Here is a 42790-nt window from a genome sequence, read left to right as displayed (position 1 = left end):
GGGATACAGCATCAATCGTCACGTTTATCGAGACCTGAATCCGTGCTGCTTTCGTCACCCGCGCTCCCGCCACCCCTGCATCCACGCCACTGTGCGATGCCCTTTCCTTGGACGGGCACCATTCAATACCCATAGAGCGCCACTCGCGCCCGCGGCTTAGCCCAACACGTTTTTAGCGCACCGTCGCCATCGCCTCGGAGTGCTCGTCCACGTCGATACCCGCGACGCCACGCTAAAAACGCTCTGCATTATGCGGTGCACCGCATAACGTCGAACTCGGCGCCGCCTGGCAGAAGCACTCTAGCGAGAGCGACCGCGATTATCTCTCGGTCAAGCTCGATGACCCGAGCTTCGCCGCTCCCATCTACGCAACGCTGACGGAAGTCGAAGGCGAGGACGGTTACCAGCTGATTTGGTCCCGCCCCAGCCGGGATTGAGATCCGGAAAAGGCCCCGCCGTTTGAGGCGGGGCCAACAGGCCATTTCGAGAAAGCAGGCAACGGGCGTCGAGCCCATTTCCAGCTTTTTGGGTGCCATACGGAGAGGTGGGGTCTGCTCATATCGAGCCCATCGTGCCGTCGAGGCGGGCTAGCCTCAAAGACGAGCGGTTCCCCCAAAATGTTGGCGCATTTCGGCTCGCCGCCCCTGGCGGTCGCATGCGCGATCCTTGACCCTGACCCGCCGCCACGCCGACGGGCGCATCTTTCTCAAACATCAAGGAGATGACGATGATCGAACACCAAATCGAAGAACTGCGCGCTGAGCTGAACGCTTGCATTGAGCCTGCCGAGCGCCGCCAGATCGAAGCCAGCTCGAAATCGCCCAGACCGAGCTGATCGTGATGTTTGCGAATAGGACGGCTCCATTGAAGCCGAGCCGTCCTTCTGAGCGCGGCATATCACCAGCGTAGTCGGTCCGCCGCCATCCACAGCACGGAGAGGAGCAATGCGCTGCCGCTCTCCTTTCGCTCTCCTGTCATCGACATCGGGGATGTTGCATGCCGTCCGTCGCGCAGCAACCGGTAGGTCCTCCACTCTCGTTTCGGCCTTTCAGGTGCGCCCCTCCTTGTCCGTCATCCAGCCTATCCCCGCGATATCGCATTTCGAAAGGAGAAAAACCGTGCAACAGCTCGCTCAGTTCCTCGCCGCCACCGGCCGTCAGCTCTGCGTCCTCGGCAAGGTGATCTGTCACTTCTTCCGCAAGGGGAAACTCGGTCTCAAGCTCGCAATCAAGATTCCGTTCTTGGTCGAGATCGAGGCGTTGTTCGAGACCGACTGGAACCGGCGCGAATGACGCGCCACCAGGGGTCGCTTCGGCGGTCCCTGCTTTCCGCCACTTGGGAGACCAAAGGCAATCGGGACTAGCTTTGCAAAATCCCGAGAGTTGTTGGTGGCCGATAGCCGCGAGCACGTTTTTGTTTGACCAGTTCGAGGAACAAGCGAACCGCTTCCTCCTCCCGTTCAAAAACATGCTTTTTCTCTTGCCCGTGTTTGCCGATCCGTCCCCATCGCCGGGTCAAGCAGGCCTCTCCGAAGATAGTCTGCTCAACCTCCATGGCATAATACCGCGCCATGTTCTTGGCTGGATCCGATCGTTCGACATAGAGCTGATAGGGTTGGGCAATCATGCCGACATCATCGTCAAGCATATCCGGCACGTCCAACGACATATGTGAATCCTACAGGTGCGACCGATTCATTTTCGTGAAGAATGGCGTTGGAGCGAGGCGCCGATGGCGCACCGCTCTAGTCGCGCTGCGACCGGAGCCCGTACGCGGTCTCCGCCCCGTCGGGGGCGAAGACGAGACGCTAGCGGATCAACAGCCGAATTGGCTTGAAAGTTTGCGCCGAAATTTCGATGCGGAAGTGCATTTGCCCACCGATATATCGCGCGAGTTTCTGTCTGCATCCCTCCATTGGGCGATCGAGCACAAAGTCGATTTCGGTTTGTTCCACGAATGCCCGCAAGATCATCATCGCGCACTTTGGTGGTGATGAGACCTACCTCCCGTACCGGTGGTCCGACAAGCGATGGCACATCGGCCTTGAGGACAAAGAGCCCGTCCTCGATCCAGGCGAGTGAAATTGAGACCAGAGGTGGCTCGCTGCCTCTTGTCTCTGCCTTTTCATGTGAGCCGTTCCAGCCGGATCGACCGGCCGGTACGGCTATGAAAGGGGCTCTGCCGGCCCTCTCAACCTCACCCCATGAAGGAAGGGCAAGCCCTCCTCCCCGACCCCTTATCCCCTCCCGTCAGGCAAAGCGACGGCTTGCTGTCATCCGCCCTGGCACCAGCCGTGTCGGGTACCATCCCATGATCGGGCGGACCCTTCGTCGACCAAGGCATCGCCCAGCGAAGTGCCTGCGCGAGACACGGTGCGAAGTTTCCGTCCGTACTTGTCCTCGTCACGCAACCCGGCCGACAGCGAGAATTTTCCCGCGTTGAGCAGCGACAGCAGACGGGATTTTGCCGCCTCACCCCTTATCCGTTCCGCCTCGCAGCGGGGCGGGCTCAGTTCAGGCGTATCGATATCGGCGATGCGGATTTTCTCCCCCTCGAACCAGAAGGTGTCACCGTCGACAACGCAGTTCGTCCGTTGGCTGTCGCCGCAGAGCACGAATGACGCCGATAGCGCATCTTGTGCGTGTGCTTTGGCGAAGACAGCGCTGTCGAGATGGCCATTGTGATAGAGGTACAACCACCCGGCGGCGCCGATCACCATGGCGGCCCAGATCATGGTGATCGGAATGCCTCTGCCGCGATCGGGACGGTGACGACGTGACGTCGATCGCGACGAATTGGTGCCGCGACGATCGTTCGCGAGCTTACGATTTTTCCTGAACGGAATGACGTTCTTTTGTGCCAAGCTTTTCATCCCTCTTCGTCGGCAGACGCTACAGTCGGTTTGGTTCATATGGGTTTACCGCAGGCGTCGCATTCGAAGCTTCCTTCTCCCTTCCGCCCATCGAATGAAACCGGTTCTCGCCGATGCAGACCCTCATATCATCCCGCCGGAACCAGATGGCACGGCCGCATCTGAGCGGCGCGTTGCCGGCCGTGAACACGATCTGTTCGTCGGCCCGCATGCGAAGGACTTCGTGCGGTTGGATCAACGGTCGTGCCGCAAGCTGCTTCGACCGTGTTCGCGACGATCCCTTTGCATGAAAACTGCGGCTGACCTGGTCGATCTCGACCGTGGTCATGCCGCAGCGCTTCGATATGTAATCCGCGGTCTCTGGATCGTTGATCGCGGCGAAAGAGATCCAGCTGGCACTCTCGAACCACTTGCTTGCCGCGTCGCGGCCGCCATAGGTGTCACGCATCTGGCCGATCGACTGATAGATCATCGTCAGCGTGATCCCGTATTTGCGGCCGGCGTCGCGCGCGGTCTCGATGATCCGCATGTAGCCGAGGCGGGCGACCTCATCGAGGAGGAACAGCGCGCGCCCTTTGATCTGTCCGTCGCGATTGTAGATCGCGTTGAGAAATGAGCCGATAATCACGCGCGCAAGACCCGAATGGGTCTCCAATGTCTTGAGGTCGATATTGATGAAGACGTCTGTATTGCCTGCCGCGATGTCGCTGGTAGGGAACTTCTTCCCAGACACGAGCGCGGCATAGTTTGGATAGGAAAGCCAATGCGTTTCCTTGACCGCATTGGCATAAACGCCGCTGAAAGTTTCCGGCGTCATGTTGACGAAGGCAGCGACGTTCTCCTTCACGAAATCCGAGCCCGAATTGTCGTAGATGTCCTGCAGCCGCTTGCGCAATGTCGGTTCCGGCTCCGAGAGATTCATGCGAACCTGCCGAAGCGTCTGGTCCTTCTCATCCATGTGACCGGACAGGCAGACGTCGGCGATCAGCGCCGTCAGGAGCTGCAGCGCCGATGCGCGAAAGAAGTCGTCACGGACACCACGCGCGCCTCCGCTGTCGCTCATGATCCATGATGCGACCGAGGCGATATCCTCTTCTTTGGTTCCGCCGAAACGTCCGACCCAGTCCAAGACGTTGAAGCCGATATCTGGCTTCCTTGGGTTGAGGACGAACACGTCTCTCCCCGCTCCACCGCGATGCGCGATGACTATCGGCGCGACCTCGTTCGACGGATCCAGCACGATCAGCGTGCCGCCCCATTTGAGGGCTGTCGGGATCGTCACCGACGTCGTCTTAAAACCGCCGGAACCGGCAAAGACGATCCCGTGCGACGAACCGAACGAGCCATCGAAGCACAGCAACGGCGACTTGCCGCCTGCGCCCCACACCTCCGCACTGTCGGCGCGAAACGCTTGGCTCGCGACACTGTCTTTGTCGACCCGATAGCGCTCGCCGATGACGATGCCACCAGCATCGGGAAACAGCTTTGCCGCCTCTGTGAGTTTCATCCAATCCGCCTCGCCATGGAGCGCCCGCTTGCCCTGAATGCGCTTCGGCTCGGCCCCTGCGAATGCCGCATTGCCGATGAGCGCTACTCGCAGTGCGAAGCAGGCACATAATAGCGCCGCACTCGCTCCGATCGACGTTGCCGGATCGAGAAAGGCCAAAACCGTCTTGTCGGCGGGTGCCGCCTTGATGACAGCGGAAAGGCGCATTGTTTCGCGGACTGCTGCGACCAGGATTGTCCCACTCGATCCCGCGACGACGCCCCAACCTGCCTGCTTGATATTGATCGAACCGGCGCTCGCGAAAAGCAACAGCACTCCGATCGCCGCACTGGCGACATAGGGCAATGCGATGCCCGCCCGCCCCCATGCCAGTCGCGCGGCCTCGGTCTTGCCGAAACCCGAAAGCCACTGCTCGACCCCCGTCATCCCGATGACGACGAGGATCATCAACGCTGTTGGTACGACGACGAGCGCAATCCTATTGATCGTCATTGCCGAAGGCCTCCACGCCGATTGCCATGAGCCTGGAGCGCTCGCCATCGTCACCCTTGATGCGGCGCGCTGCATCGATCAGCGTGCCCAGCAACAGCGCTCGCTTCTCGTAGCGCAGACCGGCCTTGACGATCAGGCCGCCGAGCTCGATCTTTTCGCGCGTGTCCCTTTTGCGGGCGTCGGATGTCATCGTCCTCGTCATGCGCTCAAGCCTCGCCAGCGCTGCCCGCACCCGCGCCAGACGCGTCCGTCGCGGTCGGCGTTGCGCCGCCGCTCTCGCCGGCGCCCTTCTTCCCTCCGGTTGTAACGCCCTGCCCTCCGCGGAATCGCTTGGTCACTTGCTCAAACGCTGCCTGAAGTTCCGCCTCGTCGATTTCGATCTCGCCAAGGCCCGCCTTGAGCGCGATCCGGCCGATGCGTTCCGCTTCCCTGGTCTCGGCAATCTTGAGCTGTTCCTGCAGCTTGGCGATTTCGTCGCGGATTTTCGCGGATGGCTTCTTCATTCCGATTGTCTCCCTGGCTGAGAAAGCGTGTCTTTCGAAGTCAGTTTTTTTCGGAACAGAGTGCGGAACGCACTACTGTGAATCCTACAATCGCCAACGGCGATGCTTTGGTGGATCATCCCGGCCGTTCCGAAGGAGCGGCTTCCAAGGGCGCAATTATACGTCGCTGGCGCGACTTGTTGCTGAGAGAGACTGACGGGGCCGCCGCTCCCGACGAACGCATTGATTTTGTTCGCAACCGGGAAAGAATTCGCCGTGGCCGTCCCTCACTTCTCCGTAAGCGTCGTCGCCCGTGGCTCCGGCCGCAGCGCCGTCCTGTCGGCGGCCTACCGGCACTGCGCCAAGATGGAGTTCGAGCGGGAAGCTCGGACGATCGACTACACCCGAAAGCAGGGGCTCCTGCATGAGGAGCTCGTCGTTCCATCCGATGCGCCGGAATGGTTGCGCATGATGGTCGCCGATCGCTCGGTCGCCGGCGCATCCGAGGCTTTCTGGAACAAGGTGGAGGTATTCGAAAAGCGCTCAGATGCCCAGCTTGCCAAGGATGTGACGATCGCGCTGCCAATAGAGCTAACGGCCGCGCAGAACATCGCCCTCGTCCGGGATTTCGTGGAGCGGCACATCACGTCGAAGGGTATGGTCGCCGACTGGGTTTATCACGATGCTCCGGGCAATCCACATGTGCATCTGATGACGACATTGCGGCCGCTCACCGAAGACGGGTTCGGCTCGAAGAAGGTCGCGGTTCTCGCCCCGGACGGCAAGCCGATCCGCAATGACGCCGGCAAGATCGTCTATGAGCTATGGGCCGGCAGCGCTGAGGATTTCAATGCGTTTCGCGACGGCTGGTTTGCCTGCCAGAACAAACATCTGGCGCTTGCCGGCCTCGATATCCGCATCGATGGCCGTTCCTTCGAAAGGCAGGGCATTGCCCTGGAGCCGACCATTCACCTCGGCGTCGGCACCAAAGCCATCGAGCGCAAGGCCGAGCAGACCGATCGGAAGCAGGAGACCCCGGCAAGCAAGCTCGAACGGGTCAAGTTTCAGGAGGCCCGCCGCAGCGAGAACGCCCGCCGCATCCAGCGCCGTCCGGAGATCGTGCTCGACCTGATCACGCGGGAGAAGAGCGTCTTCGACGAACGGGATGTTGCGAAGGTGTTATACCGCTATATCGACGATGCGAGTCTGTTTCAGAGCCTGATGGTGAGGATCCTGCAGAGCCCGGAGGCCCTCCGGCTCGAACGCGAGCGGATCAACTTTGCGACCGGTATTCGGACACCAGCCAAGTACACGTCGCGGCAGATGATCCGACTTGAAGCCGAGATGGTCAACCGGGCTATCTGGCTGTCCGGCCGCGCCTCTCATGGTGTGCGCGAGGCGGTTCTGGAGGCGACCTTTGCGCGCCATGCCCGTCTGTCGGTTGAGCAGCGGACGGCGATCGAACATGTGGCTGGCGGCGAACGGATCGCCGCCGTCATCGGCCGCGCCGGCGCCGGCAAGACGACGATGATGAAGGCGGCGCGCGAAGCCTGGGAAGCGGCCGGCTATCGTGTCGTCGGTGGTGCGCTTGCCGGCAAAGCGGCCGAGGGCCTGGAGAAGGAAGCCGGCATTCAATCCCGCACACTATCGTCGTGGGAGCTGCGCTGGAACGAGGGTCGCAACCACATCGACGACAAGACGGTTTTCGTGCTGGACGAGGCCGGCATGGTCTCATCGCGGCAGATGGCGCTGTTCGTCGATGCCGTCACCAAGGCCGGTGCGAAACTGGTTCTGGTCGGCGACCCCGAACAGCTTCAGCCGATCGGGGCGGGAGCCGGCTTCCGGGCGATTGCCGACCGGATCGGCTATGCCGAACTCGAAACGATCTATCGTCAGCGCCAGCAATGGATGCGCGACGCGTCGCTCGATCTGGCGCGCGGCAAGGTCGGCGAAGCGGTCGAAGCTTATCGTGCGCATGGGCGCTTCAACGGGCTGGACCTCAAGGCGCAGGCGGTCGAAAGCCTGATCGCCGATTGGAACCACGGTTACGATCCTTCGAAGACCACCCTGATCCTCGCACATCTTCGCCGTGATGTTCGGATGCTCAACGAGATGGCGCGAGCCAAGCTTGTCGAGCGCGGCATCATCGCAGACGGGTTTGCGTTCAAGACAGAGGACGGAACCCGCATGTTCGCGGCCGGCGACCAGATCGTGTTCCTCAAGAACGAGGGCAGCCTTGGCGTCAAGAACGGTATGTTGGCCAAGGTCATCGAGGCAGCACCTGGGCGGCTTGTGGCGGAGCTTGGCGGAGGGGAACATCGCCGTCTGGTCACTATCGAACAGCGCTTCTACAACAACCTCGATCACGGCTATGCGACGACGATCCACAAGAGCCAGGGCGCGACCGTCGACCGGGTGAAGGTGCTTGCTTCCCTCTCGTTGGACCGCCATCTCACCTATGTGGCGATGACGCGCCATCGCGAGGATCTCGCCGTCTATTACGGCCGACGCTCTTTCGCGAAATCCGGCGGCCTCATCCCGATCCTGTCGCGCCGAAACGCCAAGGAGACGACCCTCGATTACGAGAAGGCGTCGTTCTATCGGCAGGCGCTGCGCTTCGCGGAAGCGCGGGGCCTTCATCTTGTCAACGTCGCCCGCACGATCGCACACGATCGCCTCCAATGGGCCGTCCGGCAAAAACAGAAACTCGCCGACCTCGGCGCACGTCTTGCCGCCATGGGTGCGGCACTCGGACTGGTCCGAGGCAGCAACAAACACTCCATCCCGGACACAATCAAGGAGGCCAAGCCCATGGTATCAGGCATCACCACCTTCCCGAAATCGTTCGGCCAGGCTGTCGAGGATAAGCTCGCCGCGGATCCCGGCCTAAAGAAACAATGGGAGGACGTCTCGACCCGTTTCCACCTCGTCTACGCGCAGCCGGAGGCGGCTTTCAACGCAATCAATGTCGACGCCATGGCCAAGGACCAGTCGGTCGCGCAGTCGACCCTCGAAAGGATTGCCGGCGCCCCTGAAAGCTTCGGTGCGCTGAAGGGCAAGACCGGTCTTCTTGCCAGCCGTGCCGACAAGCAGGAGCGGGAGAAAGCGGTCGCCAATGTGCCCGCGCTCGCCCGAAATCTTAAACGCTACCTTCGTGAGCGGGCCGAGGCCGAATTCAAACACGAGACGGAGGAGCGCGCGGTCCGGCTCAAGGTTTCGGTCGATATCCCGGCGCTCTCAGCATCTGCCAAACAAACGCTCGAGCGGGTCCGCGATGCGATCGACAGCAATGATCTCCCGGCCGGTCTCGAATATGCGCTGGCCGATAAGATGGTGAAGGCCGAACTCGAAGGTTTCGCGAAGGCTGTGTCCGAGCGCTTCGGAGAACGGACATTCCTGCCTTTGGCCGCGAAAGACACGAGTGGCAAGACCTTCGAGACCGTCACATCGGGCATGACGGTCAGCCAAAAGGTTGAGGTCCAGTCCGCGTGGAATTCCATGCGGACGGTCCAGCAACTTGGCTCTCATGAACGAACGACCGAAGCACTCAAGCAGGCTGAGACGCTGCGTCAGACGAAGAGCCAAGGGCGCTCGCTGAAATGACCGAAGGGGCTGGAATACCTTGGGCGGTGACCGCGCAACAACGGCAAGCGGCACAGATCATTTCGATGGCTGCACTGGCCGCCAGCCTGGCGATCGTCACTGCCGTCGCCGGCGGTTATCGCCTCAATTTGACCCCGAGCGAGCCGCTTGGTCTCTGGCGCATTGTCCCGGCTTATCGACCTGCGGCGGTCGACGACCTGGTGTTCATCTGCCCGCCGGACACGGCGGGAATGCGGGAGGCGAAAGCCCGCGGCTATCTTCGTTCCGGTTCCTGCCCAAGTGGCGTCGCGCCGCTGATCAAGACGGTGATGGCCGTTGCAGGACAGCATGTCGAAATCAGCGCCAGCGTGACTGTGGATGGGCGGGTGGTTTCTTTTTCCAGTCTCGCATCACGAGATGGAAAGGGACGGCCGTTGCCGCCGTTTCCGAGCGGCACTGTCCCGCCAGGATATGTCTTCCTACATTCCGCGTTCCCCGGCTCCTACGACTCCCGCTACTTCGGTCCGCTGCCAGCTTCCGGCATTCTCGGTCTGGCGCGGGAGGTACTCACCTATGCGCCGTGATCACCTTCGAACTACGCTGCTGTTCCTCGCTTCAATTGTGATCGGCGTGGTGGGCTGGAGTGGTCATGTGTTGCTCCTTCCTGCCGCCCTGGGATTTCCAATTCTATGGTCGCTCGCGCAAACGAGATCGGTCGTGGCACTCGTCTCCGCCGGATATTTCCTGGCCGCATCACGTGGTTTGCCCCAAGGCGTTGCCACCTTCTATGCGGCGGACATTTGGCTGGGCCTTCTGCTCTGGTTGTGCGCTTCTTTGAGCTTTGTGGTGGTGCATTCCGTCCTTTGGACGAAGAACCCGAACGTTCGTCCGTTTCGCTATCTTCTCGCGGCCGTCATCATGTCCATCCCGCCATTCGGCATCACGGGCTGGGCGCACCCGGTAACTGCTGCCGGTGTTCTGTTTCCAGGATGGGGGTGGTGGGGACTGAACTTGATCACAGCTGGCCTTGCGGGCCTCGTAACCCGCATTTGGCCCGCTGTCGCCATCGCCTTGACTGGCTTTTGGCTGTGGTCCGCCGCGTTCTGGACCGACCCGAAACTACCAGAAGGCTGGCGCGGCGTCGATCTGGAAATGGGGGCTTCGCTCGGTCGGGAGGCCGGACTTCAACGCCAGCGTGACTTGATAGCGACAGTGCGGAATGCGGCCAGCGATGGCGGCCGCGTCGTGGTGCTGCCGGAAACTGCGCTTGGCTTCTGGACGCCGACCATGGAGCGGCTGTGGGTAGGCGTCCTCCGCGCCGGTGATGCGACGGTCATCGCCGGCGCCACGGTTCTCGATGCCACCGGCTACGACAATGTCCTCGCCGCGGTCGACCGGAAGGGCGGCCGCATCCTCTATCGCGAACGCATGCCGGTTCCCGGTTCGATGTGGCAGCCATGGCGATCCTGGTTTGGGGAGAGCGGCGGCACCCGGGCGGATTTCTTCGCGAACCCGGTCGTCTCCATCGGTGCCAGCCGCGCCGCACCACTGATCTGCTACGAGCAACTGATCGTTTGGCCCATCCTTCAGTCCATGCTGCACGATCCGGACTTCATTATTGCTGTCGGAAACGGGTGGTGGACCGAAGAGACATCAATCGTTGCTATCCAGCGAGCCGCTACCACGGCGTGGTCAAAGCTCTTCGCAAAACCGCTTGTTGTTGCCTTCAACACCTGAGTGCTCAGGAGACACCATGATCGACGCAGCCCTGATAAAAGAATGCGCAGACCCTTTGCTCAAGCCCGCAATCGTCGAGCAGTTCGTGATGGCAGCGGGCTCGGCTGATCCCTTCGCCGTCACCGTTAAATCAGGCGGCCGATTGATCCTCGTTCCGAAAGCGGCATCGGCCGAGGAGGCGATGGCGATCGTACGGCAATATGCTGGTCAGGCGGTCGTTCGCGTTGGGCCGACCCAGTTCCCCGCGGGCGTGGGAGTCAAGGAACTGGCGGATCTGAAGCCCGACCTTGTCGATCCCTGCCAAAACCTTCGCAAAGGCACGGCGATGTTCGCGAAGGTGCTCAGGATCGTTGCGAAATGGTATGGCGGCAACCCCACGAGCAAAGACGTCTTCCCGAAGATTGTCGAGGATGCGATTTATGCATGGAAGACCGGTGAGTTCGAGGGCGTGAGGGTGTTTCAGGCGGAGGACCCCGAGGGGGCACTAGCCAACCAAAAGGAACCGCGGGGCGATAAATCGGAGGCGGGCACAATCGATGCCGGGGCTTTGCTGCAGATTGAGGCAGAACCTTCGGACGAAAGGAAAATTGGCACTGCGGGGATACGGGTCGATCTATCTCGCATTGCTGGTCAGCAATAGTGTTTGTCTTTCTCCGCGAGGCATGTTTGGCCGTGCGAGAACTCAGCGCAAGCCCAAGCATGCACTTAGTGTGTTTTCGACGCATGAAATTAGTGTGAGCCATATGCATAGTATTCGGGTTTGTTGCGGGCCAGCCATTACGAGAACATCCTGCCCTCACCAAGTTGAGTCCGAGTGGCTCAACGCGGCACGGTAGGCATTTAAGGATGCGGACTAGGCATGGAAGACGGGAAATTTTGAGCGTGAATGCATATTTCAAGCTCTTTTTTCGGAAACTACCGTCGAATTGCCGCGGCAAAGCGAGAAGATACGTCCTACCGAGGAACAGGAGCCGTGGAGGCAGTGCGACGTCGGGGCGCGGGGATTCGGATCGATCTGTCCAGATTGGCGGGAATTGACCTTCACTCTACCGGTGGATACCCGCGTCAGCAGGACGTCGTCCTCTTCGAGAGCGACGTCGACCGCTTCGTTCGCCAGGTCTTGGCCGCGCGCGGCCAAGTGCTCCCTCGCTCTCGCGACGTCGACGATCAAATAGTCGTCCGCTCTGACCGTGTCGGCTTCAGGATTTTCATCGAAGGCGGCAAAAAGGCGTTTCCGGCGCTCGGTGGAAAGGATCGAACCAACGCCGAACCAGACCTTCAGGCGCAGCAGATCGTCCTCAGTGATCGCACGGCTTCGGTGACTGGTATAGGGTGTTCTAATGATTCGTTTGTCGATCGCGTTGGGTACCGACTTCATGCCGATCTCACTCACGGCAGCCGCCTCAGTGGGTGTGTTTTCGCGAAGTGCTGCAGCCATAAATTATTCTCCTTCGAAAGAATACATACGATGCGCGGGCAACTCGCAATGTGGCTGGCATAAATCAATTCTCGTCATTCGCGCGGCTGGGCATGAACCCGGCAGTCCGCAAGGCAACTTTTCTTAATCGTCAAGCTCGGTTGGCATCTCCTTCGGCGGCCGCTTCAGCAACTCACAGGCTTCGATGTCCAAGACTGTCGCCAAACGTTCCACGACATCGATGCTTGCATTGTAGACGCTACGCTCTAGCGAACTGATGTAGGTGCGATCGATGTCCGCGCGATGCGCGAGTTCCTCCTGGGACAAGCCTTTAGCCTGTCGCGCAGCTCGCAAATTTCGCGCAAATACCTCTCGAATATCCATGATCGAGAGAACAGCGGCTTGATGAGTATCCTTCCACGGAGTATTCTCTACAGCTCAAGCGAGGGTCGAATTCTTTTGAGCAAATAAGCAAGACAGTTTCGTTCAAGTCCGTGCATCTCTTCGACGTCGGTATGGGGAGGCGTGAGATGAAGTCGCACAGGATCCAGTTGCCCCTATCCAGAAATCTCAGATGGATGACGGTCAGTGGATATTGTGGCGGCGCTCAACCGATATAATCAGACTGCAGACCTAGGTCCGGGCGGCAGAGAATGAAGTTAGGGGAGAAGCGGATGAACGATGTGGGCTCATCTCGCTACAGTTCGATGCAAGAGTCAGAACTAGAGGTGCTGGCAGTTGCTGCAATCCGTGAGCACCGCCATCTTATTGCCGCCGATGAGGCTGTCTACGAGGAATGGACTCGCGCGAGCGCCGATCCGTCGGTTTCCGCCGCCGTACTCAAGACTCTGCAGGATGAGTATGTCGCGCGTCAGAAAAAATCCGAAGCCCAGCAGGAGGTGTTGTCGGAAATCATCGATGCGCTTGGCTACGTCCCTGAAGTTGCTCCAGATGGCGAAGACTGACGCTCATACCAGACCATGGTCTTTGGCGATCGCGACAAGTTGCGCAACGGTTGCTGCTTCAAGCTTTTCGCGCGCTTTATCGAGGTAGTGCTGCACTGTCCTCGGGTTGATCCCCGTCAACATTGCGGTTTCCGGAGCGCTTTTGCCTTTTGCCGCCCACATGAGGCACATTGCTTCTCTTGGTGAAAGCAACCGTTTCGGAGCGACAATCGTCGCCGCAGCGATGATCTTCAGGCGGTAATGGATGGCCAGAACCGCCCGGATCGCTTTTTGCGCATCCTGCAGTTTTGAAACGTCAGCCGTCTGCGCTGAGGATGCAAACGTCAGCATCATCGTGGAGCCGAAACTTCCTTCGACGGGTATCGTCACCCCACTCCGAATGCCGTGATCGATCGCCTGGTCCCGAAAGCGCCTGAGTTCGGAAGTCCCACGAGCGGGCCAATCATCGGCCGTCCAGGAAAACATTTCCATGCGACGCTTGGCTTCCGTGACGACCGGGTCGATGCGGGAATACTGGCTTTCGAGATAAACGCCCTGCCATTCCTCCGGATAGGAGTTGAATGTGCGAATTTCCAATCCCTCAGTCTGCAGATACGCAAAACGCTCGAACCCACATGCGTTGGCAAATGTCTTCAGAGCACCTTTGATCATACGTTCATCGTGCGCGGCTTCTGCCATATCGATGAGAGAGCGAAGGTCACCGTCCACTGAATTTCTCCTACTGCGCAGCTGCGAGCCTCCCACACGTCACGCTGTACTGGCGCCGCGAGTTACAGGATGCCACCGGACATCGGACCATGGCTGCGAGTTCTCTGTTCCATTCGTTCCGATGAAAAAGCAGCTGCCTTTCTACGCGAAGCATATCCACGGTCGTTGCAAGTCATAGGTCTACTCACCTCTTTTGAGTATTCAAGTCCTCACGAGCTAAAATATGACTTCTGAGGAGAAAATTTAGGCGCACTGATTTTCGCCACGCTGGATGGCCCTGTTGACGCGCAGCGAAATGGCGGGTTTCTCAGATTTCTGCGCGACTTAGCGGTCGCGATAGGTAGACGGGAAAACGATGTCTTGGTCGACCAGCACATTAAACTTGTAGCCCGGACGGATACGGATCGTCGGCTGCACGTTCAGGTTCTTCGATATCGTCTGTTCCGCGACTCGACCAAAGCTTTCGGCAAAATTCCGCCGTCCTGCATCCGAGGCGGTGTCCTGCGTCGCCAGCGTCGAACTCTCGGGCATCGACATATCGATCCCGGTCCCGATGATTGCCACGAGCGCTGCGGAACCGAAGGTCCTCCAGAGATGGCGGTCGACCTTGTCCCGGAAGCCCCCATATCCTTCGGCGTCCGTGCCGGCCATGCCGCCGATCTGCAGCGCAGACCCATTCGGAAAAATGAGGTCGGTCCAGACGACGAGAACGCGTTCCTGTCCGAATGAGACCTTGGAATCGTAGCGGCCGAACAGCTTTGCGCCCTGCGGGATGAGAAGACCGTAGCCAGTTGCGCTATCGTAGACATTCTGGCTGACCTGAGCGGTAATGGGCCCTGGCAGATCGGAATTGAGGCCAGTGATCAAGGTGGCGGGAATGACTGAGCCGCGCTTCAATTCATTGGGTGACATCGGCGGCACCACCTGGTTTGGCAGGTAGCCGAGATCCTTGATGTCCTGATTGAAGAAGTCCTCCTTCGACGTCTGCCCGTTCTGATCGACGTTCTGGCCCATCAGGCCCGATTTCATAGCCGCGGCATAAAGGTCTGACGCACCGTTTGTCGCGATTTTTGTCGGCTGACGGCCGGCGTCGTTGGTGGAGTTTGCGGCCTCCTCGACGTCGGAGAAGTCTACCTCCAGCGGCGAATCGAGCGCGGTAGCGCGGGCCTGGAGACGCGCCATCCGTTGGCGCTGGGCCTCCCGCAGGTATTGTTCATCCTGCTCTCGCTTCAGGCGAGCCTTCCATTCTTCTTCTGGCTCGAGACCTTGTCGATGGTCTTGTCGCTCCACCGGTTGGCGCGCGACGATCGGTTCCTGCTTTTCCGTTTTCTCCACCACGACAGGTGTCGGTTGAAACACCTCCTGTTTATCTGGCTCACCGATAATGGCATCCGTTACACCCCGCTTGAACTGGTCGCCGAAACTGGTCGCAGGGCTGTTGGAAGCACTCTCGATGTCGCCACGATTGAAAGACAGCCCGCGCAGCGAAAGACCAATCACCACGACCCCGACGAAGAGCACGATGACAATGATGGCAACGATGATCGGCAGGCGGTTGAGCCGGCGCATGCCATTCTGATCGGCGGCCTGGCTGGACGTGCCAAGCTGAAGCGATTGGACCATGTTAATCTCCGTCAGTTGCGCTGCATGATCGAAAGCGGACTGGCCGGCGTGGCGCCGGCCGCCGTCGGCGTGTAAGCGCGGCCAAGAGCGATGGAAGGTGTTGAGACCCGCGCCAAAACCTGTCCGTCGAAGCCCTCGATTGCATAAGCAAGCTCGACCGGCTTGATGTCTTTGGCGACCTTGCCGTCCGTGACGACAGTGTAGCCCCACCCCTTCAGGGCCGCTTCGAGGGCAGTCGCGAACTCCGACGTGTCTTTCTCCATTTTGATCGTCGTCGTAGCACCGGCCGGGCCGATCTGTTCAGCCAGGCGGCTTGCCATGTCCCCGGCGATAGCGCTCGCGGCCGGTCCGGTGACGGCAACGGGGGTGGAACTGGTGGTCAGGGCGTCGTCGGCCGTCTGGCAGCCGGAGAGCAGCGTGGCCACGACGAAATATGCGAGAAGCTTGCGCATTGGTCAGCCTCCCCGCCGGATGGTGATCTTCTGTTGCCGCCAACCGACACCGGAAACGAGGATCGCCTTGTCGATCGCATAGTCGACGGTCATCATGTCGTTCTTCATCCGGTAATTGACGATGCGATTTTGACCGCCGGAGACGACGAAGAGCACAGGCGCATCCTGTGCGGAGATCGCCTTCGGGAACTGGATGTAGGTCTTCATCCCGTCCGAATAGACTCGCTTCGGCCTCCAGGGCGCGCTCCCGCTCACCGAGTAGGAGAAGTTCAGCTTGTCCGGCGCGGTGCGCGGAATGCCGCCCGTTTCGAGACGACCGTTGATGTCGGCGAGCTTGGTCGACACGTCGTCCGGATATTCGAAACCAACGCGCGCCATGTACTGGCTGGGATGGGACTTGAGCTGGATATGATAGGTGCGCCGCGATGTCGTAACGACCATCGAGGTGAGAAGGCCTGGCTCCGATGGTTTGATGATAAGATGGATCGCCTGTCCGCCTGTGGTCCCCGAGGTGGCCGGCTCCACCTTCCAACGCACCGTGTCGCCGACCATAACATCGCGAACGATCTCGCCACCCTGAAGTTCGATATCGCAGACCTGTAGCGGCGAGCAGACCACGGAAGGTTGGGTCTCGCCGAACAGGAAGATCACTTTTCCATCCGGACCTGTCGTCACCAGTCCCGGCGTGCCGCGCCACTTTCTGGAAAGATCTGTTCCCTTCACCTCGTTGCTCGTCATGCTTTGCGCCTGCGCGCCAGCCGCAAGCAAGAGTCCGGCCATGCCGCCGGCGGCTGCGATCAATCCCGTTTTTTTCATTGAAAGAATCCCTGCCCTTAAAGCTGTGCCGTCCAGTCGAAATCCCGGACGTAGAGGCCGATCGGATTGAGGCGGATCGTCGCCTCATCCTGTGGCGCGGTGAGCGTCACCGTTGCGATCCCGCGGAACCGCCGCGTGCCGATCTCCTTGCCCTTGCGGTCTCGCTCGTATTCCGTCCAGTCGATCTGATAGGTCTGGTTCGAAAGCGCGACGATGTTGTTGACCTCGATGGCAACTGTCGAAGACTTCGCCTTCTCGAACGGAGAATTGCCTCGAAACCAGGCGTTGACCTTCTCGGTTGACGGGTCGGAGGTCCGAAGAAGGGCGTAGGTGCGGTCGATATATTGCTTCTGCACCACCGCATCCGGCGTGATCGAGCGAAAGTTTGTGATGAAGTTGCCGAGTGTGGCGCGCACCACGCGAACATCGGCATACTCGATCTGCTCGGGGAAACCTGCCGTGACCGCAGTTCCGAGCTTGTCGACCTCGACGATGTAAGGCACGAGCCTCACTTGCGTGCTCAGATACATCGCGTAGCTGAAGCCGATGACGGCCATGACCAGACCGAGGACACCAACAATGCGCCATGCGGCTGCGGCTTTCACATAGGAGCCATAGCGTTCGCTCCATTCCTGGCGGGCGGCAAGATACGGGTTTTCCGGGGCGCGGTTCGCTGCCATTTATTCTTCCCTTGTCTCGATTATGGTTTGTCTTTGCGTTCGGGAGGAGGCTTCGGTCCGCTATGACCGCCGCGCTGTTCATCGAGCTTGGCGTTGGCCAGTCCGAGAATGGACCCGGCATAAGCACCCGGAGAGCCGATTGCCTTTTCCTTCGCGGCTGATCCGGCTGCTTGCGCGCCGGAACTGAAGCTCGCGCCAACGCCGCGAAGAGCGGCACCTGCAACAGGTGAACCGCCAGCTCGTGCGGCCTGCGCGGCCGCAAAACCCGCGCCGGCAGCGCCGGCGGAGAGGAAGCCAGCGCCGGCGGCGAAGGATGCCGTTTGCCCGCCGTGGCGGATCGCTTCCATCCCTCCGGACACCGATGCGCCCTGGACAACGCCCTGGATGATGTTCGGGACATACATGGCGATGATGAAGACGACGACGGAGATGCCTGCGATGGCCAAGGTCGTGACGAACTGATCCGACGAGGCGGTGGGCGCTTGGGCAAGGCCAAGCAGGACGTTCGACCCGATCTTGGCAATCATCACAAGGGCCATGAGCTTCATGCCGACGCCGAAGGCATAGACGAGGTATCGAATGGCAAAGTCTTTCGTGAAGGACGAACCACCCAGTCCGAGCATGATCATGCCGGCGAGCAGGCCGACATACATCTCGACCATGACCGACACGAAGATCGCTGCGACAAGGGAGAAGCAGATGACCACGATGCCCATTGCGAGAACGGCGGCAATCGCGAGCGCATTGTCTTCGAACACCCCGAACTGTGCTTGTTGCGACATTTGGGAGGCGACGCGGATGCCGGCGTCGAACACCTCGGCAGGCGAAGCGGAACCGCCGCCGGCGCCAATCTGGAAAAGGCTGTCGACCACTGCTCGCGCAAAGGTCGGACCTTGGGTCAGAACGAATGCGAAGAACCCGATGAACATGATCCGCCGCACCAGTTCAGCGAACCAGCTGTCCAGCGAGGCCGACTGGATCGCCAGCCAGACGGCCGCGATGCCAATCTCGATGGTTGCGAGAATCCAGAACAGGGATTTCGCCGCATCCATGATGGTGGTTTCCCACCCCTTCGCAGCGGACGAGACCTGGTTTTCCAGTTCTGTCAGGACCTGTCCCTCCTGCGCGAAGGCGGGTACGGCAAAGGCTATGCAAAGAAGCCCTGCAATCAGAAATGAACGTGCAACAATTCCCTTCACCATCTCGGGCGCATCTCCTGACCATCCTCGATTGGCGGCAGCTCCTTGTTGGAGCCGAAAAATTCCTCCCGGGCGGCGCGCTCCTCGGTGAGCGCAGGTTCTCCGGTGTTTCTGGAATTGACGATCAGCACTGTCGCTACTGAGGATGCAGCGGCGAGAGCCAGCAGCAAGGCAATGAGGACGGAGCGGCTCACCAGCGCGGCTCCATTTTCTGGCCTTCCGGAACGATCTTGACCTCGGCGTTGAAAAACTTTTCCCGCCGCGCCTGCGCCAGGTCCTTGTCGGTTTGCTCCGTCTGAAGCCAGGTTCCCATCATCGTCATCTGTTGGGAGACGAGACCGCGAAGCTTCTGCATTTGTGCGACCTGTTGTGCTGCGATCTCGTGCCCAACCTGCAGAGCCTTCATCTGCCCGTCAGCCGTCTCGGACATCGACCTCAACGAGGACATCGTGTCTTCCTCGCTATCGAACTGATCGGCCGTGAGGCTCGCCGCCTTCAGCGAGCTGGCGATGGTGTCACGGTTGGTGTTCGACCAGGACTGATACGTCGAGGAGACCGTCCCGTTGTCCCGCAAGTTGGTCTTGAGATCGGCGTAGCTCTGAAAGCGCTGCTGAAGAACATCGTCCGCATTCCCCATCGAAAAGGCGATGCCCTGTCCCTCGTCGACGATACTGCGCAGCTGGTTGAGATCGCTTTCGACCTGCCCCCAGACATGGTCAGGAAGCTGCACGGTGTTTTGCATCATGTTCTCGTAGATTTTGAGCTGGTTCTGAATCTGCTCTGCAAGCTGGCTGATCTGGGTCAGCTGATTGTCGACCTGGATGCCGGAGCTTTTCAGGAGGTCCACGAGTTGCGCATTGTTGGCGAGCTGCGTCCATTCCGTCGCAGCGCCGGTGGCTGTACCGGCTTGCACCGAGCCCGAGGTCACGATCATGAGGGTGGCGGCCGCGAGGCAAGCAAACCATCTATTCGCACTTGAGTAGCGATGCGGCATCGTGAACTCCTCTCGTTTCAAGCCAGTGGATCGGCCAGTCGCGGCCATGTTCGGATTTGAGTGCGCGGATGCGCTTGAGGTCCTCTTTGCCCGACGCGCCGACAAAGCTCAGCGCAACCGGCCCCAACGACATGTTGAACAGCCGCCGGCCTTCTGGCGTGGCCACGTAGTATTCGCGCTTCGGCATGGCGGTAGCGACGATCTCGATCTGCCGCTCGTTGAAGCCGATGCGCTCGTAGAATTCTCGCGTCCCCGACTCGCGAGCGGCACCATTTGGGAGGCATATCTTTGTAGGGCAGGATTCCTTTAGGACGTCTATGATCCCGGACCGCTCGGCATCGGAGATCGATTGGGTCGCAAGAACGACAGCGCAATTCGCCTTGCGCAGCACCTTGAGCCACTCGCGAATCTTGTCGCGGAACACAGGGTGGCCGAGCATCAGCCACGCCTCGTCGAGCACGATCAGGCTCGGCGACCCATCCAAACGCTTTTCGATCCGGCGGAAGAGGTAGGTCAGCACCGGCACGAGATTGCGCTCGCCCAAATTCATCAGGTGCTCGATCTCGAAAGTCTGGAAGGCACCGAGTGTGAGGCCGTCCTCTTCCGCATCGAGGAGCTGGCCCATAGGGCCATCGACGGTATAATGATGCAGTGCGTCCTTGATCTCGCGCAGCTGCACGCCGCTGACAAAATCTGAGAGCGAGCGACCGGATGCACTCGCCATCAGTCCGATCTGCCGAGAGATGGCGTTACGATAATCTGGGGTGATGGTGACGCCCTGCAGACCGACCAGCATCTCGATCCATTCCGTCGCCCAAGCCCGGTCGGCATCACTTTTGAGTTCGGAGAGTGGGCAGAAGGCCAATGCCCTCCCCTCTTCTACATTGTCGCCGCCGATCTCATAGTGATCGCCGCCGGCTGCGAGCGTCAGGGGTAGAAGTGAACTGCCTTTGTCAAAGGCGAAGATCTGCGCATTTTCGTACCGCAGAAACTGCGCGGCGATCAGAGCCAGAAGTGTCGACTTGCCTGAACCGGTGGGACCGAAGATCAGCGTGTGCCCGACATCATCGACGTGCAGATTCAGGCGGAAAGCTGTCGATCCGCTCGCAACCTGCATTAAGGGCGGGGAATTCGGTGCGAAAAAGGGGCATGGCGCAACGGGGTTTCCGGGCCAGACCGAGTTCAGCGGAATCAAGTCGGCGAGATTGCACGTGTTGATCAGCGGCTCACGGATGTTGCAATACCAGTTGCCCGGCAAGCTGCCGAGATAGGCGTCGGTGGCATTGAGCGTTTCGATCCGCGCCCCATAACCTTCCGCCTGGATCAGCCGGCGGACCGCTTCAGCTTTCTCCTGCAGTGCCTCGCGATCGCTGTCGAACAGCACTACGACCGGTGTGTAATAGCCATAGGCAACCAGCTGCGACGAGGCCTGCGCGATCGCATCCTCCGTCTCGACCACCATGCGCATCGCGTCCTGGTCGACGGATCGACTTTGTGTCTGGAATATCTGGTCGAAGAACGGCCGGACCTTCTGCTGCCATTTCTTGCGTGTGCGTTCGAGCTTCTGTCGGGCTTCCTCGGCATCAAGGAAGATGAAGCGCGATGACCACCGATAGGTCAGCGGCATCAGATCAAGGCTGTTTAGAATACCCGGCCAACTTTCGGCCGGCAGACCGTCGATCGCGACGACGCCCAGGAAGCGGTTTTCGACCTTTGGCGTCAGTCCGTGCTCAAGCTCCGCGGTGGCGATCCAGTCGAGATACATAGGAACATCGGGAAGCCGGATAGGATGGCTTTCCCCAGTGGTGCAGAATCGGGCGAACTGCAGCAGCTCGTCATATCGGGCGATTCGCTCCCCTCCCCTTTCGACCGTTTCGCGAGTTTCCATTCGCCGGATCGAAAGGGTGTTGTCAAAATACTGCTCAAGCTCTCGTACAGCGTTCTTGAAGACGAAGAGCACCGTGTCCGCGTAGGACTTTTTCCGGCTTTCCTCATCCGAATAGATGTATTTGCTGAGAGCAGTCTTCTTGGACTCGAGCGGCCGATAGGTCAGGATCAGCGCATGCTTGCTCTCGAAATGCCCCTTCTCGCGCGCGAAATGTGCGCGCCGCTCAGCATCGATCGCGCGGGTCACCGGGTCGGGGAAATGGCAACGGTCTTCCGATGGATAGTCGACCGTCGGAATGCGGATGGCTTCGACCTGGATCATCCAACCACTTCCAAGCCGCGACAGAACGGCATTGATCCGCCTCGATAGTTCGTTGCGCTCGAAGTCGGTCGCACTTTCGGAGTCCGGGCCAGCGAAGTACCAGCCGGCCATCAGGCTTCCGTCCTTCAGCAGGAGGACACCATTGTCGACGAGGCCAGCGTATGGAACGAGATCGGCGAAGGATGGGCCTGTGGCCCGGAAGCGTTTGAGAGCTACCACTGCCGTCTCCTCAGTACCGCCGCCAGGGCGAAGTGGTCGCCTTGTAGGTCGGCTTGTAGGAAATGTGCCTGATATAGACCTGCCGCATGTGCGGATCGGACTTCGCCATCATCCTGAGAGCCCCGACGATCACGACCCAGACAGCAGCACCGAAGAACGCTGAATAGACGGTGAGGACGACGAAAATCAGGATCACGGCCGCAACGCCGGTGATCAACACCAGTTCCCGGTCGGCGCCCATCAGGAGGTTCGGGCGGGAAAGCGCGCGATGGATGCGGTTGCGCCGCAAGCCGGACAGGGACTCAGCCATGAGCCCCCTCGCCGTCTCCGTTCGAAACAGTCGTCGTGATCTGCTCGTCGGCCAGCCCGACCGAAGCGCCGGACGCACCAAACAGGCCGACGATGGTTGTGGCACCCAGCAGGATGCCGGCGACGAGAACGACGTACACAAGGCGTCGTGCGAAATCGTTGAGCTCGCCGCCAAAGATCAGCATCCCGCCGGCAATGGCCACGGCTGCAAGCGCGATCGCACCCGCGACCGGGCCGGTGATCGACTCCTGAATCTGCTGCAGTGGCCCTTCCCATGGGAGGCTCCCGCCGGAACTAGCGAGTGCCGGCGCGACAGAGGCAAGAACGATTGGCGCCGCCACGAGCGCGGCGGCGATGAGGGTATGCTTACGCGACATGGCGCGCCTCCTGTTCTTCCGTGAGCTGGTGGGATTCGATCTCGTACTGGCCGCCCGCGAACCGCTCGACGTGAATGACGTCTCGAATGCGCCGTCCATGCGGCGTCCGCTCGATCGAGATGACTAGGTCGACGGCCTCCCCGATCACCTCGTGCATCGGCTGCTGGCTTGCTTCGGCGGTCAGCTGTTCAAGGCGACGCAGTGCCGACATGGCGGTGTTCGAGTGAATGGTCGCCACGCCACCCGGGTGACCGGTGTTCCAGGCCTTCAGCAGCGTCAGGGCCGCGCCGTCACGGACCTCGCCCACAACGATCCTGTCGGGACGCAGCCGCATCGTGCTCTTGAGGAGCCGCGCCATGTCGATCGTATCGCTGGTATGCAGGAGAACGGCGTTCTCGGCCGCGCACTGGATTTCCGCGGTATCCTCAAGGATGACGAGGCGATCCTCTGGCGCAGACTTGACGATCTCGTGGATCACTGCGTTCGCTAGCGTCGTCTTGCCCGAGCCCGTTCCCCCGGAAATGATGATGTTCAGCCTTGCGGAAATCGCGCTGCGAATCGTCGACGCCTGGTATTCTGTCATCACGCCAGTACGGACATAGTCTTCGAGCGCAATGAGGCGCGATGCCCGGCGTCGAATCGTGAAGGCAGGCTTGGCGACGACGGGGGGCAACAGACCTTCGAAGCGGTGGCCACCGATTGGCAACTCGCCGGAGATGATTGGCTGTTCCGTGTCGACCTCTGACTGAAGCGCGTGCGCCACTGTGCCGATGACCATCTCCGCGGCAGCCGACGACATCTCGCCGGCAGGTGCAACGCCGTGACCGAGGCGTTCGATGAACAGCTTTCCGTCCGGATTGAGCATGATCTCGACGACATTCACGTCGTCTAGGGCGACACAAAGCTGATCGCCGAGCGCCTCCTGAAGTTTGCGGACAAGCCGAGGGTGAGAGCGAAGCTGGTTCACGGATTTCTCCTTACGCTGCCTGGCTGAGAGGGGTGAGTTCAGAACGGTAATTGGAAGGACGGAGCCTGAGGAACGTCTCCGCATTGGCGGGCAGTGTGCCCGCCACGGCCATTGTCACGCCGATCTTCTTTGGTTCGCCCAAACGCTGTAGAGGCCATCCGACGCGCGCGAGGATTCGCTCGAACCTAAGATCGGTCACCGTGACAATCTCGGTGTAGCCATTCGCCAGGCACCATTCGATGATGCCTGCGAACATGGTCAGGGTCGCCTCATGGACCGAGCCTGGTCGCCTGTTGTTTGAAAGCATCGTGTCAACGCAGAAGCGGGAGCTTTCGATCATGGCCGAATGGCCATGGAGCCGTCCTCCTGGAAGTAGCGAAGGAAAGACGTTTTCTGCCATTGTTGGACCCAAGGCTGGGAGAAGCCTGGCGCAGCCGACGACGCGATTGTCCGAAGAGACCGCGAGGATGTAAGCGGGCCCAAGCTTATCGAACGAATCCGCCTCTCGGCCGTCGACAACGTGAACGTCCCAGCCGAGCCGATCGAAAAAAACATTTGCCCGCAAGGAATGGTGCGCTTCGAGGAGTTGGTGCTCGCGATGAGTTCCGGCGGCAGAGATAGCGACAATGTGCATAATTTTCTCCGTCAAAGAATGACGGCTGGAAAAAGAGCACGGATGACAGCTATGCGGCAGTTGTAGAGTTCTACAAGGTGGGTTCAGCTGAGCGCAGATCTTAGTCGATGACATTGCATGGCAGCAGGCCACCACTTCAGGCAGTCATCCAGTGGCATGTTGATTGCCGAGATTGATGATGCCAAGAATGCGTGGCCGCGGAGCGTCGGTAACGGCTTGACCTTCTATGTTGACACCCCTGCACATACATCTCTGCTATCGTGGCTACCAGCGCCCAGTCGGAGCGCCGACCTCATTCGAATAGTTCTGTTGAGAAGTGCCCCAGGCGATCCTATGGAACCCGTGCGCTCGCGTTTTGCCGCCCGAGTATCTCGTCAATCTCCGCTTCCAGCACCTCCTGCATCATTGACGGACTGTCCATGACCGCCGCCTTCAAACAATTTGCAGGACCTTCAATTCACTACCTGCCTTTGTAGGATTCACAGGAGAACAATTCGTGATCAAGAGCATAGGAGGGACGGGTTAACTGTCGGAGATGAAATAGAAAAAGCGGAAATATCGCTTGGAGATCATTTTCAAGCCTTTACGAAATCGTAACCCTAATCTTCTGGACGCGTTCAGGAGAATCGTGTTCTATCCTTGGCGGGCAATGGCCGGTAAACCGGTAGAATGCCGCCAAGAGGAATAGATGGCGATAGCAAACCGAGTAGAATCAGTTGTCGGCTCCAAGGAAGATGCTGGCAGCAAAATCATGCGGCATGCAGGGCTTTTGTCCGGGCAATTGCAGCAGCTTAGAACCCGCATGTATCCGCCAAAGTCGGAAAAGATCCTGCGTCCGTTTCTGACAAACGAAGTGTCGAAGCTTACCTCTATCCCAGATTCCACGCTGAAGCTCATGTCCATCGAAGGGCGCGGACCGGTTCCCAGCAGGTTGGAGAACAACCATCGCGTCTACACTCTGGCTCAGCTCAATGAGCTGCGTGCGTTGTTCGCAATGCAAAAACCTGCGGAGGCAGTGCGATTCCTTCCTCGCCGTCGCGCCGGCGAGCATCTCCAGGTGGTTGCCGTAGCGAACTTCAAGGGTGGCAGCGCAAAGACCACGACCTGCGTCCATCTATCCCATTATCTCGCGCTTCACGGTTATCGCGTACTTGCATTGGATTTGGATCCGCAAGCATCCCTGTCCGCTATGTTTGGTGCTCAGCCAGAGATTGATGTTGGGTCAAATGAAACAATTTACGCCGCTTTGCGCTACGACGAGGCCGAACGTCGCCCAATCCAGGAAATCATCCGCAAGACATACTTCGATGGCATTGACCTGATTCCGGGAAATCTCGAAGTCATGGAGTATGAACACGAAACGCCACGGGTTTTGGCCAACAAATCGACCTCGGGCGCGATCTTCTTCGAACGATTGAAGTTAGCTCTTGCCGAAGTCGAGGCGGACTACGATGTCGTGATTCTCGATACTCCGCCGTCGCTCGGCTTTCTGACCCTGAGCGCGATATTCGCGGCAACGAGCATGATCATAACGGTCCATCCAGCCATGCTGGACGTTGCATCAATGAGCCAGTTTCTCCTCATGATGGGTGATTTGATTAGCGTCCTCAATGAGAGCGGTGCCCAGCTGGATCAGGATTTTATCCGATACTTGGTAACACGGCACAACCCTAATGATGCTCCGCAGTCACAGGTCGTTGCGATGCTGAGGCACTTGTTCGGCTCTGATGTCTTGCTGCCGACAGCCATAGAGAGCACTGCGGTCGAGGCTGCTGGCCTGGCAAAACGTTCGATATACGAGCTCGAGATGGGACAGATTGGTCGCGATACACAAAAACGCGCCCGTGAAGCGGTAGACGCCGTAAACGAGGCGATAATTGGACTGATCAACGATAGTTGGGGGCGGACATGAGCAAATCACCTCGGAAGTCCATTGTCGCCAGCTTCGGGCTACTTTCCGCAGAGCTTGAGAATGATCAGGCTGCGGATCAACTGCAGCCTCCGCTGGGCCCTGCCCCCGTTGCCGGCAATCGTGTCGGAGCAGGTGTGATTGGTGCGGCCCATCGGGCCATCGATGACATCAGGACAGAGCGAGATCGTTTGAAGGCTATCGTTGAGTCGGGCGGTGGTGCGGTTAGCGAATTGGATCCTTCGCTCATCGACCCCTCCCCTTACCCGGACAGGCTGCCGGATGATGACGTCACGAGCTTCGAGATGTTCAAGCGGTCGATCGAAACCGAGGGGCAAAAGGTCCCCGTCCAGGTCCGCCGTCACCCGTCGTCTCCTGGACGTTACCAGATCGTCTATGGTCACCGACGCTGGCTCGCTGCCATGCAGCTCGGCAGGCCCGTTCGCGCCCTCGAGATGGAAATTTCCGATCTTGATCTCGTTCTAGCTCAGGGCATCGAGAATGCGGGCCGCCAGGATCTGACCTGGATCGAGCGCGCATTGTTCGCATCGCGAATGGACGACGCGGGGATCAAGCCGCGCTACATCTACGCCGCGCTTTCGATTGAGGATGCCGAACTTGCCCGAATGCGCAACGTCTACCGGGTCGTTCCTGCGGACATTATCACGGCCATTGGGCGGGCGCCGAAGGTTGGGCGGCCACGTTGGGTCGATCTCGCCAAGACCGTTGCCGGCAATCCAAGAATTCTTGATTCAATTCGGGCTGCATTAAGCACAAAAGCCGACGGCAACGAGACATCCGACCAGCGATTTCAGCGTGTTCTTAACGCGATCAAACCAGCCGACAAGAAGGGTGCGCAACCTATTCCGATCTCCGATAACAGGGGCACGAAAATTGGTGCATTGGTGATGTCCGCGAAAGAGGTCCGGATTTCGGCCGAGGGCTTACTCGGAACTGAATTTCTGAAGTTTGTCGAAGCGGAGCTGCCAGGACTTGCTGAGCGCTTTGCCCGTCAACGTGAAAGCCAACAATCCTGACAGCTGTCAGGATTCCGAAGATAAAAGAAGGGAAGCGCTGCAAAAGAAAAAGGCCCCCAAACGTTGCCGTCGTGGAAGCCTCTCTCAATGTGTGACAACTAGAGAATCGCATTTCCCCGAATCCCAGTCAAGAGTCTTTGGCACCGTAATTTGGTGAGCAGGTTTCTTTTGCCTCTTTGAAGGTGAAGAAAATGCAGATTGGAAGTGTGACGACGCCCTTTGGGCGGCGGCCGATGACGCTTGCCTTGGTGAAGCGACAGCTTGCGACGACCGAGATCAAGCCAGGCAAGTCGGCCGACAAATGGAAAATCTTCCGGGATGTAGCGGAAGCACGGGAAGTGCTTGGACTACAGGACCGTAGCCTAGCAGTCCTTGACGCGTTGCTAACTTTCTATCCTGATAAGGAGCTACGCCAGGACGCGCAGCTCGTTGTCTTTCCATCCAATGCTCAGCTGACACTCCGCGCGCATGGCATTGCTGGCGCGACGCTTCGCAGGCACTTAGCGCTTCTTGTCGAGGCTGGTCTGATCGTGCGGAAGGACAGTGCCAATGGCAAGCGCTACGCCAGAAAGGACAGTGCGGGTGGGATCGAAAGCGCATTTGGCTTCGATGTTTCACCGCTTCTATTGCGCGCTGAAGAACTCGCAGTCATGGCGCAGCAAGTCGCTGCCGATCGAGCAACCTTCCGCCGGGCAAAGGAAAGTCTGACGATTTGCCGACGGGATGTTCGAAAGCTCATTACTGCCGCGATCGAGGAAGGCGCATCAGGCGACTGGGTTACCATCGAACAAGTCTATATCACTCTGATGAGCCGGATTCCGCGCGCTCCGACCCTCAGCGACGTCGCGTCAATACTGGACGAGATGTCGCTTTTGCAGGAGGAAATTATCAACACCCTGGAAATGCAGCAAAATAACGAAAATACGAGCATCAATGATGCTCGTGGTGAGCGCCACATACAGAATTCAAAACCCGAATCCAATCATGAACTTGAACCAAGCCCTAGAAACGGGCAGGGCGCGACGGCGGTGGACGATAGTCGGCCGCCGCGGGAGCCACTCCGGAATTTTCCTCTTGGAATGGTGCTGCGGGCTTGCCCCGAGATCGCGATGTATGGGCCGGGCGGTTCGATTGGGAGTTGGCGCGAAATGATGGGCGCAGCGGTGGTCGTGAGGTCGATGTTGGGCATCAGCCCGTCGGCCTATCAAGAGGCGTGCGAGGTGATGGGGCCGGAAAATGCGGCCGCCGCGGTGGCCTGCATCCTAGAGCGGACAGGGCATATCAACTCGCCGGGGGGCTATCTTCGTGACCTCACGCGCAAGGCGGAGCGGGGCGAATTTTCGTTGGGGCCGGTCCTCATGGCGCTGCGAAGAGCTCACGGACAAGGAGAGAGAGCAGTGGGCTAGGGCTGCCTCAGCGAGACAAAACCCTGACAGCTGTCAGGGTTTTGGTTCACGTGGATTTGTCGCCCGCTCCTATCGATATGAGTAAGGATTCAACGAAGGCTGCCGGCCATAGAGAGCCGGTTCGACCGAATGTTTTGCCGGGATTACGATTCACTTTTCACCACCCAGCAATGGTCGGGTGGTGCATCGCCGAAGGAGACGGCGGGCGAGAGAACTGGCTCTCGCCCGCCGTCTATCGCGAAACGCATCGACTAAACGTGAAGCGCCAGCCTTTGACGCATCCGTTGCCCCATGTAAGCGGCACGTCCGGGAGGTTTTGAGAGTAGCGAATCTGTGCGCCGACCATCCGAGGAAGCCGTGCGATCACACGTGTGTTCGAAGCCCCGACGACGGTATTCTCGCGATCGCAAGTACATTTCCACCCATTCGAAACTCCTCGATCCGCACTTTTTATTTGGCATTTCGTACCGAATTAGCCTGAAAAGAAAACCAGGACCGCGCGGTTGATCGCTCTGCAGCCGACTTGCACATATTGCGGAGGGCTTGAGGCTTCGACGTCGCGAGATCACTGCCCGCCCATAGCTATGTTCAATGCCGCACAGAGACCACCAGGACTCGACGTGTTTTGAATGTCACGAAGGCACGCGCGCAATTGATCAGTTCATAGCTATGTTTAGCAGGTTCAACCCGAGTGATCCGACGGATGAAAGGCGACGTGAATTGGTCAAACACGTCAAATCTTTTTCCGGCAGATATCCTGAATTAGCAGCTAAGATGCCTAAACCGGGCAGGGACCGTCCTTCATGAGGGACTGAAGCGCTTTCCAGTTATAATGGATCGAGATCCTCGAATTGACCGCATATTTGCCGCGTTCGCATCGAGACTATCTTTGGTACTGCACGGAAATCATCGCGGTGAACCTGCTCCTCCAACGGCGCATATCGGGACCAACTGGATGACAAATTCGATCTCGACTCTAATGCCACACTAGATCAATTCCTGGCCCAACTCGGTGGTATTAGAAGCCTAGGCCAAGGCAGATGGCATGTTGCTGAGCAATTCCGATATTGGTGCGCTGGAGCCAAGGATGATCCGACCGCTTTCATTTGCTTCGTCGCGTTTCGAGAATCGTTCGGCTTTACAGGCGTTGGCCGCCAGCGAGCGACGTAGGATCGGAACGACAGATGATGCCGATGAGAGCGAATTCTTCGACTTGTCCCCGTTGTCAGTAGAGGAATGGTCATGACGGAATATCGCCATCTGCAGCCGATGTATCAAAAGTATGCTGACATGGGGATCGAAGAACGGGTCGCCTGGATCCGGGCGGATCGTTGGTTGGAAACGGCCGATGCAAGGGCAGCTTTGGCACGGCTTGGGGATTTGCTCTCCTATCCGCCGCGAGATCGAATGCCATGTCTGCTTCTCTACGGCGACACCGGGATGGGAAAGACCAAGGTCATCCGAAAGTTCCTTCGCGATCACCAGCCCACTTTCGATCGCGGAACCGGGGTGACGACCATGCCGGTCGTGGCGATGCAGATGCCAGCCGAACCTGTTGAGCGCGACGTCTGTGGTGAGCTTCTCAATTCGATGAGCGCACCTGGTCCGGGAGGAGATGCAACTTTTCGCCTGAAGACCACTTGCCGCTTGATGCGCAAGATGGGGGTGCGGATGCTGATCATCGATGAGATCCATGCCATGTTGACCGGCACCTATCGGCAGCAACGGATCTTCCTCAACGTTATCCGCTTTCTGGCAAATGACCTGAAAGTTCCGCTGATTTGCGCCGGCACGGATCTGGCCCGCCAAGCGTTGTTGACGGATCCGCAGCTTGCGGAGCGGTTCGAGGCCTTTCAAAGCCGTCTGGACTGGGGCGGAGGCAATCACATTGGACAGTTTCGACGGTGACACCCTCGTGCTGCCGCTGGTTGCCATGGCGCGGCGATCGGAACGCCGCCTACAGCGGCAGGCAAGCTGATGAGACAGGTGCGGCTGCTGGCCGTCGCACCTCGTCCTTTTGACGACGAACTCCTCAGTTGTTGGCACTGGCGGGTCGCAAACCATTATTCCACCTCGCCCCAGCAAGTTGAAAGCTGGATATCCGGGTCGCGTGGCGGTCAGAACCAAAATTTCTTCAGCTGCGACTTCCATCCTGATCGAGACCGAACTCGGCTTTGGGCACTCGCCTGCCGCATCCGTAAACCCGATCTGGACCGACTGTCACTGCAAAGCGCCGGGCGGCCCAAGAGCTCTTTCGTGAGTGATCCCATGAACAGAGGCGTCTGTCCGGTGTGCTTTGATGGGGATGCCGAAGAGGGGAGGGACCATTATTGCCGGCGATCGTGGGCATGCGTCGAAGCAGTGCTCTGTCCTCGGCACGGAATAGGCCTCGAGATTTACTGCGCTGGGTGTTTTCGCAGCGGTCTGTTTCAGTTTCGGCAGACACCCGCCGGCGTTGCCAGGCTGTTTTGCCGTCATTGCGATACGGTTGTCTCGGCACGCCGGTTCCAGCGTCGCCGCCAGGCAGACTTGGTGCACGTCGCGCCTCTGATCGGCGAGGCCATCGGCAAAGGCGGATTGGAACTTGATCGTATCGCTACGGCAAGCCGCTTCCTGTGGCTGCCGACCCGGGAAGGGATGCCCTAACATCACCTCGTTAGGTCTACCGCTGCCCTATGGCCAGCGACCGTCGGTCACTGAAGATTTGACGCCAATGGCAAACCTTTCACTGGCATGGCGAGCGGTGACGATTGCGGCGATCGCGGAACTGTTCTTTGGGCTTACCTCCAAAATCACCCCACTTCCGCCTTCCGCTGGAAAGGCCTTTCGGCAATTCGAGCTCGGGCCCACCGTCCAAGACCCCCACGCCCCTTTACCAGCGCAGGTGACTTCAGCCTTGAAACTCCGTCCTGAATCCGAACCGGAGGCTCGGGCTGGAAATCTCTGCCGCAGAAATCAGCCAGGGCGAGAAACCGCGCAATCGGCAAGTTGATGCTCCGTGCCCTCAATGACGGATGAGACCAAACCGATGCGCCTCATCCAGCAGGTGACGAACGGATGATGGCTGCCATTTGCGTCCGCCGCGCGCCGGTCGCGCTCCCATCTGATCAAGCTGGCTGGCAATGTCGCGCAGTGATAGGCCGGGATCGGCAATGGCAATAGCTGCGACGAGCTTCATGAGGTGATCTTCTGGCGCGCGGCGCGGAGAGCGGACTAATAGCTCAGGCTCGGCCAGCTTCTCGCGGACCATGCGATGCACGGCGCGGCGTAGCCTTTCCACCGTCCAGTCATGGCCTCTGCGATTGAGGACCCGCACGACATTGTCCCAGCTATGCTTTGGGCGAAGTTGCCGAACAGTCGGGAGCCAGGTCTGGGCAGAGGAGATCAGCTCGCCGAGATAGAGTTTCCCCCGGGCCTTCGAGACCGCCTTGATGGCTTCCGGTCGCCTCTCCCGAAGGCCTGGATTGCCTGGAAGCTTGCCGCGGGCTTTTGCCGCCTTGATGCCGGCCTTGGTTCGCTCAGCGATTAGCGCTCGCTCGAGCTGCGCGACGGCACCAAGGACCTGGAGTGAAAACATCCCTTGTGGCGTGGACGTATCTATCGGATCGCGGATCGACCGAAAGTGTACGCCGCGCGCCTCGAGGTCTTCGATTACGGATAAGAGATGGCTGACCGATCGGGCGAGGCGGTCTAACCGGACGACGACCAGCACGTCGCCGGCGGTGAGGTCGCCGAGCAGTCTTGTCAGAACCGGCCGTACCCGCGATGCGCCTGAGCCGTGCTCCTGAAATATCCTCTCACAGCCGGCGGCACGCAGCTCGTCCATCTGTGCGTCATGTACCTGATCGTCGGTCGAAACCCGGGCGTAACCAATGAGGCGCTTAGGAGCGGGCGGCGGATCGGCGGATTGTCGTTTTGCCATCGGTTCTTTTATGGTGCTTTGTACAAATAAGGAATGCGTGAGAAAATGACCAGTTGCAAGCGCGTTTTATGAGGAAAATGCAGCCCCGTCAGACTCGAAAAGCCGCATGGAACGAGCATACGGTCATAACCAATACGAAACGCGCTCCGGTGGCTGTTTGCAGCCGAAATGCCTGAAAATAAGGAGATCGGAGAAGGGGAGGGGCATGAAAGCCCGTCTGAGAGTAAAGGCGGTGGAGAAATTTGTGCTCATCGGCAGGGGAGGGTAGCTTTGTATGGGCCGCAGAACAGAGACGTTTCCGCCGAACCTCGCCGAAATCTGCTCAAAAGGCCGGAAAACCAGGCGTTTCCGGTTATCCAGGACGGCTGACACACTGATTTGCAGGGCGAAACCAATCTACCATCGATAAGCGCTGGTTATCGATGGTTAGCGCATCAACTAACAATCATACCATGTAAGGAACCGCAATATTCATATAGAGTTCCTATAAGAAATGATTTAACATGATTTCAATGGCTTACGATCTCGGAAAATTGCCCATTTTAAATTCGGTCGGGCCTGCTTTTAACGCCGGCATCGCGCTTGCGCGTTTGGACGAGCGCGTCGCTCGCTCGCCCGTCGGCGCTGGTTTCCTCGAACGCACGCAGTATGCCGATGCGTGTGCCTCGCTGTGGATCGACGGCGAACTCGTCCATCTCGAAGACCTCGTCCTCCACGACCATGTCAGAGATATCCGCACACCCACCCACGAGCTGACCATCGCCCGCGACGTCCTGCGCACCCGTCGGCGAATTGCTGGCCAGTTGCCTGGCTGGGCCCTGTCGGCCGACGGACTTCGCGCACTGCGAAAAACCTCGGAGATCACGGCTGCTGACACGGACGAGGCGACGACCGCCGATGCCATCCGGCGCGCGGTCGCGAACGATCCGGACGGCGAGGGGGAAGACGCCGACGACTTCGAACATCTCCCCGGTATCGATTATGCCGCCATCGATGCGGTTCTCGCCCGATCGGAAGCGGCAATCGAGAATGCGACACGGCCCGGCCGGAGTGGTACCCAAGAGAAAGATCCGATGATCTACGATCTCGACTGGGACGAGGATGCCCGGCTCGACGAATGGCGTGCGGTCTTGCGCCAAGTCGAATATCTACCGGCGGTGCTGCAGGCGATTGTTGCCCTGGATGCCTGGAACGAGCTTTCCGTCCTCCAGCATGCACCCTGGCTCGGCCGGCTGCTGGCCGCTTCGATCCTGCGCCAGGCCGGCATCACCACGGGTGCCCATCTCGCCGCCATCAATCTCGGCCTCAAAACCATTCCCGTCGACCGGCGCCGCCATCGCGATCGCGAAACCCGGCTGCTCGCCATCGCCCAAGGTCTGATCGCGGCCGCCGAGATCGGGCTGAAAGAGCACGACCGTCTGGCACTCGCCCGAACACTGATAGAGCGGAAACTTAAAGGACGGAGAACGTCGTCAAAGTTGCCTGAGCTGGTCGAGCTGGTGATGGCGCGCCCGCTCGTCTCGGCCGGGATGGTGGCCAAGACGCTGGACATGACGCCACAGGCGGCGCGGCGGATTGTTTTGGAGCTGGGCCTCAGGGAGATGACGGGGAGGGGGAGGTTTCGGGCGTGGGGCATTCTTTAGATGACTGAAGGCCTGGTGGCAGGCAGGCATTCAAGTTCCAAGCTAGCTTCATTTCGCCGCCGTCGACCCCTTGGGCGTTCCCCGTTATCCAATGGCTCGGCGCGAAGAGGGACGCGATGGCGTTGGCGATATCGGTCTTCGCCAGACTTCAATTGCTTCGCATCGGACGCCGCCTTTCCGCCTAGATTCTCTGTCGAACGAGACGAAGATGGACCTTTCGGAGGGGAAGAATAATTGGTCGGTATCGAGACTTTGACTTCCAACAGCTGAACCCGCCCCAACTCTCGCAGCGCAGTCCTGCGGCACCCTTAGCGAACGAGAAAACCGTTCGACTCCAGCAAAAATTGGAGAGAGTAGGGGCTGGGATCGTAAACCTGACGGGAAACCAGCGCGCCGTCCGGATGTGCCTGGATATGTTCACCATTCTCTACATCGAAATAATTGAGGGCAACCTCTTGCGGCCACGCAAAATCACGGTCGAACGGGATTTCTGCATAGGGATTGAAATAAACTTGCAGGCCGTCCAAGTGGGTCTCGCGATGCACTGATGAATGTTGGATAAGCCTGTCTGCGCCGCCGATCTGATTGCCGCCTTCCCACCGCAATGTTGTTAAATAGGTTAGGTTGGTGAACTGGAAACGATGTGTTCCGAGCTGCCAAAGCATTGACCCGGGCTCCACCTTGTCCTTATCCATCATCCTGTATCGTGTGGACCTTACGAGCCGTTCGATCTGGCTCTCAACCACAGCCTTCCCGAAAGTCCCGACCGTGGAAAAGAATACAGCGCTGATCTCCTTGAAGGAATCGTTTGTGAAGATACCCATCTCGACGGGTGAGCCCGATGGCGTGAGCAGAGAACCTATCTTGCCCTGCTTTCCACAATAGGGGCCGACGAGCTCGGGCGGTGCCATCCCAAACAGGGCCAGATTGATTAGTTCATTATTTTGGAGAAGCGAGATGTTGCTGTCGAACGGCGCGACTGCAATGACAAATGGTCGGCCGCGCACGTGGCTAAGTGACGAGTAGGGGTGCTTCTTGCCGTTGAATCCACGATAGAGGTTCAGCTTGTCTCTAATCTTGCCGACGAGCTTCAGGGCGCCGCGGACCTTAAAATCCTGCTCGCTGAAGGACTTCTGCTGAACGGTGGTCGGCGGTTGATCGGAAATGACAGCCTCGATGTTGAATTCGTAGTTTCCAGGTCCACGAACAACGAAGTCCGGCGCAGATTTCGAGTAGTCGACGTTGCATTCCAAATCAGACATGGCTCTGTTGAGATACAGCTCCCACATCGAGGAATTAAACGTCGATTGAAATTCCTTGATGAATTTTTGGCTCTCGCCCTTTCGATCCAGCAAGCCGGTCGCCCAGTTTTGGATAACAGGCAAGACCTTCCCATAGCCTGGATCGGAACGAATAAGGCGAAAGGCATCGTGGAGTTTCGTTTCCGGCAAACGAGGTTCGAATAAATCCAATATACAGTTCCGTACTTGAGCGGGGCTGAGCCGCCGGCCCGACGTCATGCCGCCGCGCGATGATGATTTAAAACAACTAGCGAGATTTTTTGTCTATGCGGTTCAGCTGGGCAAACGGTTTGAAATGGGCTTGCTATTATTGGCAATCCCGACAGCCTTAGGAAATCCTCCTCTAGTTGATTCGGTATTTCCGATGGTAGTACAGCCAAGAATTCGGCGCCTGAAAGTCTCAAATTTCCGTGGCCTCACCAATACTGAGTGGTGCCCCGTCGAGGGCATGAACATCCTCATTGGAGGCGGCGATTCCGGAAAGTCAACGCTTCTTCACGCTCTATCCCTATTGTTCAGCCCGACCAACGCCGTCCAACTGTTGGAGACGGACTACTATAACCGTCTGCTGGAACCAGGTTTCACGATCGAAGTGACGGTTTCCCTTCCTGAAGACATTGGCCTGGCCAACTTCCAACAGGCTCTGTGGCCATGGGAATGGGATGGCGAGAAGGCGGTGCTACCAGACAACGATCGAGAGGGCGCGCCGTTCGACCCAGTCTACATTTTTCAGGTGACTGGAACACCTGAGCTGGAGCTGGTCTGGCAGATCATCCAGCCTAACCTGGAGCCAGTAAGCCTTTCCGCCGGGCTCCGACGAAAGGTCGGCGTCGTGCGGCTGGCCAACGACGATCGAAACGATCGCGATTTACGTCTGGTAACCGGATCTGCACTCGATCGGTTGCTTTCGAAAGGAAACCTCAAATCTCGGATCAGCAAGGAAGTTTCAGCGGCAGATCTATCCAACGCGATGACAGAAAATGAGCAACAGGCGTTGAAGACGCTCGATAAGGCGATGGAAGCAGCGGGACTTCCAAATGGCCTCGATATCGGCCTTACAAGTAGTCAGGGCCTTTCAATCGGAGCCCTCGTCGGGTTGCTTGCGGAAAAGTCCGGCACAATGCTGCCGATGTCGAGTTGGGGCGCGGGTACGCGTCGGATGGCTGCGCTCGAAATTGCCAGGGCAACGGAAGCCTCGACGCGGTTCACGGTGATCGACGAGATCGAGCGCGGACTTGAGCCGTACCGGCTGCGTCAGCTTTTAGAGACGCTGTCGTCGGATGGACAACAATGTTTCGTCACCACGCACAGCCCTGTCGTCTTGGCCACCGCAAAAAAGGCTGCGCTCTGGTATATCGATGGTAATGGCCACGTTGGGCGCCTGCCACAGGACAAGATTGCACGGCAACAGACGCGCGATCCGGAGACATTTCTCGCGCGGGTCCCGATCGTTGCGGAGGGGGTCACGGAAGTCGGCTTCCTCCGGGTACTCCTCAAGCTCGTCTTCGATGGAAAGGACACGGTCCACGGGATCAGAGTGGTAGACGGGGGAGGAAACGACGCAATGCTCGGCGTCCTAGAGGCTCTCAAGGGAGCGGGTCTCAATGTTGCAGGCTTCTGCGACGACGAAGGCCGATTTGAGGGGCGTTGGACTAAGCTCAAGGCTGCCGCAGGTGCGAAGCTTTTTCAGTGGCAACGAGGATGTCTCGAGGAAAACATCATTGCGCACGTCCCGATCGCCGACTGTTCTCTCTTGCTTACGATAACGATAGTGTCAGCGGAGATCGGCTTCGGACGTTGGCCGACCGTCTTGATATTCACAGCAAAAGCGAAAGCGCGATATTTGATGCATGTGGGTCGTATGACAGCCTGCGGAAGTTGATCGTCCAGGCGGCAACCGGTGACAGGACCGGCGCGACCAATGAGCCAGCTGGCAAGGAATGGGCGAAGCACAGCCAGAAGTGGTTCAAGTCGCTTTCCGGCGGCAGTGAACTATGCGAGAAAATGATCAGCTTGGGGCTCTGGCACCGTTTTGAACCAGTCTTGTTGCCATTTCTCAACGCGATCCGGGCCGAAGTGGATGAGGTGGCTCTCAATCCTGGAGAGCTGAAGCTGTGACGGACGAGGACGTCGGATTTCTCCTTCGCAGTGATCTGGCCTTGGTTACGATCGAGGCCCCTGCCGGTTGCGGCAAGACTTTTCAGGGCGCCAACTATGCGCTCGACGCTGCCTCCTCGCTCGCGGCTGGCCGAGTTCTAATTCTCACGCACACTCATGCGGCGCGATCAGTGTTTGCAAACAGAACGCGCAGGCTGCTGGATCGAGTCGAGATCCGAACAATCGATAGCTTTCTCACTGAAATCGCGGCGATATATCACCGGACGCTAAATTTCCCGTTGGATGTAGGGTCCTGGGCACGTGAGAACTCGGCATATGATGTGGTCGCCGCCCGGTGCAAAGAGTTGCTCGAACGCTCGCGAAATGTCTCGCGCGCCGCGGCGCTCAGGTATCCGATAATTATTTGTGACGAACATCAGGATGCCAGCGTCGATCAACACGCCGCGATCATGGCAATCCACCGGGCTGGGTCCCGCGTCCGATTTCTCGGAGACTCGATGCAGATCATTTACGGTGGCGCGGGTGCCCGAACTTCAGCGGCAGTCAAGCGTTGGGAAGGCCTCAAAAGCGAAGGCGGGTGGGGGAGTTTGACTAATCCTCACCGTTGGCGCTCTGGCTCAATGGAGCTTGGCGAATGGGTGCTTGCAGCGCGAGAGGCACTTGCCTCCGGCAAAGCAATAGACCTCGCCGGGAAGCTACCAACCGGGCTGACGGTGCTGCATGCCGCAAATTCGGCGCGTCTCGCCCACAAGGCCATCACAATGGCTGCTGATGATCGTCGCCAGATATCGATGATGGCTCGGAAGTCTTCGCAGCTATTCGTGCTCACAGTCGGGAATGAGCGTGTCGATCATTTGAACGCGTTTTTCAATCGGTCCGTTCGGATTTGGGAAGGGCATGGGCGAGAGGCACTTTCCTCACTGGTGAAGTCAGTGGAGGATAGCTCGGGCACGCCATCCGGCATTGTCGAAGCCTTGCTCTCGTTTGTCGATGGGACCTGCACCGGCTTTACAGACTCGACGCATGGCCGGCGACTGCGGCAGGAAGTACTGGATGGATGCAGCAAACCATCGAGAGGATTGCCAGCCCATCTACAGGTTATTGGCCGGTTCATTTTGGATGAGCCGAACCATCGCGGTCTTAGCCGCAGCCTTACGCTGCTACGCGGTCACATCACATCCAAGACGCCAGGGTTCGCCAACGTCTCGATCGACCTAAAAAGTGAGTTCCAAGACGCCGTCAAGCTGGGAAGTTACGCTTCCGCCGGGGAGGGGCTGATCGAGATTACGAGGCGTAGAACTTTTTCCCATCCCCAACCCCCGGCGAAATGCATAAGCACGATTCACAAAGCCAAAGGGCTTGAATGCGACAACGCGCTTATCATGATGTGCGACAAGCAATCCTTTTCAAACACCGACTACAAAAGACGCCTGCTGTATGTCGGCTTGAGTAGAGCGATGGAGAACCTGACATTGGTGATTTGTCGCGACGAACCCAGTCCGCTCTTCACATTCTAAGTCCATCGGATCCGGTCGGCCTTTCTCACGGCTCGACGTTTCTCTTCAACGTCACGTCCAGCGAGTGGTAGCCAGGCCGATTGCGCAGCACACCGCTGTTGAATGCAATGGTAATTCGCAGAACCTGACTTACGGCGTTTGACTTGGCGACAAGTCATGGGTGCCTAACCTCAAACCAAACCTGCAATGGGTCGCGCATGTATTCAAGAGGTTCAAAGGGACGACAGCAGCGCATTGGACAAGATATAGTTTTCGTAATTCACTGGATCGCTGCAGAATTTCGGCTGTGCCTAACGACAATCAGTCATAATAGTCAAAGTCCACCGGCCTGCCGTCCCATGGGTGATAAAGATTGGCGCCATCCCAAAAGGACATGGTGCCATCCTTCCAGAATCGCTTCTTCACACGCCAGACCGTGTCTGCTCTGTGAAATCCAAGTGCGCTCGCATCTATAAGTGGTGCTTCGGTACCCCGCTGGCCGTATCCGTCATCGGTGAGGGTCTGCCCCGGTAGGCTCATCAGAAGAGCTGCGTGGCGGGTTTCCTTCAGGATGACCGCGAAGCTGTTGTGCGTCGAGTTATAGCCCCATGATGAGTGCAGGACTCGGCTATCCGTTTTCTGTTTCACGTCCAAGAGGAGTCGTTCGACTGCGCGACGCGACACGAGCGTTGACTTGTCGCGAATAATGCCGCTTTCAGCAGTCTGGCACCACGAAGCCACATGGTCTGAAGTCATGAGGTCGATGCGGCCAGACGTTCGAGCCGCAAATTCTCTCGCACTCGGCAAATACGACGACGTTGTCACCACCATCCCCTTAACGCCTTCAACGAACGCGGCTCCGGTAATCGCTTGCACCGTCTCGAGCCCTATCTTATTCCGTGGTGAATATTTCTTCGCTTGCACTAGCGTAAGGACGTCGCCTATCGGATCGCGCTGGAGGAGACGAATATCCACGCCTCCATCTCCTTGCCCCGGTCCGAGCTCGACGCCAAACCCCTGCGTTTGAAATATTCGAGCGAGCAGTATTTCGTAGTCCCGCCAGCCTAAGCGATGCAAATCGTCCGGGTGCGCGGCGAAATGGCGGTACAACTCCTCGTAAATGTCGGCGAAGTCTTCCTGAACAAGACTGCAAACCCATAACCAGCGGAAGTATTGAGCGTATGCTCGGGAACGTGGACCTTCTTGCGGGTAGTAGTATATGTTTCCGGCGCTGGCGATTTCATACCAAAACCCGTGACGGTCGAGTAATTCCGAGAATTCTGATTCCAGATCGCCGAAAAGTGCCCATTCAAAGTCAGAACTGTAATATTGAACGCATACAATTGGATCGGTCTCGGAGGGCTCGCCATCGACGTGCTCGCGATAGGACTTGAACCCGCAGTCGAACCATATGTCCTGCGCGGTCGCCCACGCCTGGACCGCCTCCTGAACAGCTTTCAGGTCAGCAATTAGTATGTCGTCGCTATAGTTCGGCGCGTCGTCCATTCCCGTATTCTCATTATAAAGCACATTCACTGGCAAGGATCGCCGGTTCCGATTTCATTGTGGCCTTTTGATTTAGCAAAACTGGTCTGGATGCTCCCCGGGGGCTGTGAACAGCGATCGCATAAGCGTCACATCGAGATGCACTTGCAAAAACCTGAATGCAACTCCAAAACAACCATTAGAGGATCATTCAATGCATCAAGCACTGGGTGCTCGGCACCGCAACTAGAGAAAAAGAGAGGATGAGCGGCGTGGATACCCAAAGCACAAACCAAGGCGTTCTCTTCGACGACCGATTTCTCGACAAATACGCTGGGCCGATTATCTCCGATCCGGCCGTCGCTATCGTCGAGCTTGTTGCGAATGCATGGGACGCTTACGCGACGAAGGTGGACATTGTTTGGCCCAAGTGCAGCCAGAGTATTCCGTTTTCCATCACTGATAACGGGAAAGGTATGACGCCGGCGCAGTTCGACCGTCGCTGGAAGACGCTTGATTATAATCGTCTTGCGGAAGAGGGGAATAAATCAATTCCTCCGGCGGATCTTTCCGGTGCCCCGGCGCGAACTCCCTATGGCCGAAACGGTAAGGGTCGGCACGCAGCCTTCAAATTCTCTGACCCCTATCGCGTCCGAACTTGGTGTGACGGCATCGAGACTGTCTACGAGGTGCGGCGAGGAACGACGCAACCGTTCGACGTGAAATTGATCCGCACCCGAGACGGCGTGATTGGTCACGGCACAGAAATCACCGCAACGGCTTCCGAGGGCGTCTCCATGGACGCGGACACTGCGCGCGAGATAATCGGCACGCGCTTTCTGGCTGATCCGAATTTTGTGGTATCCCTCGACGGCACGTTAGTGACATTCGACGACATACCGACCCATAGTATCCAGAAGGTCAATGTCGATGTCCCCGGGTATGGCGCAGTGCAGATCATCATGATCGACAGCCAGAAAGCGGATCGCACAACCAGACATCACGGCATCGCGTGGCGTGTCAACACGCGGCTGGTTGGCACTCCTGGCTGGATCGGCTTTGATCACGAGCGCATCCTTGATGGCCGTAGCAGCGAAGCGAAGCGCTTCCAGTTCATTATTTCAGCCGACATTCTAGAAGACGCAGTCCAGCCCGACTGGACCGCCTTTAAGCCGACCGATCAGGCTTGGCAGGCTACGCGGGATGCTGTTCACGCGCGGATCAAAGAGTACCTTTCAACCTTCTCAGCAGACCGACGACGCGAGGCGAAGGAAGCCGTCAAGGAAACCCTGGTTAAGACCGTGAGGCAGCTTCCTCCTGTCGGACGGGAACGCTGGAACCAGTTTGTTGATGAGGTCATCGACAACTGCCCGTCAATCTCAACGGAGGAAGTGAGCAAGGTCGCAGGGATACTGGCGAACCTCGAACTGAGCACCTCGAAATTTGGTCTGGTCGAAAAGCTTCACGAATTGGAGCCGGGCGATCTCGATGCTCTGTACAAGTTGCTCGACGACTGGACCCTCAGGCTCGCCAAGGATGCATTGGATGAAATCCAGACCAGACTTAAGCTGATCGAAGACCTGGACAACAAACTTCGCGACGAAACTATGGATGAGGTAGGGGACCTCCAGCCCCTGTTCGAACGGTCGTTGTGGGTCTTTGGCCCTGAATTCGAAAGCCTCGAGTTCACCAGCAACAGAGGCATGACCGAGGTCATCCGCAAGATTTTCGGGTCTAACAAGACGGGAAGTCGGCAGCGACCCGATTTCGTGATGCTGCCGGATGGAAGTGTTGGCCTCTACAGCCGTGATGCGCACGATCTTGGCCATGAGGTGGATGGTGTATCGCGCCTGGTCGTCGCCGAGATAAAGAGACCGGGCGTTGCCATCGGTTCCGAACAAAAGGATCAGGCGTGGCGCTACGTCAAGGAACTCAGAAGCAAGGGACTCCTGACAGACGCAGCGAAAGTAACCTGCTACGTCCTGGGCTCGCGGATCGACGCGGACGAAAGTGCTCCCCGCACGGAATGGGATAACCGGGTAACAATTATCCCCATGTCATACGATACGTTCGTCCGCAGGGCCGAGAAACGTATGCTGGGCCTTCGCGACAAGCTCAAGGCAGCACCGTTCTTGAGAGAGCACGATATTGAAAGGACTTTTCTAGAGACACCCGAGGACCCACAAGCTCCGCTGCTGATCGATCCAAAATTGAGATCGTCAACAGCAGTTT

At 58.5% G+C, this 42790-nt stretch carries 39 protein-coding genes and 1 pseudogene; 17 read left to right on the top strand and 23 right to left on the bottom strand.

The features are described from left to right. Positions 1-266: 266 nt before the first annotated feature. Together LPU83_RS34660 and LPU83_RS72920 are read left to right on the top strand one after the other, a co-directional pair. Positions 267-437: pseudogene (locus LPU83_RS34660) on the top strand (DUF736 domain-containing protein); the annotation flags it as partial. 681 nt (positions 438-1118) lie between these two features. Beyond that, positions 1119-1292, top strand: coding sequence for a hypothetical protein (locus tag LPU83_RS72920; RefSeq protein WP_167546195.1), 174 nt, complete (start codon positions 1119-1121; stop codon positions 1290-1292). A gap of 67 nt (positions 1293-1359) precedes the next feature. On the opposite strand, the gene LPU83_RS34640 is transcribed toward LPU83_RS72920, so the two are convergent. The 5 genes from LPU83_RS34640 to traC all read right to left on the bottom strand — a co-directional run bounded on the left by LPU83_RS34640 (position 1360) and on the right by traC (position 5374). After that, positions 1360-1668, bottom strand: coding sequence for a WGR domain-containing protein (locus LPU83_RS34640; RefSeq protein WP_024317496.1), 309 nt, complete (start codon positions 1666-1668; stop codon positions 1360-1362). 604 nt (positions 1669-2272) lie between these two features. Beyond that, a complete protein-coding gene (locus tag LPU83_RS34615; protein WP_024317495.1) occupies positions 2273-2719 on the bottom strand; it encodes a thermonuclease family protein in 447 nt (148 codons plus the stop codon). Between the two features lie 172 nt (positions 2720-2891). Further along, positions 2892-4871, bottom strand: a complete 1980-nt coding sequence (traG, locus tag LPU83_RS34610; protein WP_024317494.1) for a Ti-type conjugative transfer system protein TraG — start codon at positions 4869-4871, stop codon at positions 2892-2894. Next, positions 4858-5073, bottom strand: a complete 216-nt coding sequence (gene traD / locus LPU83_RS34605; protein WP_024317493.1) for a type IV conjugative transfer system coupling protein TraD — start codon at positions 5071-5073, stop codon at positions 4858-4860. Before traD ends, traG begins: the two co-directional genes overlap by 14 nt. 4 nt (positions 5074-5077) lie before the next feature. Then, positions 5078-5374 (bottom strand): conjugal transfer protein TraC, encoded by a 297-nt coding sequence (gene traC / locus LPU83_RS34600; protein ID WP_024317492.1) that lies wholly within the window; start codon positions 5372-5374, stop codon positions 5078-5080. A gap of 255 nt (positions 5375-5629) precedes the next feature. On the opposite strand from traC, the gene traA reads away from it, so the two are divergent. From traA to LPU83_RS34575, 4 genes are all read left to right on the top strand, one after another. Continuing rightward, on the top strand, positions 5630-8956 hold the full coding sequence (traA, locus tag LPU83_RS34595; protein ID WP_024317491.1) for a Ti-type conjugative transfer relaxase TraA: 3327 nt from the start codon (positions 5630-5632) through the stop codon (positions 8954-8956). Positions 8957-9021: 65 nt separating this feature from the next. Further along, on the top strand, positions 9022-9519 hold the full coding sequence (gene traF / locus LPU83_RS34585; RefSeq protein ID WP_231052413.1) for a conjugative transfer signal peptidase TraF: 498 nt from the start codon (positions 9022-9024) through the stop codon (positions 9517-9519). Then, the gene (locus LPU83_RS34580; RefSeq protein ID WP_024317489.1) at positions 9509-10672 is read left to right on the top strand and encodes a conjugal transfer protein TraB; all 1164 of its coding nucleotides are present in this window, start codon (positions 9509-9511) and stop codon (positions 10670-10672) included. The genes traF and LPU83_RS34580 overlap by 11 nt, the downstream gene beginning before the upstream one ends. Before the next feature lie 16 nt (positions 10673-10688). Then, positions 10689-11312 (top strand): TraH family protein, encoded by a 624-nt coding sequence (locus LPU83_RS34575; RefSeq protein ID WP_024317488.1) that lies wholly within the window; start codon positions 10689-10691, stop codon positions 11310-11312. A 255-nt stretch (positions 11313-11567) separates the two neighbouring features. On the opposite strand, the gene LPU83_RS73815 is transcribed toward LPU83_RS34575, so the two are convergent. Both LPU83_RS73815 and LPU83_RS34540 read right to left on the bottom strand, forming a co-directional pair. Next, positions 11568-12110 (bottom strand): hypothetical protein, encoded by a 543-nt coding sequence (locus LPU83_RS73815; RefSeq protein WP_024317487.1) that lies wholly within the window; start codon positions 12108-12110, stop codon positions 11568-11570. Between the two features lie 123 nt (positions 12111-12233). Continuing rightward, on the bottom strand, positions 12234-12473 hold the full coding sequence (locus tag LPU83_RS34540) for a helix-turn-helix domain-containing protein (protein WP_024317486.1): 240 nt from the start codon (positions 12471-12473) through the stop codon (positions 12234-12236). Positions 12474-12763: 290 nt separating this feature from the next. On the opposite strand from LPU83_RS34540, the gene LPU83_RS34515 reads away from it, so the two are divergent. Then, positions 12764-13054: a transcriptional repressor TraM gene (locus tag LPU83_RS34515; RefSeq protein ID WP_024317485.1), complete on the top strand. Its 291-nt coding sequence runs from the start codon at positions 12764-12766 to the stop codon at positions 13052-13054. Between the two features lie 3 nt (positions 13055-13057). On the opposite strand, the gene LPU83_RS34510 is transcribed toward LPU83_RS34515, so the two are convergent. The 13 genes from LPU83_RS34510 to traI form a co-directional block, all read right to left on the bottom strand. Next, positions 13058-13762, bottom strand: coding sequence for an autoinducer binding domain-containing protein (locus tag LPU83_RS34510; RefSeq protein WP_024317484.1), 705 nt, complete (start codon positions 13760-13762; stop codon positions 13058-13060). Between the two features lie 324 nt (positions 13763-14086). Then, complete coding sequence (gene trbI / locus LPU83_RS34465) at positions 14087-15385, bottom strand: IncP-type conjugal transfer protein TrbI (protein ID WP_024317483.1); 1299 nt, start codon at positions 15383-15385, stop codon at positions 14087-14089. Positions 15386-15396: 11 nt separating this feature from the next. Then, positions 15397-15837 (bottom strand): conjugal transfer protein TrbH, encoded by a 441-nt coding sequence (gene trbH / locus LPU83_RS34460; RefSeq protein ID WP_024317482.1) that lies wholly within the window; start codon positions 15835-15837, stop codon positions 15397-15399. A gap of 3 nt (positions 15838-15840) precedes the next feature. Next, on the bottom strand, positions 15841-16653 hold the full coding sequence (gene trbG / locus LPU83_RS34450) for a P-type conjugative transfer protein TrbG (RefSeq protein ID WP_024317481.1): 813 nt from the start codon (positions 16651-16653) through the stop codon (positions 15841-15843). Between the two features lie 17 nt (positions 16654-16670). Beyond that, a complete protein-coding gene (locus tag LPU83_RS34445) occupies positions 16671-17333 on the bottom strand; it encodes a conjugal transfer protein TrbF (RefSeq protein ID WP_024317480.1) in 663 nt (220 codons plus the stop codon). Positions 17334-17353: 20 nt separating this feature from the next. Beyond that, positions 17354-18535: a P-type conjugative transfer protein TrbL gene (gene trbL, locus LPU83_RS34440; RefSeq protein ID WP_024317479.1), complete on the bottom strand. Its 1182-nt coding sequence runs from the start codon at positions 18533-18535 to the stop codon at positions 17354-17356. Continuing rightward, positions 18529-18726 carry an entry exclusion protein TrbK gene (gene trbK / locus LPU83_RS34420; RefSeq protein WP_024317478.1) on the bottom strand — a complete coding sequence of 66 codons (198 nt, stop codon included), beginning with the start codon at positions 18724-18726 and terminating at the stop codon, positions 18529-18531. The genes trbL and trbK overlap by 7 nt, the downstream gene beginning before the upstream one ends. Beyond that, positions 18723-19526: a P-type conjugative transfer protein TrbJ gene (gene trbJ, locus LPU83_RS34395; RefSeq protein ID WP_024317477.1), complete on the bottom strand. Its 804-nt coding sequence runs from the start codon at positions 19524-19526 to the stop codon at positions 18723-18725. Before trbJ ends, trbK begins: the two co-directional genes overlap by 4 nt. Beyond that, positions 19498-21954 (bottom strand): conjugal transfer protein TrbE, encoded by a 2457-nt coding sequence (locus LPU83_RS34375; RefSeq protein WP_024317476.1) that lies wholly within the window; start codon positions 21952-21954, stop codon positions 19498-19500. Before LPU83_RS34375 ends, trbJ begins: the two co-directional genes overlap by 29 nt. 10 nt (positions 21955-21964) lie before the next feature. Next, positions 21965-22264 carry a conjugal transfer protein TrbD gene (locus tag LPU83_RS34125; protein ID WP_024317475.1) on the bottom strand — a complete coding sequence of 100 codons (300 nt, stop codon included), beginning with the start codon at positions 22262-22264 and terminating at the stop codon, positions 21965-21967. Then, complete coding sequence (locus LPU83_RS34040; RefSeq protein ID WP_024317474.1) at positions 22257-22640, bottom strand: TrbC/VirB2 family protein; 384 nt, start codon at positions 22638-22640, stop codon at positions 22257-22259. Before LPU83_RS34040 ends, LPU83_RS34125 begins: the two co-directional genes overlap by 8 nt. After that, positions 22630-23607, bottom strand: coding sequence for a P-type conjugative transfer ATPase TrbB (gene trbB / locus LPU83_RS33600; protein WP_024317473.1), 978 nt, complete (start codon positions 23605-23607; stop codon positions 22630-22632). Before trbB ends, LPU83_RS34040 begins: the two co-directional genes overlap by 11 nt. Before the next feature lie 10 nt (positions 23608-23617). After that, complete coding sequence (gene traI / locus LPU83_RS33595; RefSeq protein ID WP_024317472.1) at positions 23618-24241, bottom strand: acyl-homoserine-lactone synthase; 624 nt, start codon at positions 24239-24241, stop codon at positions 23618-23620. A gap of 688 nt (positions 24242-24929) precedes the next feature. Between traI and repA the strand changes: the two genes are divergently transcribed. The 5 genes from repA to LPU83_RS75675 all read left to right on the top strand — a co-directional run bounded on the left by repA (position 24930) and on the right by LPU83_RS75675 (position 31239). Beyond that, positions 24930-26153, top strand: coding sequence for a plasmid partitioning protein RepA (gene repA, locus LPU83_RS33580; RefSeq protein ID WP_024317471.1), 1224 nt, complete (start codon positions 24930-24932; stop codon positions 26151-26153). Continuing rightward, positions 26150-27187: a plasmid partitioning protein RepB gene (gene repB, locus LPU83_RS33575; protein ID WP_024317470.1), complete on the top strand. Its 1038-nt coding sequence runs from the start codon at positions 26150-26152 to the stop codon at positions 27185-27187. The genes repA and repB overlap by 4 nt, the downstream gene beginning before the upstream one ends. A 191-nt stretch (positions 27188-27378) precedes the next feature. Further along, positions 27379-28593 carry a plasmid replication protein RepC gene (gene repC / locus LPU83_RS33475; RefSeq protein WP_024317469.1) on the top strand — a complete coding sequence of 405 codons (1215 nt, stop codon included), beginning with the start codon at positions 27379-27381 and terminating at the stop codon, positions 28591-28593. Between the two features lie 1236 nt (positions 28594-29829). Beyond that, positions 29830-30501 (top strand): TniB family NTP-binding protein, encoded by a 672-nt coding sequence (locus LPU83_RS33195; RefSeq protein WP_342213963.1) that lies wholly within the window; start codon positions 29830-29832, stop codon positions 30499-30501. 69 nt (positions 30502-30570) lie between these two features. Next, entirely contained in the window at positions 30571-31239 is a 669-nt protein-coding gene (locus LPU83_RS75675; protein WP_082323293.1) for a TniQ family protein, read from the top strand. Positions 31240-31597: 358 nt separating this feature from the next. Here the strand turns inward: LPU83_RS75675 and LPU83_RS33050 are convergent, their stop codons facing one another. Further along, positions 31598-32515, bottom strand: a complete 918-nt coding sequence (locus tag LPU83_RS33050) for a recombinase family protein (protein ID WP_024317466.1) — start codon at positions 32513-32515, stop codon at positions 31598-31600. A gap of 503 nt (positions 32516-33018) precedes the next feature. On the opposite strand from LPU83_RS33050, the gene LPU83_RS32965 reads away from it, so the two are divergent. Further along, positions 33019-34158 (top strand): RHE_PE00001 family protein, encoded by a 1140-nt coding sequence (locus tag LPU83_RS32965; protein ID WP_024317465.1) that lies wholly within the window; start codon positions 33019-33021, stop codon positions 34156-34158. 308 nt (positions 34159-34466) lie between these two features. Here the strand turns inward: LPU83_RS32965 and LPU83_RS32935 are convergent, their stop codons facing one another. Further along, on the bottom strand, positions 34467-35630 hold the full coding sequence (locus LPU83_RS32935) for a hypothetical protein (RefSeq protein ID WP_024317464.1): 1164 nt from the start codon (positions 35628-35630) through the stop codon (positions 34467-34469). 46 nt (positions 35631-35676) lie between these two features. On the opposite strand from LPU83_RS32935, the gene LPU83_RS32890 reads away from it, so the two are divergent. The 3 genes from LPU83_RS32890 to LPU83_RS32765 are packed head-to-tail and all read left to right on the top strand — an operon-like array spanning position 35677 to position 39094. Beyond that, the gene (locus tag LPU83_RS32890; RefSeq protein WP_157997305.1) at positions 35677-37341 is read left to right on the top strand and encodes an ATP-dependent nuclease; all 1665 of its coding nucleotides are present in this window, start codon (positions 35677-35679) and stop codon (positions 37339-37341) included. Beyond that, on the top strand, positions 37338-37577 hold the full coding sequence (locus LPU83_RS32780) for a hypothetical protein (RefSeq protein ID WP_051166728.1): 240 nt from the start codon (positions 37338-37340) through the stop codon (positions 37575-37577). Before LPU83_RS32890 ends, LPU83_RS32780 begins: the two co-directional genes overlap by 4 nt. Then, complete coding sequence (locus tag LPU83_RS32765) at positions 37574-39094, top strand: UvrD-helicase domain-containing protein (RefSeq protein ID WP_024317463.1); 1521 nt, start codon at positions 37574-37576, stop codon at positions 39092-39094. Before LPU83_RS32780 ends, LPU83_RS32765 begins: the two co-directional genes overlap by 4 nt. 300 nt (positions 39095-39394) lie before the next feature. Here LPU83_RS32765 and LPU83_RS32490 read toward each other — a convergent pair whose 3' ends face one another. Continuing rightward, entirely contained in the window at positions 39395-40579 is a 1185-nt protein-coding gene (locus LPU83_RS32490; protein WP_024317462.1) for a restriction endonuclease, read from the bottom strand. Positions 40580-40821: 242 nt separating this feature from the next. Between LPU83_RS32490 and LPU83_RS32485 the strand changes: the two genes are divergently transcribed. Next, a partial coding sequence (locus LPU83_RS32485) for an ATP-binding protein (protein ID WP_244656118.1) occupies positions 40822-42790 on the top strand: 1969 nt, incomplete at its 3' end.

Source organism: Rhizobium favelukesii (assembly GCF_000577275.2).
Lineage (GTDB): Bacteria > Pseudomonadota > Alphaproteobacteria > Rhizobiales > Rhizobiaceae > Rhizobium > Rhizobium favelukesii.
The sequence above is the reverse complement of the archived record's forward strand: the minus strand, read 5'-3'. Positions and strand labels throughout refer to the sequence as shown.

Coding starts and splice junctions, on each gene's coding strand:
- traI (WP_024317472.1), bottom strand. CDS start 24,241: ATGCACATTGTCGCTATCTCTGCCGCCGGAACTCATCGCGAGCACCAA.
- repA (WP_024317471.1), top strand. CDS start 24,930: ATGGCGATAGCAAACCGAGTAGAATCAGTTGTCGGCTCCAAGGAAGAT.
- trbL (WP_024317479.1), bottom strand. CDS start 18,535: ATGGTGAAGGGAATTGTTGCACGTTCATTTCTGATTGCAGGGCTTCTT.
- LPU83_RS34615 (WP_024317495.1), bottom strand. CDS start 2,719: ATGGTGATCGGCGCCGCCGGGTGGTTGTACCTCTATCACAATGGCCAT.
- LPU83_RS34580 (WP_024317489.1), top strand. CDS start 9,509: ATGCGCCGTGATCACCTTCGAACTACGCTGCTGTTCCTCGCTTCAATT.
- trbI (WP_024317483.1), bottom strand. CDS start 15,385: ATGGTCCAATCGCTTCAGCTTGGCACGTCCAGCCAGGCCGCCGATCAG.
- LPU83_RS34540 (WP_024317486.1), bottom strand. CDS start 12,473: ATGGATATTCGAGAGGTATTTGCGCGAAATTTGCGAGCTGCGCGACAG.
- repB (WP_024317470.1), top strand. CDS start 26,150: ATGAGCAAATCACCTCGGAAGTCCATTGTCGCCAGCTTCGGGCTACTT.
- LPU83_RS75675 (WP_082323293.1), top strand. CDS start 30,571: ATGAGACAGGTGCGGCTGCTGGCCGTCGCACCTCGTCCTTTTGACGAC.
- traF (WP_231052413.1), top strand. CDS start 9,022: ATGGCTGCACTGGCCGCCAGCCTGGCGATCGTCACTGCCGTCGCCGGC.
- LPU83_RS32490 (WP_024317462.1), bottom strand. CDS start 40,579: ATGGACGACGCGCCGAACTATAGCGACGACATACTAATTGCTGACCTG.
- LPU83_RS34125 (WP_024317475.1), bottom strand. CDS start 22,264: ATGGCTGAGTCCCTGTCCGGCTTGCGGCGCAACCGCATCCATCGCGCG.
- trbJ (WP_024317477.1), bottom strand. CDS start 19,526: ATGCCGCATCGCTACTCAAGTGCGAATAGATGGTTTGCTTGCCTCGCG.
- LPU83_RS33050 (WP_024317466.1), bottom strand. CDS start 32,515: ATGGCAAAACGACAATCCGCCGATCCGCCGCCCGCTCCTAAGCGCCTC.
- LPU83_RS32890 (WP_157997305.1), top strand. CDS start 35,677: ATGCCGCCGCGCGATGATGATTTAAAACAACTAGCGAGATTTTTTGTC.
- LPU83_RS33195 (WP_342213963.1), top strand. CDS start 29,830: ATGGTCATGACGGAATATCGCCATCTGCAGCCGATGTATCAAAAGTAT.
- LPU83_RS34575 (WP_024317488.1), top strand. CDS start 10,689: ATGATCGACGCAGCCCTGATAAAAGAATGCGCAGACCCTTTGCTCAAG.
- traG (WP_024317494.1), bottom strand. CDS start 4,871: ATGACGATCAATAGGATTGCGCTCGTCGTCGTACCAACAGCGTTGATG.
- traC (WP_024317492.1), bottom strand. CDS start 5,374: ATGAAGAAGCCATCCGCGAAAATCCGCGACGAAATCGCCAAGCTGCAG.
- traD (WP_024317493.1), bottom strand. CDS start 5,073: ATGACGAGGACGATGACATCCGACGCCCGCAAAAGGGACACGCGCGAA.
- trbG (WP_024317481.1), bottom strand. CDS start 16,653: ATGAAAAAAACGGGATTGATCGCAGCCGCCGGCGGCATGGCCGGACTC.
- LPU83_RS34445 (WP_024317480.1), bottom strand. CDS start 17,333: ATGGCAGCGAACCGCGCCCCGGAAAACCCGTATCTTGCCGCCCGCCAG.
- repC (WP_024317469.1), top strand. CDS start 27,379: ATGCAGATTGGAAGTGTGACGACGCCCTTTGGGCGGCGGCCGATGACG.
- LPU83_RS34640 (WP_024317496.1), bottom strand. CDS start 1,668: ATGTCGTTGGACGTGCCGGATATGCTTGACGATGATGTCGGCATGATT.
- LPU83_RS34040 (WP_024317474.1), bottom strand. CDS start 22,640: ATGTCGCGTAAGCATACCCTCATCGCCGCCGCGCTCGTGGCGGCGCCA.
- trbH (WP_024317482.1), bottom strand. CDS start 15,837: ATGCGCAAGCTTCTCGCATATTTCGTCGTGGCCACGCTGCTCTCCGGC.
- LPU83_RS73815 (WP_024317487.1), bottom strand. CDS start 12,110: ATGGCTGCAGCACTTCGCGAAAACACACCCACTGAGGCGGCTGCCGTG.
- LPU83_RS34515 (WP_024317485.1), top strand. CDS start 12,764: ATGAACGATGTGGGCTCATCTCGCTACAGTTCGATGCAAGAGTCAGAA.
- LPU83_RS32965 (WP_024317465.1), top strand. CDS start 33,019: ATGATTTCAATGGCTTACGATCTCGGAAAATTGCCCATTTTAAATTCG.